The organism is Levilactobacillus acidifarinae DSM 19394 = JCM 15949 (assembly GCF_001434835.1).
Taxonomy (GTDB): Bacteria; Bacillota; Bacilli; order Lactobacillales; family Lactobacillaceae; genus Levilactobacillus; species Levilactobacillus acidifarinae.
This window is the reverse complement of record NZ_AZDV01000026.1, coordinates 677,551-735,221: the sequence shown is the minus strand read 5'-3', so window position 1 is coordinate 735,221 and position 57,671 is coordinate 677,551. Positions and strand designations below refer to the sequence as shown.

At 51.0% G+C, this 57,671-nt stretch carries 46 protein-coding genes and 2 tRNA genes (1 of these 48 running past the window's edge); 31 read left to right on the top strand and 17 right to left on the bottom strand.

Features of this window, described 5'->3' with window-relative positions; all coding sequences use genetic code 11:
• Nucleotides 1-181, bottom strand: the 5' end (the start) of a protein-coding gene (locus tag FD25_RS11165) for a deoxynucleoside kinase (protein WP_057804258.1). It extends 461 nt beyond the left edge of the window; the window shows 181 of its 642 coding nt (coding positions 1-181); its start codon is at nucleotides 179-181; its stop codon lies beyond the left edge, outside the window.
• A 157-nt stretch (nucleotides 182-338) separates the two neighbouring features.
• On the opposite strand from FD25_RS11165, the gene FD25_RS11160 reads away from it, so the two are divergent.
• A complete protein-coding gene (locus tag FD25_RS11160; RefSeq protein ID WP_057804257.1) occupies nucleotides 339-1,109 on the top strand; it encodes a Cof-type HAD-IIB family hydrolase in 771 nt (256 codons plus the stop codon).
• 67 nt (nucleotides 1,110-1,176) lie between these two features.
• Here FD25_RS11160 and pgmB read toward each other — a convergent pair whose 3' ends face one another.
• Nucleotides 1,177-1,848: a beta-phosphoglucomutase gene (gene pgmB, locus FD25_RS11155; protein ID WP_057804255.1), complete on the bottom strand. Its 672-nt coding sequence runs from the start codon at nucleotides 1,846-1,848 to the stop codon at nucleotides 1,177-1,179.
• A gap of 20 nt (nucleotides 1,849-1,868) precedes the next feature.
• Nucleotides 1,869-4,586: a glycoside hydrolase family 65 protein gene (locus tag FD25_RS11150; RefSeq protein WP_057804252.1), complete on the bottom strand. Its 2,718-nt coding sequence runs from the start codon at nucleotides 4,584-4,586 to the stop codon at nucleotides 1,869-1,871.
• Nucleotides 4,587-4,943: 357 nt separating this feature from the next.
• Here FD25_RS11150 and FD25_RS11145 point away from each other — a divergent pair, with 357 nt between their 5' ends.
• Entirely contained in the window at nucleotides 4,944-5,177 is a 234-nt protein-coding gene (locus FD25_RS11145) for a hypothetical protein (RefSeq protein WP_057804250.1), read from the top strand.
• Nucleotides 5,178-5,427: 250 nt separating this feature from the next.
• Nucleotides 5,428-6,105, top strand: coding sequence for a CPBP family intramembrane glutamic endopeptidase (locus tag FD25_RS11140; RefSeq protein ID WP_225428564.1), 678 nt, complete (start codon nucleotides 5,428-5,430; stop codon nucleotides 6,103-6,105).
• A gap of 80 nt (nucleotides 6,106-6,185) precedes the next feature.
• Here FD25_RS11140 and FD25_RS11135 read toward each other — a convergent pair whose 3' ends face one another.
• Nucleotides 6,186-6,665 (bottom strand): MarR family winged helix-turn-helix transcriptional regulator, encoded by a 480-nt coding sequence (locus tag FD25_RS11135; RefSeq protein ID WP_057804246.1) that lies wholly within the window; start codon nucleotides 6,663-6,665, stop codon nucleotides 6,186-6,188.
• Between the two features lie 944 nt (nucleotides 6,666-7,609).
• Between FD25_RS11135 and FD25_RS11130 the strand changes: the two genes are divergently transcribed.
• From FD25_RS11130 to FD25_RS11120, 3 genes are all read left to right on the top strand, one after another.
• Nucleotides 7,610-8,119, top strand: coding sequence for a VanZ family protein (locus FD25_RS11130; protein ID WP_057804244.1), 510 nt, complete (start codon nucleotides 7,610-7,612; stop codon nucleotides 8,117-8,119).
• Nucleotides 8,120-8,199: 80 nt separating this feature from the next.
• Nucleotides 8,200-8,487: a heavy metal-binding domain-containing protein gene (locus FD25_RS11125; RefSeq protein WP_057804242.1), complete on the top strand. Its 288-nt coding sequence runs from the start codon at nucleotides 8,200-8,202 to the stop codon at nucleotides 8,485-8,487.
• A gap of 57 nt (nucleotides 8,488-8,544) precedes the next feature.
• Nucleotides 8,545-8,628: transfer RNA gene (locus FD25_RS11120), tRNA-Leu, on the top strand.
• A 176-nt stretch (nucleotides 8,629-8,804) separates the two neighbouring features.
• Here FD25_RS11120 and FD25_RS11115 read toward each other — a convergent pair.
• From FD25_RS11115 to FD25_RS11105, 3 genes are all read right to left on the bottom strand, one after another.
• Entirely contained in the window at nucleotides 8,805-9,470 is a 666-nt protein-coding gene (locus FD25_RS11115) for a site-specific integrase (RefSeq protein WP_057804240.1), read from the bottom strand.
• An 83-nt stretch (nucleotides 9,471-9,553) separates the two neighbouring features.
• Complete coding sequence (locus FD25_RS11110; protein WP_057804238.1) at nucleotides 9,554-9,886, bottom strand: hypothetical protein; 333 nt, start codon at nucleotides 9,884-9,886, stop codon at nucleotides 9,554-9,556.
• A gap of 109 nt (nucleotides 9,887-9,995) precedes the next feature.
• Nucleotides 9,996-10,868, bottom strand: a complete 873-nt coding sequence (locus FD25_RS11105) for an SHOCT domain-containing protein (RefSeq protein ID WP_057804236.1) — start codon at nucleotides 10,866-10,868, stop codon at nucleotides 9,996-9,998.
• 608 nt (nucleotides 10,869-11,476) lie between these two features.
• Here FD25_RS11105 and FD25_RS11100 point away from each other — a divergent pair.
• Nucleotides 11,477-13,846, top strand: a complete 2,370-nt coding sequence (locus FD25_RS11100) for a DUF5776 domain-containing protein (protein ID WP_057804234.1) — start codon at nucleotides 11,477-11,479, stop codon at nucleotides 13,844-13,846.
• Between the two features lie 69 nt (nucleotides 13,847-13,915).
• Here the strand turns inward: FD25_RS11100 and FD25_RS11095 are convergent, their stop codons facing one another.
• Nucleotides 13,916-15,244, bottom strand: coding sequence for an APC family permease (locus FD25_RS11095; protein ID WP_057804232.1), 1,329 nt, complete (start codon nucleotides 15,242-15,244; stop codon nucleotides 13,916-13,918).
• A gap of 288 nt (nucleotides 15,245-15,532) precedes the next feature.
• On the opposite strand from FD25_RS11095, the gene FD25_RS11090 reads away from it, so the two are divergent.
• Nucleotides 15,533-18,049, top strand: a complete 2,517-nt coding sequence (locus FD25_RS11090) for an excinuclease ABC subunit UvrA (protein WP_057804230.1) — start codon at nucleotides 15,533-15,535, stop codon at nucleotides 18,047-18,049.
• Nucleotides 18,050-18,233: 184 nt separating this feature from the next.
• Here the strand turns inward: FD25_RS11090 and FD25_RS11085 are convergent, their stop codons facing one another.
• Nucleotides 18,234-18,470: a hypothetical protein gene (locus tag FD25_RS11085; RefSeq protein ID WP_057804228.1), complete on the bottom strand. Its 237-nt coding sequence runs from the start codon at nucleotides 18,468-18,470 to the stop codon at nucleotides 18,234-18,236.
• Between the two features lie 69 nt (nucleotides 18,471-18,539).
• Nucleotides 18,540-19,946: a C69 family dipeptidase gene (locus FD25_RS11080; protein WP_057804226.1), complete on the bottom strand. Its 1,407-nt coding sequence runs from the start codon at nucleotides 19,944-19,946 to the stop codon at nucleotides 18,540-18,542.
• A 169-nt stretch (nucleotides 19,947-20,115) separates the two neighbouring features.
• Here FD25_RS11080 and FD25_RS11075 point away from each other — a divergent pair, with 169 nt between their 5' ends.
• The 4 genes from FD25_RS11075 to FD25_RS11060 all read left to right on the top strand — a co-directional run bounded on the left by FD25_RS11075 (nucleotide 20,116) and on the right by FD25_RS11060 (nucleotide 25,132).
• On the top strand, nucleotides 20,116-20,820 hold the full coding sequence (locus FD25_RS11075) for a Crp/Fnr family transcriptional regulator (RefSeq protein ID WP_057804224.1): 705 nt from the start codon (nucleotides 20,116-20,118) through the stop codon (nucleotides 20,818-20,820).
• Between the two features lie 158 nt (nucleotides 20,821-20,978).
• Nucleotides 20,979-22,859 carry an asparagine synthase (glutamine-hydrolyzing) gene (asnB, locus tag FD25_RS11070; RefSeq protein WP_057804222.1) on the top strand — a complete coding sequence of 627 codons (1,881 nt, stop codon included), beginning with the start codon at nucleotides 20,979-20,981 and terminating at the stop codon, nucleotides 22,857-22,859.
• Between the two features lie 294 nt (nucleotides 22,860-23,153).
• Nucleotides 23,154-24,413, top strand: coding sequence for a carboxylate--amine ligase (locus tag FD25_RS11065; RefSeq protein ID WP_057804220.1), 1,260 nt, complete (start codon nucleotides 23,154-23,156; stop codon nucleotides 24,411-24,413).
• A 5-nt stretch (nucleotides 24,414-24,418) separates the two neighbouring features.
• Nucleotides 24,419-25,132: an aspartate/glutamate racemase family protein gene (locus FD25_RS11060; protein ID WP_057804218.1), complete on the top strand. Its 714-nt coding sequence runs from the start codon at nucleotides 24,419-24,421 to the stop codon at nucleotides 25,130-25,132.
• A gap of 98 nt (nucleotides 25,133-25,230) precedes the next feature.
• Here the strand turns inward: FD25_RS11060 and FD25_RS11055 are convergent, their stop codons facing one another.
• Together FD25_RS11055 and FD25_RS11050 are read right to left on the bottom strand one after the other, a co-directional pair.
• A complete protein-coding gene (locus tag FD25_RS11055) occupies nucleotides 25,231-25,572 on the bottom strand; it encodes a DUF1516 family protein (RefSeq protein WP_057804216.1) in 342 nt (113 codons plus the stop codon).
• A 233-nt stretch (nucleotides 25,573-25,805) separates the two neighbouring features.
• Nucleotides 25,806-27,095, bottom strand: a complete 1,290-nt coding sequence (locus FD25_RS11050) for a peptidoglycan recognition protein family protein (protein WP_225428563.1) — start codon at nucleotides 27,093-27,095, stop codon at nucleotides 25,806-25,808.
• A 339-nt stretch (nucleotides 27,096-27,434) separates the two neighbouring features.
• Between FD25_RS11050 and FD25_RS11045 the strand changes: the two genes are divergently transcribed.
• The 9 genes from FD25_RS11045 to FD25_RS11005 all read left to right on the top strand — a co-directional run bounded on the left by FD25_RS11045 (nucleotide 27,435) and on the right by FD25_RS11005 (nucleotide 38,236).
• Complete coding sequence (locus FD25_RS11045; RefSeq protein WP_057804213.1) at nucleotides 27,435-27,686, top strand: DUF2187 domain-containing protein; 252 nt, start codon at nucleotides 27,435-27,437, stop codon at nucleotides 27,684-27,686.
• An 83-nt stretch (nucleotides 27,687-27,769) separates the two neighbouring features.
• Nucleotides 27,770-27,840, top strand: a tRNA-Gly gene (locus tag FD25_RS11040).
• Nucleotides 27,841-28,125: 285 nt separating this feature from the next.
• The gene (gene argS, locus FD25_RS11035; protein ID WP_057804211.1) at nucleotides 28,126-29,817 is read left to right on the top strand and encodes an arginine--tRNA ligase; all 1,692 of its coding nucleotides are present in this window, start codon (nucleotides 28,126-28,128) and stop codon (nucleotides 29,815-29,817) included.
• 172 nt (nucleotides 29,818-29,989) lie between these two features.
• Nucleotides 29,990-30,457 (top strand): arginine repressor, encoded by a 468-nt coding sequence (locus FD25_RS11030; protein ID WP_057804209.1) that lies wholly within the window; start codon nucleotides 29,990-29,992, stop codon nucleotides 30,455-30,457.
• 294 nt (nucleotides 30,458-30,751) lie between these two features.
• Nucleotides 30,752-32,851, top strand: a complete 2,100-nt coding sequence (locus FD25_RS11025; protein ID WP_057804207.1) for a PBP1A family penicillin-binding protein — start codon at nucleotides 30,752-30,754, stop codon at nucleotides 32,849-32,851.
• A 140-nt stretch (nucleotides 32,852-32,991) separates the two neighbouring features.
• The gene (locus FD25_RS11020; protein WP_057804205.1) at nucleotides 32,992-33,336 is read left to right on the top strand and encodes a YlbF family regulator; all 345 of its coding nucleotides are present in this window, start codon (nucleotides 32,992-32,994) and stop codon (nucleotides 33,334-33,336) included.
• A 74-nt stretch (nucleotides 33,337-33,410) separates the two neighbouring features.
• A complete protein-coding gene (locus FD25_RS11015; protein ID WP_057804203.1) occupies nucleotides 33,411-34,622 on the top strand; it encodes a metallophosphoesterase family protein in 1,212 nt (403 codons plus the stop codon).
• Nucleotides 34,612-37,245, top strand: a complete 2,634-nt coding sequence (locus FD25_RS11010; RefSeq protein WP_057804201.1) for an ATP-binding protein — start codon at nucleotides 34,612-34,614, stop codon at nucleotides 37,243-37,245. Before FD25_RS11015 ends, FD25_RS11010 begins: the two co-directional genes overlap by 11 nt.
• A 13-nt stretch (nucleotides 37,246-37,258) precedes the next feature.
• Nucleotides 37,259-38,236, top strand: a complete 978-nt coding sequence (locus FD25_RS11005) for a 3'-5' exoribonuclease YhaM family protein (RefSeq protein WP_057804198.1) — start codon at nucleotides 37,259-37,261, stop codon at nucleotides 38,234-38,236.
• A 149-nt stretch (nucleotides 38,237-38,385) separates the two neighbouring features.
• On the opposite strand, the gene FD25_RS11000 is transcribed toward FD25_RS11005, so the two are convergent.
• From FD25_RS11000 to FD25_RS10990, 3 genes are all read right to left on the bottom strand, one after another.
• Entirely contained in the window at nucleotides 38,386-39,297 is a 912-nt protein-coding gene (locus FD25_RS11000) for a peptidylprolyl isomerase PrsA (RefSeq protein WP_057804196.1), read from the bottom strand.
• Nucleotides 39,298-39,403: 106 nt separating this feature from the next.
• Nucleotides 39,404-39,730, bottom strand: a complete 327-nt coding sequence (locus tag FD25_RS10995) for a hypothetical protein (protein WP_057804194.1) — start codon at nucleotides 39,728-39,730, stop codon at nucleotides 39,404-39,406.
• 3 nt (nucleotides 39,731-39,733) lie between these two features.
• Nucleotides 39,734-40,192, bottom strand: a complete 459-nt coding sequence (locus FD25_RS10990) for an HIT family protein (RefSeq protein ID WP_371862422.1) — start codon at nucleotides 40,190-40,192, stop codon at nucleotides 39,734-39,736.
• A 222-nt stretch (nucleotides 40,193-40,414) separates the two neighbouring features.
• Between FD25_RS10990 and FD25_RS10985 the strand changes: the two genes are divergently transcribed.
• The 6 genes from FD25_RS10985 (at nucleotide 40,415) to pepF (ending at nucleotide 46,999) form a co-directional block, all read left to right on the top strand.
• The gene (locus FD25_RS10985) at nucleotides 40,415-41,149 is read left to right on the top strand and encodes an ABC transporter ATP-binding protein (protein ID WP_057804191.1); all 735 of its coding nucleotides are present in this window, start codon (nucleotides 40,415-40,417) and stop codon (nucleotides 41,147-41,149) included.
• Nucleotides 41,146-42,372 carry an ABC transporter permease gene (locus FD25_RS10980; RefSeq protein WP_057804189.1) on the top strand — a complete coding sequence of 409 codons (1,227 nt, stop codon included), beginning with the start codon at nucleotides 41,146-41,148 and terminating at the stop codon, nucleotides 42,370-42,372. The genes FD25_RS10985 and FD25_RS10980 overlap by 4 nt, the downstream gene beginning before the upstream one ends.
• 61 nt (nucleotides 42,373-42,433) lie before the next feature.
• Complete coding sequence (locus tag FD25_RS10975) at nucleotides 42,434-43,225, top strand: phosphotransferase family protein (protein ID WP_057804187.1); 792 nt, start codon at nucleotides 42,434-42,436, stop codon at nucleotides 43,223-43,225.
• 63 nt (nucleotides 43,226-43,288) lie between these two features.
• Nucleotides 43,289-43,936 carry a tRNA (guanosine(46)-N7)-methyltransferase TrmB gene (gene trmB, locus FD25_RS10970; RefSeq protein ID WP_057804185.1) on the top strand — a complete coding sequence of 216 codons (648 nt, stop codon included), beginning with the start codon at nucleotides 43,289-43,291 and terminating at the stop codon, nucleotides 43,934-43,936.
• A 98-nt stretch (nucleotides 43,937-44,034) separates the two neighbouring features.
• Nucleotides 44,035-45,108 (top strand): competence protein CoiA, encoded by a 1,074-nt coding sequence (locus FD25_RS10965; protein WP_057804183.1) that lies wholly within the window; start codon nucleotides 44,035-44,037, stop codon nucleotides 45,106-45,108.
• Nucleotides 45,109-45,187: 79 nt separating this feature from the next.
• Nucleotides 45,188-46,999: an oligoendopeptidase F gene (gene pepF, locus FD25_RS10960; RefSeq protein ID WP_057804181.1), complete on the top strand. Its 1,812-nt coding sequence runs from the start codon at nucleotides 45,188-45,190 to the stop codon at nucleotides 46,997-46,999.
• Between the two features lie 57 nt (nucleotides 47,000-47,056).
• Here pepF and FD25_RS10955 read toward each other — a convergent pair whose 3' ends face one another.
• A complete protein-coding gene (locus FD25_RS10955) occupies nucleotides 47,057-47,917 on the bottom strand; it encodes a DegV family protein (protein WP_057804178.1) in 861 nt (286 codons plus the stop codon).
• Between the two features lie 128 nt (nucleotides 47,918-48,045).
• Entirely contained in the window at nucleotides 48,046-48,690 is a 645-nt protein-coding gene (locus FD25_RS10950; RefSeq protein WP_057804177.1) for a DsbA family protein, read from the bottom strand.
• A 324-nt stretch (nucleotides 48,691-49,014) separates the two neighbouring features.
• Here FD25_RS10950 and yjbM point away from each other — a divergent pair, with 324 nt between their 5' ends.
• The 4 genes from yjbM to FD25_RS14350 all read left to right on the top strand — a co-directional run.
• Nucleotides 49,015-49,668: a GTP diphosphokinase gene (gene yjbM / locus FD25_RS10945; protein WP_057804175.1), complete on the top strand. Its 654-nt coding sequence runs from the start codon at nucleotides 49,015-49,017 to the stop codon at nucleotides 49,666-49,668.
• A gap of 2 nt (nucleotides 49,669-49,670) precedes the next feature.
• A complete protein-coding gene (locus tag FD25_RS10940) occupies nucleotides 49,671-50,474 on the top strand; it encodes an NAD kinase (RefSeq protein WP_057804173.1) in 804 nt (267 codons plus the stop codon).
• A complete protein-coding gene (locus FD25_RS10935; protein ID WP_057804171.1) occupies nucleotides 50,471-51,370 on the top strand; it encodes an RluA family pseudouridine synthase in 900 nt (299 codons plus the stop codon). Before FD25_RS10940 ends, FD25_RS10935 begins: the two co-directional genes overlap by 4 nt.
• 694 nt (nucleotides 51,371-52,064) lie before the next feature.
• Nucleotides 52,065-57,671: KxYKxGKxW signal peptide domain-containing protein (locus FD25_RS14350; RefSeq protein WP_225428565.1), on the top strand; the 5,607-nt coding region annotated here is incomplete at its 3' end.

Genomic DNA, 57,671 nt, shown 5'->3' with positions numbered 1-57,671 from the left:
GCTTGTTGAGAAAGTAAATCTGCAGCAAGAAGCCGTATTGCTTCGGGTTCCGGTAGTAGAGTGGTAACACTGGGTTATCACCGACCGGTTCGAAAAATGCTTGTGTGTTCAAGTGTGCGGCAATTTTGCCTGTAAGGGTCGTCTTACCGACCCCGATCATTCCTGCTGTAATTATCACCATGATAGCCCCTCTTTTATAAAAAATACAAGATATAGTGTACCACAAAAATCGTGAATACCACATCTACTTCAAAGAAAATTTCGGCCCATTTTGGAGAGTTTGGGCATTGCTGTATAATAGAAGGGTTGGTAATAGTGGATTTGGAGGGATTAACGGAATGACACAAGCAGTCGTATTTTTTGATTTAGACGGCACGCTCTTCGATGACGCGAAAAAAGTGTTGCCCGCAAGTATTACCGCGATTCGGGAATTGCGGACTCACGACGTTTTACCGGTGATTGCCACCGGCCGGAACGTTTTTGAAATTCAAGACGTGTTGGACGCCACGGGCATCGACGCCGTGGTCAGTGCCAACGGCAGTTACGTCCAGTATCAGGGACAGCGGTTGTCGGCCGCGGTGATTTCCCCGGCCGTATTGGCGGCGGTGACCCAGTTTGCCGCGCAGCAGGGTGACCCGGTGGGCTACTTTAACAACCATGGGTTTCGACTGAGTCAAGCCACGCCGGATACCCGGGCTAACTTTAAATTGTTGCGACTCAACGCCGTGGTGGACCCGGATTGGTACCAGAGCCAGCCCATCAACTTCTTAAACGTATTCAATCGTGACAAGTTGAAGGCTTATCAGGACCGTTTCGCCGGCCAACTCAGCTTCGTGCGGAACAACCCCCGGGCGTTAGACACCATGGTGACGGGCGTCAGCAAGCAGACGGGGATTCGAACCTTCTTACAAGCGGCACACCTCGAAACGGCCCGGACCTACGCCTTCGGGGATGGGTTTAACGACCTCCAGATGTTTGACGAAGTGGATGTTCCCGTGGCGATGGGCAACGGGGTACCGGCGGCCAAGGCGCAGGCGGCCTACGTGACCACCACGAACCAGACGGACGGCATCGTTCGGGGCCTCAGGCATTTTCAGTTAATTGATTAGGAACTAAAAATAGTGTCGCCTCACCGACCTTCCTAGCCGGTGAGGCGACACTATTTAGATTGATCAATTAAGCCATGTGTTTTTCGATGTTGGTCAAGGTGACCAGCGAGGTATCACCAAAGACCATGTCGGCGGCGCCTAATTCGGTGGCGTCCCCGATTCCCAGGGAAGTTTCCCCAGCGGCATTGATGGCTTGAACCCCGGCCGCAGCGTCCTCTAGACCGACACATTGTGCGGGATCTAAGTTCAGAAGTTGCGCCCCCTTGGTGTAGATTTCGGGATCTGGCTTCCCGTGTTTGAGGCTAGCAGGGTCGACGATTTCGGGGAAGTAGTCGGTCAGTTCCAATTTAGCCAACACCCGCGGCGCGTTCTTGGAGGCGGAGGCTAATGATAACAGGTAGCCCTTAGCCCGAATATCATCCAAGAAAGCCTTCATGCCGGGAAGAATGTTGGCGGGGGTCATCTTGTCGACTTCGGCCACGTAATTGGTGTTCTTCTTCGCGGCTAATTCAACCTTTTGGTCGGGGGTGTAGTCGTTTTCTTTGCCCCCGGCTTTGAGAATCATTTCCAACGAGTCCATGCGGCTAATGCCCTTGAGGCCATCGGCGAGTTCCTTGGACCACGCGACCCCTAGGTAGTCAGCGAGTTGGTGCCAAGCGGTACCGTGTAAGACGGATGTATCGGTGATGACGCCGTCGAGGTCGAAAACGAACCCTTTGATATCTGCAAATTTAGTCATAATTGAACACTCCTTAAAAGTTAGTAGGTAAGTTTAACGGGTTGATGAGCAATCAGCGCAACCGGTTGGTGCTTGAACTGAATGGAACTGTTTTGATCCGCCGTGACCTGAACTTGGTGATGGTCGATGGTTAAATCGTAGGTGACGCCGCGAACGAGTTGCCGGAAATGCAGAGCCTGCCAGGCTTGCGGTAGGTGGGGAGCAATCGTTAGTTGAGGGGCTAAGACGTCGACCCCGGCGTAGAACCGCGTGATCATGAAGGTGACGGCTCCCATGACCCCCAAGTGGACGCCCTCGGCCGTGGTTCCCCCCTGAATGTCGTAATAATCGGATAACAGGGCTTGCGAGAACAACCGCCAGGATTGATCCGGGTGATTGGCCATGGCGGTCAATGCCGCGTAGACGATCCGCGAGAGCGTGGAACCGTGAGTGGTGCGGTCTAGGTAGAACTGGAGGTTACGGCCCAACGCGCTGGCGGGGAGGGGATAGCCTAATTGTTTCAAGAGGCCCAAGACCTGTGGGGCATCTAAATTATAAAAGGCCATCAAGGCGTCGGCTTGTTTGGCGACCTGGTAGGCATCGGGAGTCTTACCCTCGGCCTTTAAGATGCGGTCCATTCGGGAAATATCACCGTATTTTTTCTGGTATTTGGTGAAGTCGAGCGTGGGAAGTTTGAAGTACCCCTCGAACTGCCCGATGATCCCCTGGTCGTTAATGTCGAGCTTGAGGTGGTGGCCGACCCGGTCAAGTTGTTTGAGGGTGGTGGCGGTAAAATCCGTCTTTTGATCGACGGCCGCAACCACCGAGTGGGCCAACTGCTGGCGGATCCGGTTAATTTGTTGAAACAGCCAGGCCACCATGAGATTGGTATAGGCGTTATTCGCTAGGCCGGGGGTGTCGGCGTTGGGATAGTTCTCGTGAAATTCGTCGGGACCCATGACCCGCTTGATGGTGTAACGGTGCGTCTGTGGGTCTAACTTAGCCTTGCTTAGCCAGAAACGGGCGATTTCCTGTAACATTTCCAACCCATAGGTGGCCAGAAAATCCTGATCCCCCGTCAAGTGAACGTACATGAGCACGTTATAGGCAATGGCTAGTGAGACGTGGCGCTGCAATGAGGAGTTATCGGGATCCCAGGTGTTGGTCAACGGGTTAAGGTGCACGACTTGTGATTGTTCGTCACCCGTTTCCCCGGATTGCCAGGGGTACATCGCCCCGACGTACCCGGCCTGTTGGGCGTTGTGCTTCGCTGCCCCCAAGCGGTTGTAGCGGTACAGCAGGAGCTGCCGGGCTAACTGTGGGTCGTGTAGGGCGTAGACGGGAAGGTCGAACATCTCGTCCCAGAAAACGTGGCCCCGGTAGGCTTCGCCGTCGAGTCCCCGGGCATTGACTGAGGCGTCGAGGTGACCGGTACCGATGGCTTGGGTCGCCGAGAAGAGGTGGTAGAGGTTCACCCGCGTTAGTTTTTGTGCGGTAATGTCACCGGTGATCTGAATATCGGCCCCGGCCCAGCGGTGCTGCCAGTAGGCCGTACTACTTTTCAGGGTATCGGTAAAGGTGGCTTGCTGTAAATCATGGGTGGCCGCGGTCAGGAGATCCGCGGTGGTTTCTCGGTCGGTGAAGAAGACCACGTTTTTTTCAAAGGTGTAGGTTTGTTGCGGGACGATGGGGACCGAACGCATCTGGCGGACCCGTTGTTGGGCGTGTGGTTGCGTGTCGATGGGGGCACTTAGGGCCTGCCCGGGACCCGTGAGGTGTGACCCAAACGCAAAATGGATCTGAGATGTGCGGGTCTGGCCTTCCAAGTAAATGGTCGTAGGTTGTTGGGTCGTCCCGGTGATCTGTAGGTGATGTTGATCGAAAGCCGCGTACCGGTCGACGTTGCCGTTGATAACGCTACCATCAATTTCGGAATAGAGTTGGAGGCTCCCCGCAAAGTTGAGGGGGGTCACCCGGTACCGAATCGCTAGCCGGTGCCAGTCCTTGAAATTAGCCAGCTTGGTGGTCTCCAGCCGAAGTGCGTGGCCGGTCGGAAGTTGGACCAGCATGGTCGTCGTCAATGCACCGGTATGCAGATCGAGGCTCCGGTAGATGTCTTGAATGTCACTGGCCTTGATCTGAAATGGATTCTGGTGATCGACCCCGAAGGTCAGGGCCTGAGCGTTAGGCAAGTTAACCAAGTCTTCGTTGACCACTTGGCGGCCGTTAAGGTTGGTGGTCAGTTGGTCGTACAGCCCGGCAGCGTACATGCCGGGATAATTATCGGCGTCGGCGTGGGCTTCGACGTACGCTCCCCGAACCCCGAAGAACCCGTTACCCACGGTCAACATGGCTTCTTGGCCGTAATTACGTTTCCCCTGGTACTGGCCGTAGTAGTCGAGATGCCAGGCCAGGTAATCCCGCTTGGTCGCGAGGGCCTGCGTCAGTCCGTGCTGGTCAACGGCTTGTTGACTCACCACGGGGATGTTGAGCATGTTGGTGATGGCTAAGCCGATATCGATTCGTTGATGGTTAATGCCCACGACCGTGTCGGAAAAGGGATAACTCAAGGCATTATCGATAATGGCGGCGTCAACGTCTAGCCCAACCAACTTAACTCGTAAATTCTCGAGGTTCTCACCAATGGTTTGGCTGGAATTGTAAGCGATGTTGAACTGTCGCTGTGGGGTGGTGGCGTCTGCGGGCACGTACTTTACCTGGAGGGCGTCATCTAAAACGTGAAGTGTGATCATTTTCAAAACTTAATCGGCATCCTTTCTACACTGCGAGTTTTCGTGTGCTGCTTCACGATTAAGTCTAGTCGCCATGGTGAGAAATGACAATTAATCCCCCTAAACCTCAACATCAACATGTTAGCACAAAACCCGATGTAACACAATTGCAATCGGTTGCAAAAAATCCAGATTGGGCTCACGCAAACGGCTGGTGAGAGGGGCGCTAATAAGTTGATCAATTTGTGAAAAAAAACAAGTGCTGACCGATTACTTCCATTGTAACCGCTAACAAAAAGAAACTCACAACTAGCCCCATTTTGGAAGGGACTTATGGTAAAATTTGTCTCAACCGAGTCATTTTGGCAGAAAGGGTGAATCCCGGTGAAATTGTTAGCTGCTTTATTAATTACGTTGGTGCCGACGGGGATCGTGGGGGGGACGCTCTGGGTTATTTTTAGCTGGTCGTTGGTGGGCTGGCTCAAGTGGGCGGTGGCCTTCGGCGGACTGCTCGTCGGAACCCTGGTTAGTCTGGGCCTGTATTGGGTTCTGTGGCCCCGACCACTACCCGATGATTTACAAGATGAAGATCAGCGGGCTGATCATTCAGGACAATAAAAAAAGCCATTACGATAAGTCGCAATGGCCAAAGAGTAAGGTTACAACATAATTGGGGGATTATGTTGTAAAAATTTCATCTACTTTGGGGGAGTAAAATGAAATCTGTCTGTTGAATGAGGACAGAATCCTCACGCATGAACTTGGAGGTTGGTCCAAACTCATCCGCAACTCTATAGTAACGCATCTTTATAAAAAAATCTATAATTAAGCTAAGATTTCTTTACATTTAAAAAAGGAGATGACGGTTGTGCCACAACCGCAACAACGCGTCAGTAATCAAAATTGGTTATGGTTAATAGTTCTGGTCATTTTAACGGGGGTGATCCAGCGACCCCTCCTACACTTGACGACGACCAACGTGGGTCAACAAGTTCTATGGGGGGGGATTTACCTTCTAGGATTTGGGGGAACGGTCGGCTTGGCGGCTTGGGTTTACCACCGAATTCGGCCCGGCTGGTCGCGATTAACGGCGACTGATTGGGGATTGATGTTAAAGGGCTACGTTTTTATTTTGGTGATCGAACAACTGTTGACCTGGCTTAACCGGGTGGGCTTTCACCAAGTTAGTACGGCAAACAATCAAGCGATTGCGGACCTGCTAAAACAAGGGGTGCTGGTACAAATCCTGTTGAGTGTGACGGCCATCTGTGTTTCCCCGTTTATTGAGGAGTTTATTTTCCGGGGAATTTTGATGGACGGTTGCTTGGGGGGATTATCATTTTGGCCACCCATCTTGATCAGTGGGGTGGCTTTTGCCCTGGTCCACGCTAATTCGACGATTGCCAGCTGGCTGATTTACGCCGTGATGGGGGGCACCTTTGCGTATATTTACCGCAAGACCGGTAAATTGCAGAGCACCATTATTTTACATGGGCTCAATAACCTACTCGCGATGGGAATGCTCCTGTGGGGACTATATGTTTAAAAACCGGACTACGGCTCAGTGGGCCGGTTTTTGGCGTCAAAAAAAGCTCCGACCGGTTAACGGTGGGGCTCATGAACAGACTATTTTTGTAAATTAACCTGTTTATCAATCAGTCGTTGGTGGCTCACTTGATCAAGCTGGGCCTTGACGGTGACAAGGTCGGTCATTAACGTTTCAATTTCATCATCCGACATTCCCAAGAGGGTCTGACATTGACCAATACGTTGATAAACTTCGTCGCGCTTGGCCGTGGCCATTGCCGTTAAGTGAATCAAGACTTGACGTTCGTCGGTACGACTACGTACCCGCGTCACCCAACCTTGTTTTTCTAACCGCTTAAGCAGTGGGGTTAACGTCCCACTATCGAGTTCCAACCGTTGACCTAACTGGTGAACCGTTAACGGCGCATCTTCCCAGAGAGCTAATAACGCAATGTATTGCGGGTAGGTTAACTTAAAGGGTGCCAATGCGCTTTGGTAGAAGTGATTGAACTTCTTGCTGGCAGAGTAAATGGAGAAACAAAGCTGTTCATCCAGTAATACCGGGGTAACTTCAGACATGTCCGCGGCCTCCTTTCTTTATCTCAAATAGTATTGTATACAATTAAATTGTCATTAGCAAGCAGAAAAACCCGTTAAGTTTCACAAACTTGTGTAACGAAATTGAAAAACTGTAACTCTACGCCAATTATATAGCAGATCTATCGGTAAGTTCAATCATAATTAGGCAAATTATCATGTTTCCCTAGAAATAGTCACCCCATTTACTGGTCGGGGTGAAACGGTTGTTGGTCGATAGAAAACATAATTGCGTTATTTTACCAAACTAACGGGGGAAAGTGAAGTGAAAACCAACCGGTTGCCTAGTTTCTGGCGAACTAAGGCTAACTAAGAATGGGAGATTAAAGAAAAATGTTGGAAGTTAGGTGACGAGGACGGTCATTTATCTGCGCTGGCGTAATTTGAAACTTTGATAATTGACGGTTTTACCAGCTAACGACATGTGTAACTGATTTAACGCCTAATCGGGGATGATGAAATTCGGCGAGAAAAATCATTGTCAAACGAGGTCATTAAAACTTTTACTTTAAAGGGTGAACGGATAATCCCAAAAAAGTTATTCGTATCGGATAATCTGTACTGAACAAACTCGTCACGACTGTTCGGTGAGTCGTTGTTGAAGACGGAGACCATCAGTAGTGATGACTCAGTCTTACACTATTAGGAACTTAATAAAAATTGCTGATGTTTTTCAACGGGGGTCAAATTGTGACCAGTAGGACTTGGGACAAGACGGCTAAAAATAGGATGGCTGTCAGGCTTTGAAGGGGGTATTTTCTATATTAGAAGGACGAAGAACCAGGGAAGCGGATTTACCAAAATTTAGAAAAGATCGGTTACGCCGAGCGGAGCTGGTTTAGCACCGGCCGTCAGCGGAGGCTGGCCGTTGTCTCCCATTATTAATTGACTTATACTGAGACCACCTGTTAAGAGGGGGACTGAGAATGAGTCGTTGGGTACCGTTTGGATTGGTCAGTTTAGTCTGGCTGTTTTTAGTGATTAAGAATTATCGCCAGCACCAGTATCGACGCATGCTGTGGTGGTTAGGGTGTTGGGGCTTAAGCGCGTTAACTTGGACGCCGTTAGCCTTTTCGTTTGGCACCGACGGCGAATTGGCCCAGATCCATACCAGTTGGTGGTCCGGTGGGGTCTGGGTCTTGCGGCCCTTTGACCCGGCCGATATGGATACGTCGTTTTGGTTAAACATCGTGATGACCATGCCGCAAGGGATGCTACTGTGCTTAAATTGGCCCCGGCTACGGTGGCCCCAGTGGTTACTGGCGGGACTAGGGACCGGTCTGGCCCTGGAAGGCGGTCAGGCGATTGGCAACGCCCTGGTCAGTTTAGGACGATGGGTCGACATTAACGATGTGATCACCAATTTTACGGGGGTCGTGCTGGGGGCACTGGTGATGACCTGGGTCACTCGGCATTGGTCGATTGATCTGGATTAAAGTGGCCTTGGTTCCGTCATTGACAACCTTACGGGGATGGGCCACTATAGAAGTAAGTTGTACGAAACGGGGGAATAACCATGTTTATGACGACGGGCGGTTTGAACCGCTCACACGCAATTCAGGGCGTCCTAACGGCGACGGCCCACAACATGTTAACGTCGGAAAAACCCGATGAGTTTGAACGCTTCGACCCATTGTTTGATCAAGTGAAGCAGGATTTGATGCAACAGGCCCAAGCTGCTGGAGCGGACGGTTTAATTGAGGTGCGCTTCAATACCGAAGTGGTGCAGATGAATGTGGCTCCCAAGTTCTTGGTGGTTCACGGTTATGGCACGGCAATTACCTTTCCGAAGAAAAAAAGTTAAAAAAGGGGTTCCCTTTTTTAACTAGATAGTGTAAGATATTATTTGTTGTTAAGAAATGCCCCGGTGGCGGAACTGGCAGACGCGCAGCGTTCAGGTCGCTGTTTGGGCAACCAAGTACAGGTTCGAATCCTGCCCGGGGCATTGATATGACGAGTTTAGCGGTCTATAACCGCTTGAAACGCCTAGAAATAGGCGTTTTTATTTTGCCCAAAAAGCTGTGAATCGGTGGAAATCGATAGTTTGGTGCACAAATGGTGCACTTTTTGGTGAAATAAATTCGACTGAGATTTGTGTGCACCAAACGTAAATTGAAGCTTCTACGAATGCTTTCGTGACGGGGATTTAGCGGTCTTTGAAAGTGCACCGTTTAGTTCATCTAGCGCTACAACAAGCTTGGATTTTTCCGCTGCTTCCATCTCATGGAGCATGTGAGAATAGATGTTCATGGTGATGGTGTAATTTGCGTGACCTAGTCGTTGGGAAATGTAGTAAATTGACACGCCCTTGTAAATCAAATATGAGGCGTGTGTGTGACGTAATCCATGGAAGGTAATGTCTTTACTTGCGTTGATGTTTTTAAGCGCTGTATGGAGCATATTATTGGCTGCATTGGAGCTAGGGACCTTGCCATTGGGACCAATGAAGACTAAACCAAGTGGATTAGCCACGCGCAAAAAGTTTTGCGATTCATGATACTGATCTAAAAGGGCAAATAACTCTGGATTGGCCCGGATAATTCTTTTAGATTGCTCGTTTTTGGTTTCCTTAAATCCTGAATTATCGAGCGTATTCCAAGCCTTGTTGATAGAGATGGTCCCGAAGTCAGGACTAATGTCTTTCCATGTTAGACCAGCGATTTCGGCAAAATGAGCACCGGTGTACAGGGCAACAATTCCCATCATCTTGGTGGCATGGCGAGCATTAATATCGAGTTTCAGATATTTTATTAGGTTCGTCATATCGTTGGCGTTGAGGAATTTCATTGAACTATCTTTACCAGGTTTGGTTAAATTATTCCCCCAACCGGAGTCGAACCGATTCTAGGCTGCCGAGGAGGGGCCTACAGTTACCTCACATAATTATGCCAATATGAATTCATGGTCATTTTGTGGTGGTTGTAATAATGCATGGAAATAGTAAACCCTTGCGAATGGCTATATTTAAAATGATATTTGTGATTACCGGCGTAGCGCCATTTGACTTTAACAGATTTTTCACCTTTGTAGTGAATTGAATGTTTGTAAATATGTACGCCTTGGTTATGATTATCGCGAGCATACCAGTATCCACGCAAATAATTAGGAATACTTGACGTGTGCCAAGTGGCAGCACTTGCCGTTACTGGAATTGAGCTAGCTGTTAGGGCAACTCCCACAGCCAATAAAAGTACCTTTTTCATAAATTTAATCCTCCTTGAACACAGCTTTTAAAGACATCCGTATCTGGTCTAATCCTTCCACTGCTAGTCACCGAGGAAGGTGGGCGCTTTCCTGTGGGAATGCGCCTTCTTATAGATTTAGTAAGCTGTGTTTCTTAGTATCGAATTCTTCCTGAGTAATTATGCCATCATCGAGAAGTGATTTATATTTTCTAATCTCATCAGCAGGGCTGATTAAGGATTCTTTAGACGTTACCTGAGAGAAAACTGGGGTGGAAGTATGGTTAGCTTCGATTATTCTATCAAGTAGGGCTGACATATCTTCGAGCCGCCCATTTGCAGTTTTAGCTTCAAATGAGGTCGATTTAGTTTTTCCAGTCGGTAATAAATTATATTCAATTGCCTCACCACTACTGAGCCGAACAGTAATGCTTACTCTGGTAACTTGATCGAATTGCTTTCCACCAGTTACGGCTCCAACAATTGCACCTGCACCACCGAATAGTAAACCACCAGTAGCAGCTCGGGTCAGACCATGATGCTTTTTCACCTCGTGACCTTCAACATGCGGAGTATAGCTTATAATTTCTGAGAAGTCCAAGAGTCGGGTACTCGTTTTAAATGTGCCGGTCGTTATTTGAACTTTTTTTGAAGTGAAATCAGCAGACAACCCATTAGATGAAATTGCTCTATTTTCCACAAAAGTGGGGACTGCTGCAACTTTTTCCCGATACTCTCGATTTTGGTTATTTTGGACTCCCATAGTATTGCGTTTTCTCAGAGGCGATTTTGTCCTATTTGGACTGGAAATTGCCTGTTTAGCGGTATCTAAAGAAATCGTGGATAATTTTAACGTTTGAGAAACGATATTTTTATCAGCGAAACCAAGCGAGACCGCAATCTTTCCACTACATTCTGTGCATATTATTTCTTTATTAGCCAAAGTGTTTTTAACGTCTAAAAGGCCCAAAGGCTTCTGGCAAAGTATACAGGATTTCTTCATAGGGAAAACCTCCAAGTATGTAATGGTGTTACCCCTTAATCATACCGAAAATTTTATCTTTGACAACGTTTTCTATAATGAGATAGTACCGAAAAGGTATCCATAAAGTCTTGTGAATTAACGTTTTCGATGTCCTTATCCTTAGATAAAAGGGAAGAATTAACTTGATAGTAGTTCGGTTAGTCGCTGATTCAGTTGTATCATCCCAAAGTAGAATAATTTAGCGACGTAATCATCATTAATAATGCTGTTTATTTCGTAGACTAACGACACTATTGCTAAGAGCTTGAGGTATTAGTGTGAATTGAAGACGATTGAAATTGAAATGATATCTATAACAACAGGCGAGACCAATCATCTTGATATCAAAATATTTATCCGAAATCAATAATCTGCGGTAATGACGAAAACACGTGTTAATGCTGACATATCAAGATTAACATTAGAATATTATCGATTGTGTTAACCAAAAATCGAGACTTGATTAATGGTCAGCGACGTTCTATAGTTGAGACGAAATCAATGGTGTGGACGGTTGAGCACCATGAAAGTTATGGACACTTCGATTAGGTTAGTTCGTGGGGCGTTCGTCGAGGAGGAAGATTTAGATGAGTACGAACAAACGTGGTAATCAGCGTAATTGGAAGAAAACGCTTACCGTCACGGGATTAGTCACGGGAAGCCTAATTTTAGGAACCCTGGGCAATCTGCAAGCCAGCGCCGATGTTAACGGGACGTCAGCTGCTAATGGTACAACAACTAAAACTGCTGAAAATGAGGAAACGACTAGTGATCAGCCGACGGCAACGTTAGCGCCTAAGGCGACAGTGATTGACCGATCGGCCACTGAAACCGGGAACGCGACGCCACAACACCAGGCTGGTGAAACGCCCGGTAAGCGGACGGGGACCGTTGCCGCGACGCCACAACAAACGGTGAAGACTGACCAAACTTCAACTGCCACGGCACCCAACATTCAGACACCAGTTGCTAAAACCCAAGCACTTACCCCAACTAATGGGGCGAAGCCGGTTAACCCGGTCAATCAGGGGACTAATCCCCAAGGGCAAAAATGGGCGGCGTCCAGCACACCGACAATAACGGGAGCGGACGCTACAGCCCTTGATGGGTGGATGCCCGATAGGAATTTCCAGCAAGTGGTCTTGGCTGCTTTTCAAGCCCAACAACGTGACAGGAAGGCTAATTTACTTAATAAGTACGAATCGATTCGCTGGAGCCCTAAGTCGACAGATGCTCAGAAGGCCGATGCTCAGGCCAAAATAAATGAAGCCAATGGTATTCAACTTTTTACCGACGTGTCCCAGATTACTCAAAAAAATATGGCGACGCTAATCAATTTTGATCCGGCTTATCGGCGTTCAGAAAATGGTGATCCAGCGGCCATTGAGCGGGGAGCCGGATATCAAGGAACGCTTCATTTTACCAGTCTTCAGGGCCTTCAATATGCTGATAAGTTACAAACGTTGTCACTAACGACGAGTGATCCCAACCCCGATACTTGGCAGCGGGGGGCGTTTAGCGATCTTAAACAATTGGCTAACCTTAACCTGGAGAATCTGACCTCGCTAGACGTTTCTGAAACTAGTGTCTCGGATCTAACGCCGGTCATGAAGTTACCTAACCTGAAGTCGATTTCTGCGAATAATGATTTGATCACGAGTTTAACACCCAAAGGACAGGTCCTAGCTGGGGGTTCTAATGAAAAACTGATGCCGTTCAGTCAATTAACGCACTTAGAAGTTGATGATAATCACTTGACGTCGTTGGCCGGTTTGGAAGGGGCAACGCACTTAACGGAGCTTTTGGCTCAGGACAACGTGATTTCAAACGTTAAGGCTTTAGCAAACGTGACCGATCCGATGACGATGTTGTACCTGGGTGGAAATGCCATTCATGATTTAAGCCCGCTAGCGAAGGTTCAGTTTGCCGCACCGTTATTCGCCAATGACCAATCGGTTGTGTTGGCGGATGACGAGGCCATTAAAGTGGATACCACGAAGGATTCAGTTGTTATGGACTCACCGATTCTGGCTCAGAACGGTCAGCAAATTCCGATGACGGCCTACTTGGGCCAGTCCATTGCGCAAACGTCATTACGGGCCAATCCAACCGGTCAAGCGGCCACGAAAATTACTTGGCGTGGTGTGACGAAGTATGGTAAACGGTATTTGATCGTTCAATGGAATGATGGCAATAGTAATTATAATGGTAATTTGTATATGCCCTATGAACTAGTGACGCCGGCACCCACGACGGATCCAACGACGAAGCCAACAAAACCCACGACGGACCCGACGACGAAGCCAACAAAACCAACGACGGGTCCAACGACGAAGCCAACAAAACCAACGACGGATCCGACGACGAAACCAGCAAAACCAACCACGAATCCAACACCAACGCCAAGCACTACCGCGGTGGTAACACCCGACACCGATACTAATCAGGTTGACCAGGTGGTTACCAAACCAGTCGCGCCAAGTACGCCAGTTCAAAAGCCGGCTAAGCCAGTCTTTAAGCCGTTTATGATTTATACCAAGCAAGCGCTTTATCGTTATACTCAGCCAACGTTTAAGATCAAGCGCCGGGCTAAGTACTACCGACGTTACCCCCGGCAAACGGCCCCAACCTTTAAAGTTATCGGAATTAAGCGTTCGGCCAACGGTCGATTGCGGTACAAGTTGGCCAACGGCAGCTACGTGACGGCCCGTAAGACCTTCGTTTACAACCTGTACTGGCAAGGGAAACACTACACAAAGATCAAACTAGACCGGACAATTTATCAATACAAGCACGCCAAGTTTGCGAAAGTTAACCGGCAAAAACGGCTGAAGAAGGGGACGATTGTGACGGTGATGCGGGTGGTCCACCGCGGTTACATGACGCGTTACCAGCTCAGCAACGGCAGTTACATCACGGGGAATAAGCAGTTCATTACCCCGCGTCAGGTAAAATAAGTTAAGCGTGTTATAAAAAAATAAGCGGTGACCAACAATTAATGGTCGCCGCTTATTTTAGGTGGAATTTTAATCGCGTAAATGCTGTTTCTTTAAATAATAGACCGGGATCCCGATCGCCACAATCAAGAGCGAGAGCAGTACGCCGGACAGGTCGGAGCCAATCTCACTGACGATCACGAACAAGGCACCAAGAATGGCGACTAGCGGGGTAACGGGGAACCACGGGGTCGAGAACGGCCGTGGTTGGCCGGCGTTGCGTTTGCGTAACAGAAAGACGCCGATGAACGCGGCCACGTAGAAACAGTAGACCGTGAAGATACATAAATCGGATAACCGGTCGGGGTTAAAGAACAGAATCATGATGCTGGCGTAAGCGATGATCACCGTCGTGGCAACCATGGGTTCGTACGTTTTACGGTGCAGGTAGGCCAGTTGTTTGGAGAACGGTAATTGATCCTTCTTGGCCATCGCGTAAACGATGCGGGGGAAGGTCATAATCTTCCCGTTGAGACAACCCACCATCGAAATAATAATCCCGATGTTTAGCAAGCGACCGCCGATGGTCCCGAAGGCGCTCTGAGCGAAGTAGACCGTGGTTTGCTCGCCCAAACGGTGAATCGTGGCGGCGGGGATGAAGTGCAAGATCCCGTAGCTGACCAACGTGTAGGCGACTAATACTAACGAGATTCCCAGGATAATAGCTCTGGGAAGGACCTTTTGGGGATGCTTGATCTCTCCGCCCAAGTTGGCCACAAGAATCCAGCCGTCGTAGGCAAATAGGGTGGCCAGCACGGCGACCCCAAAGTTACCGGTCGACTGGGTGACCGTGTGTAAGGACTGACCAAAAGCGTCTTGATTCCCGTAGAAGAGGCCGAAAATGATAATGGCGGCAATCGGCAACAGTTTTCCCAGCGTGGTCACGATTTGAAAGGCGGCTCCCCAGCGGTTGTTCAACATGTTTAAGCCACCGATCAGGATGATGACCCCGATGGCTAACGGGGCGTGCCACGCGCCGTTTAATTTGAAGAACCCAACCAATAAAATGCTGAGGTAGGCCGCAATCGAGGCGATGATGGCGGGACCATAGACGGCAATCTGCATCCAACCGGACAGAAAACCCCAGAACTTGCCGTAAATGCCGTTCATGTAGGCGTATAAGCCACCGGTGTGGGGCATCTGCGCACCAACTTCGGCGATGGTCAAGCCGGCGGTCAGGGTAATCAGCCCCCCGAGAAACCAGGCCAACAGCGCACTACCCGTTGAGCCCGCACTATCCAAGACAGAAGATTGCTTGAAAAAGATTCCGGAGCCGATGACCGTCCCCACAACTAGGGACAGGGCGGACCAGAATCCGAGGGAACGGTTCAGGGTAGTGGTAGCAGTTGTTTTAGGCATAGCTGATGACCTCACTTTCAAATTATCTAATCAAATTTTAATGTGACCAAGTCTATCAAAATAAAGGGAACAGCGCAACGCTTAATTCTTCAAAACCTAGCCGGGGTAAAGGGAGTAACCTTACGTTCAACCCGAAAAAAGCAATGGGCATAACGGTTTAACCCCAAGAAGATTAGCTGCGGGTAAAAAAACTTTTAACCGGAACTTCGCGGTGTCTTTCCTTGCCCTTCCCCGCACTTAGCGGGAAAATTAACCCGTTAAGTATTTCGTCATGAAAGGGGAAATGACATGTCAGCAACACCTAAATTACCCCAAGCCATCAAGGTGCGGGGCGCGCGGGTCAACAACTTAAAAGACCTCGACGTCGACATTCCACTTCACAAATTTGTTGCGATTACCGGCCGCAGTGGGTCGGGGAAGTCTTCACTAGCCATGGGCGTGCTTTACGCCGAAGGGGCGCGGCGCTACCTTAATGCGTTGTCGACCTTTACCCGGCGCCGAATCAACCAAGTCGGTAAGGCCGCCGTGGATTCCGTTGAGTATCTCCCTTCGGCATTAGCCTTGAAACAACGGCCGGCCGTTCCCGGGGTTCGCTCGACCGTGGGCACCATGTCCGAAAGCCTTAACATTTTGCGGCTGGTCTTCTCACGGTTAGGGTCGCCGGTCTGTCCCAACGGGCACCGTTTAGACCCCACCCTCGACGTGGCCGGCAACATGGGTCATCTGATCTGCCCGGTTTGCGGCGTGCATTTCACGGCTCCTGGCGCCGAAGATTTTGCGTTTAATTCCGACGGGGCCTGTCCCACTTGTGGTGGCTTAGGTGAGGTCCGGCAGTTAGACCCCGAACTGATCATTGCCGACGAGAACCAGACGCTCCGGGAGGGTGCCGTGGCTTCTTGGCACCTACCCGGCCGGAACTTTATGCCCGTGGTGGCCGACGCCATTGGAATCCCAATTGACGTGCCCTATAAGGACCTTAGCGCCGAAATGAAGCAACGAGTTCTGCACGGCAAGAAAGAAACGGTCTCACTCAACATTCCTAGCAGTAAGGGTAAGATTTTTCACATGGATAACGCCGTTTACGAAAACGCCTTTGCGGCGGTCGAAGACAGCGTGAAGACCACTAAAAATGAACGCACGATCGCCAAACTCAATAAGTTTTACACCTTTTCGACTTGCCCGACCTGTCACGGGACGCGGTTGAAGCCGGAATTGCTCCAACAGACCATTAACGGGCAAAATATCGCCGAACTTTGTGACCTGCCGTTGAGCGATCTCGCCCAGTTTGCGGACACCATCGTGGCGGGGTTACCCACGACGATGCACGAAATGGGCACTAGTTTGGTCGGCGAACTCAAGGATAGCCTGCAACCGATGTTTGACCTGGGGCTCGATTATCTAACGTTAAGTCGACCGGGCGCGACGTTATCGACCGGGGAACTCCAACGGATTCAACTGGGACGGACTCTGCGCAGTGCGACGACTGGCGTACTCTACGTATTGGACGAACCTTCGGTGGGGTTACATCCCGCTAACGTGACCGGCTTGATTAAGACCTTTCGGGGACTGGTCGCCCAAGGTAATTCCGTAGTGGTCGTGGACCACGACCCACGGATCATCGCCGCGGCCGACGATGTGCTGGAAATTGGGCCGGGGGCCGGTAAGCTAGGGGGAACCGTGGTCGATCACGGGACCGTCGAACAAGTCGCCCACAGTCCCAAGTCGTTGATCGCCCCGTTCCTAACGGGCCAGGCACCGATTCGCCAACGGCCACAAATGCCTGCCAATCAACTCTGGAGTAAGGGGGCCATCGGGCTAGAAGTCCAACATCGTTTTAACATCGACGACGTGACGGCAAAGTTACCCAAGAATCGTCTGACCACGGTCACGGGGATGAGTGGTGCCGGTAAGACCACGTTGGTGCTCGATAGTCTGATTCCGGCGATTGAAGCCCAGGTGGCCAAGACGCCGTTACCGAAACACGTTAAACAGTTAGAACGTAACGGGGTGCGGCACGTGGTCGTGGTGGATTCCGTGCCGGTGGGTAAGAACGTCCGCTCCACGGTGGCGACCTATACCGACATTTTGACCCGTTTACGGAAACTCTTTGCGGCGACCCCGGCAGCTCAGACGAAGGGGTATACCGCTAGTCGGTTTTCCTATAACGTCACGGCGGGGGCTTGTCCGGTCTGCAATGGTACCGGCCAGATTTCGTTAGACGTGCAGTATTTACCAGACATCACGCAAGTCTGCCCCCAGTGTCAGGGTAAGCGGTACAACCGCGAAACGTTAGCCATCAAATGGCACGACTACAGCATCGCCGATATTCTGGCGTTGTCCGTCGACGAGGCCTTGCCGGTCTTTGCGGCCGAGGACGCCATCGAGCAGACTTTACAAACCCTGCACGACATGGGCCTGGGATATCTCTTGCTAGGTGAAAGCACGCCGCTGTTGTCTGGTGGGGAAGCTCAGCGTTTGAAGTTGACTTCTCGGTTGGGTAAACGTCAGACCGGCACGTTGTTTGTCTTCGATGAACCCACGGTGGGCTTACACCCGTTGGACATTCAACAGTTGATTCGGGTTTTCGACCAACTCTTACAACAGGGTGCTACGGTGCTGGCCATCGAACACGACTTGGAGTTGATTGCCAACGCCGATTACGTGATCGACATGGGTCCCGGTGGTGGTCGATTGGGCGGTCAATTGGTCGCTACGGGGACGCCACAGGCCGTGAGTGCTAACCCACAGAGTGTGACCGGAAAGTATTTGAAACGAGCCTTTGATGAGGCTGTGATGACCCAGTAAAACGGGCACTTGTTAAAAATGACGCTAACAAAAATCCATCACAAAAAGTGGTGGATTTTTTTAGGAGAAATTTTAGACGGTTAGGCTTAATTATTTTTAATAATCACGATTTCGACCTAATGCGCCTTTAAACGTGGGTAACAAAAATGCGTCACGATAATTATCGTGACGCATTCGTTATTAGCTAGTTGATTTCTTTAGACACGGTGTACTTCTTCGAGGCTTTGATGTTGGTCTCGTTGAGCTTTTGTTCCGCCAAGAAGATATCGAAGGACGGCTCGCCCTTTTGGCTCTTTACCACGAGCACGTGACCCGAATCCAGGTGCCGGTCCCGATAGATCTGCGCCGTTTGAATGGCCTCGTTATAATCGTGGAAGTTACCAATAGAATCGCCGGGATTGAAAAGTACCACTTCATCCATCACAATCATTCCTTTCAGGATCAGTTACTAGGTTCATTATACCGCATCTTCTATGAAAACGATATCAATTTACAAATTCTCGTCCATGGTAAACGATAAGGCGGATTGCTCGGCGTTGGCCTGAACCAGTTGGCCGATCTGGGCCTGTAAGGCGGCTGCGAAGGCATCAGCGGTCGCGGCGTTAAAGGTTCCGAGGTCGTGAGCAGAAGGGGCGGCGAGTTGGTCGCCCGCGACCACCCGCTGGAAGCCGCGGCTTTGACTAGTTTTCAGAAAGTCGGCTAGTAATGCTCGGTTCTGATGATAGTGCGCTTCACTCAGGACTTCTAGTAGCTTAGCCTGCCAGTAAGGGTTAGTCGCACTGTAGGTGGGGTTAGTTGCCGCGTAAGCCGGCGCCAGTTGATCGCCCGCCGCAAAGAAGGGCACGTAGGGGTTGAAGGCGGGATTCCCGAAGGCTTGCCAGATAATCCCGGCCCGTTGGGGGGTCACGTTACGGCGGAGTTGTAGCAGATGGCTGTTTTCAGTCCGCGCTAGGCCGACCGCCCGAAACTTAGTCTTGTCGGCCGGACTACCCGTGCCTAAGGGGTCGTAGGGTGTTTCGCTGTAGTGGGAGCCCAGAATGGCGGCCACGTCATCCAACCCAATTTTCCGTTCGGCGTGTTGGATGAAGGGGAGGTCCATGCTGGTGGGGTCTTCAAAGGCGCTGGGGGTCAATAAGTGGTGACCGAACCAGACCCGAGGCGTGTTGTAGTGGGCGTCCTGGTCGCTATGGGTGCCGAAAATATGGCGGGAATTGAAGCGGCCGCCGTCCGGGTTCAGCCGGTGGCTTTGGACGAACTGGCGCAGGTTGGGCGAGGTCAAAAAGTCGGGACTGTCGAAGTCGACGTCTTCAATCGCCAATTGATTGGCGACCACCGCGTAGGCGTCGTCGGGAATCCGCTGGGCGACCCAGTGATGACCACTTAGAATTTCCATGTACCAAACTTCGTTGAGGTCACTAAACAGGACCCCGTTGGATTCGGCGGCCCCCAGTGTGCTGACTAAATGCCCGAGTCGTTGGATGCCGGCCTGTGCGGAGTCCACGTACGGGAGCACGACCGTCAGCATGGCGTCTTCGGCGAGACCGTCGGCGACCAAGGGATCGACCCCCAGCACGCGACTGTTGGTGTAGGCGCTCTCGGTGGCGCTCATTGCTACTTGGTGGCCGTTAATGCCACTTTCGCCGTAGTCGCCTTCACTGGCGTCGCTGTCGGGGACCGCGGTGTATTGGGCGGCGGTTGCCGGTAGCGTGGTGGTAAAGCCGTTATTCTTCGACACGAAGTGCAGGTCACGCGCTTCGTTTTGGGGATGGACCAGGGTGCGTTTGGGCCAGATGGCCACCGAATTGTCTTCGTTACGGGCGATGAGGGTACTGCCATCGAGGGTGGCGAGCTTGCCAGCTAGAAAGGACGTACAAGCTTGATGTGTTTGACGGGTCACAAGAATTCCTCCTGAGGGAGAAGCGGGACCGATTGCCGAGACCGGCAGGGTGCCACTTCCCAAAAGTTAACCCTAATATAGCACATTTTTTAACCGGGACATATTTGCGCAGCTTACCCACTAAGTTTGCTAAAATGGAGATTGAATTGACAGAAAGGACGGTAAAGTTATGGGCGAACACGTAGCAGAACATCAGCATTCATTGGCGCGTGAATTAGAGTGTGTCTCGGGGGTGCCGATTTTTCAGCAACTCGCACACCCCCAGCTGACTTCGGTCGCTTCGGTGACCCGACCGATTCACGCCAAGAAGGGGCAGACGGTTTTTCGCCCCGATGAAGTTTCCCAAACGTTGTACATCGTGAACACCGGACAGGTTCGCCTGTATCATCTAGCCGACGATGGGAAAGAACGGGTCTTACGGGTGTTGAATCCCGGCGACTTTATCGGCGAAATTGCGTTGTTCACCGATGAAATCCACAATAACTACGCTGAGGCGACCCAGGTGACGGAGCTTTGCACCATCTCACGGGACGCGTTGACCGACCTGATTCAGCGGATGCCCCCACTAGCGTTATCCCTACTGGGAGCTCTAGCGGTGCGGCTGAAGAGCGCCGAACACCAGGCCACCTTACTGGCGATTCCCGACGCGTTACCCCGCTTAGCTGGATACCTGATGGATCTGAGCCAGGGGCAAGCCACGACGGTGACGTTACCCATGAGTAAGCAGGACCTGGCGGCGTATCTGGGAATGACGCCGGAATCGCTTAGTCGCAAGCTTAAACAGCTAGTGACGGCGGGGGCCATCGTGACCAGTGGCCGCCGGGAAATTCGGGTGATCGATGTTGATCAGCTGCAACAAGTGGCCCCGCAGTAAGCCCATTGGGTGGGGGTTCCGGCAGATCTTAACGGTCTGGTAAAGAATCCGTAATATGATGGTATTCGCAAATTAAATTTGCTAAAATGATGGGTGTTGTGTTTCAATAGAGGCTTAGAGTAACAACAGACAGATTAAATTCAAAAGGGGATACGCACATGTGTGGATTCGTTGGTTATGTGAACCAAAAGGATGTTCCCGCTAATACCATCAACGATATGGCGGATCGCATCAAACACCGGGGGCCCGATGACGAGGCCTATTTCAGCGATGACCAGGCTGTTATGGGGTTCCGGCGGTTGTCAATCATTGACTTAGCTCACGGGAAGCAACCGATGTACAACCGGGACCAAACCAAGGTTTTGACCTTTAACGGTGAAATCTATAACTACCAAGAAATTCGGGCTGACCTGCAAAAGTTGGGTTACGAATTCAAAACGGATGTGGATTCCGAAGTCTTGATTCACGGTTACGACGCTTGGGGTCCCAAGTTGCTCGACCGGTTACGGGGGATGTTCGCCTTCGTGATCTACGACAAGACCAAAAATGAAGTGTTCGGTGCCCGGGATCACTTCGGGATTAAGCCGCTATACTATTACGACGATGGCGACACCTTCCTATGGGGTTCCGAAATCAAGGCGTTCTTGGAACACCCAAACTTCAAGAAGGAATTTAACGAAGAACTCTTACCAATCCACTTGAGTTTTGAATTTATTCCTTCTCGCGATACCATGTTTAAACACGTCTACAAGGTGTTACCGGGTCAATACTTCTTACACAAGGCCGGTAAGACGGAAACGCACCGCTACTTCAAGTTTAGCTACGATCACATCGACAACAGCCAAACGGTTGAAGGCGACGCCAAGAAGATTCGCGGTCTCGTCGACGAATCCGTGAAGGCCCACATGATTGCCGACGTGGAAGTGGGGAGCTTCTTATCCAGCGGGATCGATTCTTCCTACGTGTTGAACGAAGCCTCCAAGTTAAAGCCCATTCAATCCTTCTCCTTAGGATTCAAGAACTCCAAGTACAGTGAGCTGAGTTGGTCCACGGAATTTGCCAAGGAAATCAAGCAAAAGAACACACCCCTGTACATGACCGGTGACGACTACTTCGATATCCTGCCAACTATCATGTACTACATGGACGAACCGTTATCCAACCCATCGGCCATGCAACTGTATTACCTGTCTAAGGGAACGCGCAAGAGCGTGAAGGTGGCCTTGTCTGGGGAAGGGGCCGACGAATTCTTCGGCGGTTACAACACTTACTTGGAAGCCATTCCGTTTGAACGTTATCAAAAGTGGGTCCCTAAGCCAATTCGGAAGGGTCTGGGCGCCATTGCCGAACGCTTGCCACGGTTCCACGGTCGCCGGTTCTTAGTCCGGGGGGCGGAACCGTTAAGCGAACGTTACTACCGGGTCAACTACGTCTTCGACTACCACGATCGGAACCAGATTCTGAAGAACCCGAAGTTGAACCAAGACGCCGGAGCCTACACCCAACACCTCTTCGATGACGTGAAGGGCTTAGACGAAATGACGCAGATGCAATACTTCGACATCAACACCTGGTTACCTTACGATATCTTACACAAGGCCGACCGGATGAGTATGGCGAACTCACTAGAAGTGCGGACGCCGTTGGTGGATAAGGAAGTCGCTAAGTTTGCGGCCACCATGCCAGTTAAGACGCGGATTCACGCGGACGAAACCAAGATTTCTCTTCGGACCGCGGCCGAAGCCGAACTGCCAGAACGGGTGGCTAAGAAGGAAAAGATGGGCTTCCCATCCCCAATTGCCACCTGGATCAAGGAAGAACCTTACAAGTCCCGGATCATTGAAGCCTTCAATTCCGACGTGGCCCACAAGTTCTTCAACACCGATGCCTTGATGGACATCTTACACGAACACATCAACGGTAAGTCCAGCATGCAAAAGATCTTCACCATCTACACGTTCATTCTCTGGTACGAAGTGTACTTCCCAGAAGACACGACGGCTAAGACGGTGGATCTGGTGCACCGGACCCAAATTTAAATAACCGGCGACGACGTAGAGTTGCGCCACTAACGATCAAGGTTGTTATTGGACTCGTCCGCTAACAACCTTGATTTTTTAATGGCCGCATGATGGGATCAACGAGTAGTCAGCGACTGTTTATTAGGAAAAAGTATTTTTTGAGCATAACTATCGATTCTGTTAAAGAGTTGTGGTAGGTTCGAAGCAGGGCATACAGTTTATCACGCCCGATAATCAAAATAAAAAAGTATTAGCAAAAAATCAGCAACCACCTGCGTTGCCTAAGTAGTTGTGAAGGGACTTTGTTTAGTTATGGAAACCAAAAACGGCGTCAAATTTACCCCAGTCTTATTGGGGAGTGACTTTAACGTTTACGGGATGGCGCGGTCGTTTTATGACCTGTACCACGAACCCGTTCAGGCCTTTGCCAGCATTCAACTGGCACCGACCCGTTACACTAAGGTAGTTAACCTGGAACTGATTCCTGGGTTTGACGAAGACCCGGTCTGGATCGAAACCATGCGTAAATTGAAAGAACGCTACGCGACCCATCCCGAACCCGTGATTTTGATTGGGTGTGGGGATGGCTACGCCGAGCTGATCAGTAAGCATAAGGCGGAACTTGAAGACGTCTTCATCTGTCCGTACGTCGATTACGACCAGTTACGTCAGTTGAACAACAAGGAAAACTTCTACAAGGTCTGTGATCAGTACGGGTTACCTTACCCGCACACGCGGATCATCACCAAGGCCGAAGCCACCAGTGGTGAGCCCATCGATCAACCGTTTGGCTACCCGGTGGCCTTGAAACCCGCCAACAGTGTTGAATGGCTCGACGTGCACTTCGAAGGGCGGAAGAAGGCCTTCCGGATTCAATCCGAAGCCGAATTCAAAGATATCGTGGGTAAGATTTACACCAACGGTTACACGTCCGACCTGATCTTACAGGACTTTATCCCCGGTGATGACAGTAACATGCGGGTGTTAAACGCCTACGTGGACCAAGACCACCACGTTAAGATGATGTGTTTGGGGCACCCGTTACTGGAAGACTGCGCCCCGTCGGCCATTGGCAACTACGTGGCGATCATTCCGGAATACAACGAAACGATTTACCAAGATATTCAGAAGTTTCTGGAAGCCATCAACTTTACCGGCTACGCCAACTTCGACATGAAGTACGATTCACGCGACCAGTCCTTTAAGTTGTTTGAGATCAACTTGCGCCAGGGGCGGAGTAGCTTCTTCGTGACGCTTAACGGCTATAACCTGGCTGACTGGGTGGTTAAAGACTACGTGACCCACAGTTTAAAGGACGCGCCGACCGTTTATGGGAACCAAGACGAAGGCCAGCACGCTTTATGGTTGGGGGTTCCCGTGAAGGTCTTTAAGCAGTATACTCGAGAAAACGCGGATAAAGAGCGCGCCTTGAAGTTGATTGCGGCGGGGCATTACGGCACAACTTACCGTTACGACCAGGACATGAACCTGAAACGCTGGGCGTTGATCAAGTGGATGGAACACAATTACACACTTAACTTTAAGAAGTACTTTGCGGAAAATAAGGGGTAAGACTTATGCAAAAATTCTTTACGATTATTGGCGGCATGGGTACCATGGCCACCGAAAGTTACCTGCACCAGTTGAACTTACGGACACCGGCGCACGCTGATCAGGAGTATTTGAATTATATCTTGGTGAACCACGCCACGGTCCCGGACCGAACGACTTATATCTTGGACCACACTCAAGAAAGTCCGCTACCTAGCCTATTGGAAGATATCCGGCAACAGAGTCTGCTAAAGCCGGAGTTTTTCACCTTACCTTGCAACACGGCTCACTATTTCTTTGACGAGTTACAGGCGGCTACGGACGTACCCATCCTGCACATGCCGCGTGAAACGGTCAAGGAGATTCAGCGCAAGTATCCAAACGCGCAGCGGATTGGGATTACCGGCACGCGGGGGACCATCGCCGATAAAATTTACGAAGACGAACTGGTTCGCGCGGGTTTGACGCCGGTCTTACCGAGCGAAACCATCGAAGCGCAAACCATGGAACTGATTTACGACGACATCAAGGAAAATAACACGGTGGACGCGCAACTGTTCCACGGGATTGTGCGGCAGATGGTTGAAGACCAACACGCCGACGTGGTTATCTTAGGCTGCACGGAGTTGTCCTTAGCCAACGAGCGGGAACCCGAAACCACGTATCCGGTGGCCGATGGACAATCCATCTTGGTGGATCGGACGCTGGAAAAGGCGTTAAAGTTACAAAAAAATAACTAGATAATGACCTAAAAAGCGCCGTGAGCGGAACCATCCGTTCACGGCGCTTTTGACTTTTAAAAAAACGGGTGTGACCCGTGGGTCCACCCGTTGAAAGGTTACTTGAAGGCGAGCATTAGGCCCAACCCAGCGGTGATCAAACCCACGATGCCCATGATGAAGTACACCAGGTGGGTTTGATCCCGCTCCATTTTACGGCCAAAACTAATTTCAATTAAGGCGATGGTGCCAATCCCCAACGCAAATTTAAGGCTCACTAAGAACGGGTTATGCCCGAAAGTACGAATACTGAGCACGACGCCGCTGATAATCATCACCAAGTAAGCGCAACGCGCGAGTAGCAGAAACTGGGTGACCCGTTTTTCAGCGTGGCGTGTGAGACCGATTAACACGGACAGGGTTAAGACAACCCAAGTCCAAAAGTGCAAGGTTAACCACATACAATCGCTTCCTTCCCCCAAGACGTTTAACTTTAGCCTACCATAACTTGGGGATGGCGGGGCGGTAATTTAGCCAGTGATAAGTAAAAGTTAAGGTCCAAAGATTAGTTCTAGCTGTCAATCACTTGGGCGACGCGTCTGACCAGTAGGTTAAGTGGGTGAAGACATCCGCTCAGAAGTGGGCGAAAAAAAGAGCCTGACGCCAAGCGCCAAGCTCAGAAATGAGTTGCAGGTTAGAAATTCAAGCTATTTTCGTTCGCCCAGTAAGTTTTTCCGTTAAGGGTCAGTCGGTACCAGGTTGACCCGTCCGTGGCCTTGTAGCCCTTCTTATTGACCTTAGCGGTGGTTCCCGCACCGAAGTCGGTGGTGTAGGCCGTGGTCTTGGACAGGTAGTTTGAGTTTAAAACGTGATTGTACAGGGGCAAGCGTGTCGTGGTTTTCAACGTGGCACTCCCACTAGCATCACTATAGGTGACCTTCGGGAAGTTCAACGTCTTACTGTAAACCCAGTACTTGTACCCGGAGTTCTTAGCGAAACGAATCCGGTACCAGGTGCCACTCCAACCGCCGCGCTTAACGCCGCGACTGTCGACGTAGACCTTAGCCCCACGATGATCACCGCTTAAACGGCCCCAGCCAATCTTGTAGGCGCCCTTAGTGCCCTTAACGTGATTGTAGACCGTCCAGTTCGTGTAGTTATTCGCCAACGTGGCCGTTTCGTTGTTCCCCCCGTGGTTGTAGGTCACGGTTTTGGCCGTTGCCGTCACGTGTGGGGTGCTGGGAGTCGTTGTTACCGCACTGGAATCCGTCGTACTAGTGGTACTTGACGAGTCGGCGTTCGGCGTCGTGGTCGTCGTGCCACTTAACTTGGCGTATTGCGCGTTGACCAGCGTCATGAAGTCGCGCATGGTGTAAGTGGTACCGAAGTAACTGCGAGCATTGGTGGACCAGTACCCATCCGGATCGGTATGGTTAGTGCCACCTAATAAGGTGGAAACGTCGTGGTGGGACAAGACCGTCGATTGGTACTTGGGCGTTAACCCGTATTGTTTCAGAATATAGGCCGTGTAGTACGCGGCGTTATTCAGTTCACTGGCGAAGGCCCCTTTGGAATGGACCTCGACCTGTTCAAACTGCACGTAACGGGCGTTCCCCATGGGACCAGACCCCCAGGACAGGTAGTTCGTGTTCGCGATGTTAATGATGTGACTGGCATCAACGAACGAATGCACGAATGCGTTTTGATAATTGTTCTTCATATAGGTAATTTCGTTATAAATCGTTGAATTGGGGTTGGCCGTTTCGTGGACCACCACGCCCTCGGGATGATTATTGCGGTACTTTAGCTTGGGAAACCCGGACCAGATATTACTCGTAATGGTCGGGGTGCCGTAGTTTTGATTTGCGATATAGTCGTTGATTGTGTTAGCGCTGGCAACGGTTGTGGTCCCTAACCACAGCCCCAAACAGCCAGCAACCAGAGCGGTTCCGCGAACCACCCAATGGTGCCAAGTCTTCATCATATTAGTTTCTCCTCCTATGGTCAGCGGTTCATCCTCAATTTTTTCCGGGTGACAATGGTTCGATTATAACGTATCTTTTCGAGATTGGGTATGTGGTACGCTTCGGTATTAAGAAATTTGTCGTTCGGGAATCAAACTAAATTGAGGCTGCAACGGAACTTGAAAAGGGAGAACTATCGGCTTTTACGGGTTCGATTGACGAAACCGGATACAAGGTTCGGCTTTTTCAAATTATTGCAAACACCTTACAATTCAGTTGCAAACCCCAGTCAAGGTGCTTGCGGTCCTTGATGAACTTGGCTATAATGGGATATTGCATGATGAAAGGGGCGACCAGTAATGGCTGATAAGACAGAAAAGACTGAAGCACCCGAAGAGGATGCCTTGAAGGTTGGCGACTACATCAAGGCCAAGAAGTTTGGCCCGCTGGAACATAATTTTACCGGTGAAATCACCAAGGTGTATGATAATTCAGTTCTGGTTGAAATCAGAGACTACAATCCGGCCGATAAAACGGCGGTCGGTGACATGAATAACCGCGCCGTGGTTCGGAAGTCGACGGCCAAATTGACCAGTGCTCCCAAGGACTAAGCAGGATAAAAATAGAAAATTTGAATTTTTTTGCAAAAAGTAATGACAACTCACAAATGATATGCTATACTCATTTGTGTTGTGCGGGTGTAGTTTAGTGGTAAAATCCAAGCTTCCCAAGCTTGTGTCGCGGGTCCGATTCCCGTCACCCGCTTTCGAATGAGGCGGCCAAATAGGGCCGTCTTTCTTATTTTATTCGAAGGTTTAGTTTCAGCGGTTAGATAAGTAGGTTTGTGTCGATTACACAGCGAGTCCGGGCGGGTGAAAGCCGGATGAATCGTCGAACCGAAACGGACTAACCGGTCAAAGATGAATTAATCATTTAAGTGGACTGTTAAAGTCAATTAGAGTGGTACCGCGGGAAAATCTCGTCTCTTACAGAAAGTTGTAAGGGGCGTTTTTTTGTCTCGTGAGCCCGCTTAATCAAGGAGGAATTCAGATGGATTACAAACAAAAAGTGACCGCTGCGTTGGTAGCAGCCTTAGACGGTCAATTAACGGCCGAAGATGTTCGGGCGAAGTTAGAACGGCCGAAGACGTCGAACAAAGGGGACATTGCGTTTCCCACGTTTACCCTAGCTAAGTTACTGCACCAGGCACCACAGCAAATCGCACAAAATTTGGCGGACAAACTCGATACCACCGACTTTGAAAAGGTGGAAGTTGTCGGACCTTACCTGAACTTCTTCTTCGATAAGGCGGGGTACAGTGCGGACACGTTAAAGACGGTCTTGACGGCCGGCGCCGATTACGGTCAAAACCAAGACGGTAATAACGGCAACGTGCCGATCGACATGTCGTCACCGAACATTGCCAAGCCGATGTCCATGGGGCACTTACGGTCCACGGTGATTGGAAACTCGATCGCTAACATCTTAACCAAGAACGGTTATCATCCCATCAAGGATAATCACTTGGGGGACTGGGGGACGCAATTCGGGAAACTGATCACCGCTTACAAGCTGTGGGGGAATGAAGCCGACGTCAAGAAGGACCCCATCAACAAGTTGGTGGAATACTACGTGCGGTTCCATAAGGAAGACGTTGATAAGCCCGAACTCGACGACATAGCGCGGGAATGGTTCCGGAAGCTCGAAGCCGGCGATCCCGAAGCCCACAAGCTTTGGGAATGGTTCCGGGAAGTGTCCTTACAAGAATTTAACGACGTCTACAAGGAACTGGGCGTTAAGTTCGACACCTATAACGGGGAAGCCTTCTACAACGATAAGTTAGCCGAAGTCGTTCAACTCTTGAAGGATAAGCACCTGTTAGTGGAATCACAAGGGGCCCAAGTGGTCGACTTAAGCAAGTACGACCTGAACCCGGCCTTGATTTTGAAGAGTGATGGCGCCTCACTGTACATTACGCGAGACATCGCCACGGCGTTGTACCGGGATCGGACCTACAGTCCCGTTAAGAACCTGTACGTGGTCGGGTCCGAACAGACTTACTACTTTAAGCAATTGAAGGCCGTATTGGAAGAAATGGGCGTGAAGTCCGCGCCGAACTTACAACACGTGCCGTTCGGTCTGATTACCGTGGACGGCAAAAAGTTGTCCACTCGTTCAGGTCGGATCATCTTGTTGGCCAAGGTTTTGGAAGAATCCGTCAAGTTGGCCCAAGAAGAAATTGCCGAAAAGAACCCGACTTTAGCCAACAAGGATGAAGTCGCTAAGCAGGTCGGGGTCGGTGCCATCGTCTTCGGCGACCTGAAGAACGAACGGACCAACAACATCGACTTCGTCTTAGCCGACCAGTTGAAGTTTGAAGGGGAAACCGGCCCTTACGTTCAATACGCCCACGCCCGGGCCGAAAGTATCCTGCGCAAGGCGGCTCACGTTGACGTGACGGCCGATGCTAATCAACTGACCGATCCGTTGGCTTGGGACACCATCAAGGCGTTAGCGGACTTCCCCCAAATCGTGAAGATGGCTTGCGACGAATTGGAACCTTCCGTGATCGCCAAGTACGCGATCCGGTTAGCCAAGACCTTTAACAAATACTACGCGCACGCTAAGATTTTGACCGATGACGCGGAACTTTCCGCCCGGTTAGCCTTAGTGAAGGCCGTCTCCACGGTCTTAAAGGAAGCCCTACGCCTCTTAGGGGTCCAAGCACCAGACGAAATGTAAAGAACGGCTTAGTTAGCCTTGAAGGTACCGTTGCTGATCAGCAATGGTGCCTTTTTTTGCGTTGAAAACGAATATTTGGTACACTGAATTCATAAATATTCAATGATTGGTGGCGAAAACCCCATTCTTGGATTTTACGCCATGCAATTTTATGCGGAGGGGGCTATTAGTCATGAAGAAGAGCATTCGCCAAGCACGGATTGAGCAGTTGATTAACCAATATCCCATCGGGACCCAAGAGGAACTGATGGAACGGCTTCAGACCGTGGGAATTCAGGCCACCCAGGCCACCATTTCGCGCGACATTCGCGAGATGCAGATTGTTAAGGCCCAGGACGGTCACGGTCACTTGCGCTACACGATTTTTAAGGCGGGTAATCGGAGTGAAGAAGAGCACCTCCGTGAGACCATTAATGAAGTGGTTACCGGCTTGACCCGGGTCGAATTCGTCAATATTTTGAAAACGCTGCCGAGTAACGGGAACCTGTTGGCCGCAATCTTTGACGACCTGAATTTACCCGAGATTGCGGGAACGTTAGCGGGCCACGATACCATTTTTATTATTAGTCCCAGTGCGGCCGTGGCGGAAAAACTCCATGACCAAATTGCGGCCGAAATGAATCCAGAAATTGTGCACTAATTAAACACCGTTACGACCGGTCCAGTCCGCTAATCTTGGGGGTGGACCGGTTTTTCGTTGGTTTTTAAGGTGGATTAAAGCTTCATAAAGTTTCCGTGAAAGCCTAGCACGGGGGCCGGTCTATGCTAAAATAGACCATATTGTTAGGCGGAACCCTCGAACCTGATGGGGGCCGCCGCGGTTCGCCGACGTGCGGACTGGCTGTTTTGTTTCCGGGTCCTATCACGGTCGTGTCTGAGCCGTGTGCGGGCAAGCCAATCCCAGCGTCTATTTTCTATTAGAAGAGGCTATTTCATGGATAACCAACAACCAAACCCAACGACCGAACGGGGATTCAAAGCGCGGTTCAAGCGCTTCTGGCATCGGTTTCAGTTGACGCGGTGGCTGATCGTGATTTTTATGACCGGCTTTTTACTGATGAGTGGCTATTTGACCTTTATGGCCAAGACCGCCAACGTTGGTGATTTAAAGGCCGCTTTGGATAACCCCACTCAGATTTATGATCGGCACAACCAAAAGGCTGGCACGCTGTACTCGCAGAAGGGGACGTCCGTGCCACTGTCACAGATTTCACCCAATATTCAACAGGCCGTCATCTCGACGGAAGACCGGCACTTCTACAAGGAACACGGTTTTTCCGTGAAGGGAATTGGCCGGGCCGTCTATCTGTACGGTAAAAATAAGTTGTTAGGTCGCGACTACATCAGTGGTGGGGGAAGTACGTTGACCCAACAACTGGTCAAAAACGCCTACCTGACGCAGGAACAAACCTTTACGCGGAAGTTTAAGGAACTCTTCTTATCGATCGAAGTCGAAAACGTCTATAGTAAGAAGGACATTTTAGCGATGTATCTGACCAACGCTTACTTCGGTAACGGGGTCTGGGGGGTTCAAGACGCCTCCGAACGGTACTTTGGTACTTCTGCGGCCAATTTAACGGTGCCCCAAGCCGCTGTTTTGGCGGGGATGTTGACCAATCCTAACGGGTATAATCCGATTGATCATCCGCAAGCCGCTCGGCAACGGCGGAACGTGGTCTTGGACTTAATGGCTCAGACCGGAGCCATCACGACAGCCCAGGCCAAGCAGTACCAGGCCACGACCATTGCCACGACCGATAATTACACGTACAAGAATAGTTATAAGTACCCGTATTTCTTCGACGCGGTGATTAATGAAGCCATCAGCAAGTATGGTCTCACGGAATCCGAGATCATGAATAAGGGTTATAAGATTTACACCACCCTGGATCAGGGCAACCAAACGCAGATGCAGACGCTGTTTAAAAACAGTGCCTATTTCCCGGCGAACGCCAGCGATGGCACCAAAGTCCAGGCGGCCAGCATCGCCGTTGATCCCAATACCGGCGGGGTCGAAGCCGTTGTCGGTGGCCGGGGTAAACACGTCTTCCGGGGGTATAACCGGGCGACGCAAATGCGCCGGCAACCGGGATCAACCATTAAGCCGTTGGCGGTTTATACGCCGGCACTGGAAAATGGCTACTACTATGATTCCCAGTTGACCGATAAGAAGAAATCTTATGGCAGTAATGATTACACGCCGCATAACTACGGGGGCGTCTACAGCGGAAAAATCCCGATGTATCAGGCGCTGGCGCAAAGTACCAACGCGCCGGCCGTCTGGTTACTCAATAAGATTGGCGTGGATAAAGGGTACGAGTCGGTCAAGAAGTTTGGCCTCCCCGTTAGCAAGTCGGACAAGAACCTAGCCTTAGCGCTAGGGGGGCTGAAGACCGGGGTGTCCCCACAACAATTGGCGCAGGCCTACACGGCGTTTGCCAATAACGGGACGATGCACTCGGCTCACTATATTCGTAAGATTGTGGATGCGTCGGGCAACGTGGTGGTCGATACCAACGAAACGGCAGCCAAGTCGACTAAGGTCATGTCCAGCAAGACCGCTAAACAGATGACCAGTATGATGATGGGTGTCTTCAACTACGGGACCGGGGCAACCGCTAAACCGTACGGCTATACGATCGCCGGGAAGACCGGGAGTACCGAAGCCGACGGGGATGCCGATGCGACCCGGGACAAATGGATTGTCGGTTACACGCCTGACGTGGTTGTGACCACCTGGGAAGGCTTTGACAGCACCAGTAGTAAACATCACTTGGAGGACGTCAGTGGGACCGGTGAAGGCCCGCTCTTCCAGGCCGAAATGCAAGGGATTTTACCGAACACCAAGGGAACGGCGTTTGATACTAAGGACGCTTCGACGCTGGCGAATGCCCAGAATAACGGGTCGTCCAGCTCGTCGAGTGACATCTGGGATTCCGTTCAGAAGGGCATCGATAACGCGGGTAAGTCGTTTAACAACGTGGCCGACAAGGTCAAATCCTGGTGGGAAAAGGCGAAGTCGGTGGTGAATTAATGCTTAACCGAGCCAACCATCGCGTGGTTTACTGGTGAAATTCGGAAGCAACCAGTAATTTTAAATCTCCCCTAGGGAGCGGTTGCAAAGCATGGTACAATGTTAGGTGAACGTTTTAAATTCGAGGAGGAACTCCCATTATGGCTGAAAACCTAAAAGACTTGGGTGCCACTGTGGCCCAAGCATTAGAAGCAACACCGGAATACCAAGCACTCCAAACTGCTTTCACCACCATGAAGGCGGATGCGGACACTTACAAGTTGTTCCAAGACTTCCAAAACTTACAAATGAGTTTGCAACAAAAGCAAATGTCCGGGCAACAATTGAGCGATGATGAACTGAAGCACGCGCAAGAATTAGCCACCCAGGTGGGGGCTAAGCCGGCCATTAAGGACCTGATGGCAAAAGAAAAAGACGTCAATCAGATCTTAAACGATTTAAACAGTACGATTACCAAGCCGATTCAGAATATTTACCAAGGCTAAAACTCAATCGTCGGTGTTTTCCTTCTATAGTGAAGGGGCGCACCGGCGATTTTTTTGAAGGGAGATGCTCAACCGTGAAATTTATTCATGCTGCCGATTTGCATTTGGATAGCCCATTTTTAGGTCTGACCGGACTCCCCACCCAGTTAGCAACGCAGGTTCGTCACTCAACCTTTGTGGCCGCAACCAAGATCTTTGATCGGGCCTTGGCCGAGCACGTGGACTTCGTGTTACTGGCGGGTGACCTCTTTGACCGGGCGGAACAAAGTGTGGCCGCGCAGGCCTACTTGTTCGACCAATTTGCTCGCTTACAAGCGGCTCAGATTCCGGTGGTGATCAGCTTTGGCAATCACGACTACGCGACCGATCAACACCAACTGGTGGCTTATCCGGCGAACGTCACGGTGTTTGGCGCCAACGTTACGACCACGACGCTCACCTTAAAATCGGGGGAGACCGTTGCCATTAGCGGATTTAGCTACCCGCAACGATGGGTGAGTGACGACGTGTTGGCCGCTTATCCGGTCCACGCCGCTACGGATTGGCACCTAGGCATGCTCCACGGCGCCGTGGCCACCGGGGGAGCAAACGACCACTATGCACCGTTTACCCTCGAGGAACTTCAGCAGAAACACTATGATTACTGGGCCCTTGGTCACATTCACCACCACCGCCTCTTAGCGGAGAACCCGCCTATCGTGTACGCGGGCAATCCCCAGGGTCGCGCGATTAATGAGACCGGCGTGAAGGGGGCCTATCTGGTGACCAGTCACGACCACCGCTTGGTACCGGAGTTCTTTCCGACGGCGGTTATGGCCTGGGAAACGGCGACTTTGACGACGACGGCGACCACGTTGGTGGCGTTGGGGCAGGACTTAACGACATGGTTAAAGGCGCATCCCGCGGCATTACCGACCCTAACGGCCCTAACGATCACCACCAGTCAGGTCTTAGCCCCAGAGGAGCAGGCCCGGTTGGCGACGTGGCCCGCCCTATTTCAACGGACCCAGCGAGCAGCCCTACAAGCAGCTAACCGTTACTTTGTTCGTCTGGTTGTGGCGCCACCCAAGACGACATTAGTAGCTCCAGAACTCGACCAGACTTACTGGGAGCAGGGGGCGGCCCAGGTTTTCACGGCCACCAACGTTCAAACCGTTTTTGGTAAGTTGGCGCAGGAGCCGAGTTTGGCGGCCTGGTTGGCACAGGTCACACCGGCCGAGCTACAGGAAGCCGCGAACCAGCGTCTCGTTCAACGGGAAAGGGGGGATGAGCCCGATGTACCTTAAGACACTCACTTTAATGGGGTTTGGCCAATTTCACGACCGAACCTTCGATCTGACACCGGGACTCAACGTTTTGTTGGGACCAAACGAGGCGGGTAAGTCGACCCTTACCCAGTTCATTACCGCTATTTTGTTTGGGTTCCCAACCAAGAAACACCCTGAGCTTCGGTATGAACCACTCGATGGGAGTCAGTTTGGTGGTAGCCTAGACCTGGTGAAAGATGATAATGTTTACCGGGTGACCCGGGTCGCCGGCCCACGGGGGGGGAAGGTCACCTTGCAAAACCGCACCACCGACTTGACGTTACCGGCGACGCAGCTGCCTAAGTTACTGGCACCGGTAGACCTGCAACTGTTTGAAAACGTCTACGCCTTAAACGAATTACGGTTAGGTACCGTCTTTCAAGCGTCGAAACAGGTGGTGATGGACCGCTTGCGCCACGTGGGGGCGGTGGGAAGCGATTTCTGGCTGGCTCAGGCGCAACAATTGGATAGGGCCGCCGATGAACGGTACAAACCACAAGGCCGTAACCCACAACTAAACCAGCAACTACAACAACATCGCGACTTGACCGCGAAACTCGAAAAAGCTAACGGCGCTTATCAGGACTATTGGCGCTTGCTGCAGGATCAAGGGGATGCCCGGCAGCAGCAGGCGACACTGCAACGTGCGTTAACGGAGGCGCGGCAACGCGTTAACGACCTGACCCAACAGTTACAGGCTTGGCCAATTTATCAACAGTGGCAGACCCTCGGTCAGGAGCCGACCGTTGCAACCACGGGATTTACGGAAGACGACGTGACGGCTTTCGAACGGGTGACCAGCCAGGTGACTGCGGCGCAGAGTGCGCTAAAGGCCGACCAACATCGCTTACAGAATTTACAATCACACACGCAATTACCAAAGCTGTTTCAGGAAGCCTTGAAGGTGACGCCACAGTTGACCCCACTGCTGGCCCAACTCGCCACGGTGACGGAGACCGAACAGGAACGTGCCCGGCTACTGGCCCAGCAACAGGACTTGGAACAACGGGCCACGGGAATCGAACGACAATACGCTACGGCTAACGGCCAAATGCCGCGACCGTTCTCACTGGCGACCACGCAACAGCTGAAACAATTGCAAGATAACCTGGCGTTGGCGAACCAGAAGCGCCGGCGGCTACAACAGAACTTGAACCAGGCGAATGAGGATTATCGCCGGCTACAGCCGACCCGGCAGCACCGTAATCCTTTGGGGGATAAACAGGTCGGGTGGTTAGCCGCCGGGTTGGTCGCGTTGATTGGCGCAATGTTTTTACCCGGAACCGTGTTCAAATTACTGGGGGCGGCCCTGGGAATCGTGATTGGGTACTACGGGGTTTTTGTCGTGGACAGTCAAACCCCTGCTAGTCGCCAGCTCCAGGAATTGGCCGATGATATCAAGGACCTACAGGCACAACTACGGGAGGGGGGCCAACGGATCGATGAGTTGACCGATCAGATTGACGCTATTGGGACCGCCCACGATCTGGGACGACTCCCCGCCGAACAGTGGTTGGCCGCGCAGGCCGCCATTGGAGAGTGGGAGCGGCTGACCCGGCAGTTAGCGAGCGTGCATCAGCGCCTGACGGCAACGGGCGAACCGCAACAAGCCTTTCAAACGGCGGTCACGACCCTGTTGCCGTCACTGGCGCACCAAGATTTCCGCGAGATTCTCCGTCAGCTCGAACAATTGCAGACCACCCAGCAACAGTTGGCAACGCAGGACGGGGAGCTGGCGGGGCTCACGGCCCAACTCAAACGAGATCAGACGGCGCTGACCACGGCGCAGGCTGCTCAGACCACCTTCTTACGGACCCGTAACGTCGCCGACGAAACCGAATTTTACCACCAATACCAGACGATTCGCGAACAGGGAAATCGGACGGCACAGCGCCAGGCATTGGCCACGCAATTAGGGTCCGACCGGCTGGCGCAGTTACAACAAACGGATCAGGCGACACTTACCCAGGCCACGCAAACGGCTCAAACCACCGCGACCGATTTACAACACCAGTTAGATACGGTAACCACCCACCTTGCCACGTTGGCTGGGCAGTTAGCACATCTGACCAGTAGTGGGACTCAGGCGGTTTTGCGCCAGAAGTTGGCGAATTTAGAGACCAGCATGCAGGCCACCGCCAGAGAATGGGTCCTTGATCGGTTGACCAGTCAGTGGATTGCCGCGACGTTGGCGGCCGCTTCCGGCGATCGATTGCCGAAAATTGTGAGTCAGGCGGGAGAATTTTATGCGCAACTCACCGAAAACCGGTATACTAAAATTGAATTGACCACGGAAACGTTGCGCGTGCAACGGGCCGATGGGGCTTGGCGGACCGTGGGGCAACTGTCCCGGGGCACCGCCGAACAACTCGACCTAGCCGTTAAGCTGGCGTTTGCCGTGGTGATGCAGTCCCAAGCGGCCATGCCGCTCGTGATTGACGATGGGCTAGTTAATTTTGATGCTAACCGGCGACAAGCGACCTATCAGTTGTTGGCGAAATTAGGTCAACGGCTGCAGGTTATCCTGTTGACGGCGGATTCCGCGGCTCAAACCGTGGCGCAGGGACCGACTAACCAGGTAGTGAGATTAACCTCAAAGTAGGAGGGATTTTCAAATGACGACCAAGAAACAGTTGTTAGACTATGCCGTGGACGACGCGGTGGACCTCTACGTCTTACTGAAGTCCGCCGATGTTCGGACGGCGAAGAACGGGAAACCCTACATCGCCATGGTGTTCGAGGACCGTTCGGGTGAGATTTCCGGTAAATATTGGGACGCGTCGCCGAGTGATATTGAGAACTTTGTGGCGGGACAGGTAGTTCACTTGCAAGGTCGGCGGGAGAAGTACCAGACGCACCCGCAGATCAAGATTCTTCATCTGCAGGTAGCACCGGCGGAGACCGGACTGACCGCGGGTGACTTCATCGAACGGGCCCCGATGACCCGTGAGGCGATGGAGGATTACGTTAATCAGACGATTTTTGAAATTGAACAGCCCACCTGGCAACGCCTGGTACGGAAGTTGCTCACGCAGTATCGCGACCAGTTCTTCACGTACCCGGCGGCCAAGAGTAACCATCACGCCTTTCAGGGCGGACTGGCGTTTCACACGATCTCAATCCTGAAACTCGCGCATCACGTGGTGACCCAATACCCAGATCTCAACAGTTCGTTACTTTACGCGGGAGCGATTCTCCACGACCTGGGAAAGACCATTGAGTTGTCCGGCCCCAAAGCGACCACTTACACGTTAGCGGGGAACCTGGTGGGCCACATTGTGCTTCTCGACGGTGAACTGGTGCGCGCGTGTGATCCGTTGAAGTTAGACCCACAGGCCGAAGATGTGTTATTACTCCGGCACATGGTGTTAAGTCACCATGGGTTGTTAGAATACGGTTCGCCGGTACGGCCGGCGTTACGGGAAGCCGAAGTTTTACACCAACTCGACGAACTCGATGCCTCGATCATGATGCTCGACACGGTAGTTGATCACACAGCGCCCGGCGAGTTTTCCGAACGCGTCTTTGCCTTGGACGGGCGGCGTTTCTACCGGCCCAACCAACCGCAAAGCCAGCCTAAACCCGAAAATTAAAAGTAGTCGCCCGGTCAAATCTGATCGGTGCGACTACTTTTTTTGCATTATGTGTGGAATGGGGGGAGAAGCGGGGGAGGGGTAATTAGCCGAAATAAAAAACACGCTCGTCAATTGGCGAAGCGTGCTCTTTAAAAGTTGCGTTAAAATTACTTGGAAGAAGAGGAAGAAGCACTGCTTGAGGACAGGTAGTCGGACAAGATGTTCTTCAAATCGTTATCCTTGATGGAAACGTTACCCTTCTTCAAGACCTTGGAAACCACGTTGTGCAAGACAGTGCTGTCATTCATATCGTTGTCGATAATTTGTTGCGTTAATTCAGCCTTGTGTTGCTTCAGCGTACCCTTACCAGGGTTGTTCTTCATTAAGATGACGTGGTAACCGTATTGCGTCTTAACTGGCGTCCTGGTGTATTCGTCAGTCTGTAACTTGAAGGCCGCCTTCTTGAAGGTCGAGTCTAAGGAAGTATCGGTACTATCAAAGGCAGATAAAGCGCCACCCTTGTTCTTAGTCGCCGTATCCGTGGAGTACTTCTTAGCTAACTTAGTGAATTCAGTCGTTAAGTTACTCTTCTTAGTGTCCTTTAAGTCGCTGATGATGGTGTTCGCAGTCGACTTCTTAGCCACTAAGATGTGGGCAACCGTGACCTTAGGTTCGTAACTCTTGAATTGCTTCTCCAGTTGCGCGTTAGTCACCTTAACGTTGTCCTTAACGGCTTCCTTCAGTAATAAGTTCGACCGAATTTCGGTCTTTAAACCGGCTTGCGTCATGCCGCTTTGGGACAGAACACTGTTAAAGGAAGAACCGTATTGAGACTTGTACTTGTCGAATTGCTTGGTAACGGCCGACTTGCTGACCTTGCTACCGTATTGCTTTTCTAAGACCTTATTTAAGATCATTTGTTGCAAGACTTGCTTACCGGAAGAAGTCCCCTTCAAACTGCTGTAGTAGGCACTTTCGGTGATTTTGCCACCATTAGTCGTGGCAACGGTCTGGCTCCCACAACCGGCAAGCGTGACAGCTAAGAGCACGCCGGCCAGGGCGATAAACCATTTCTTCATATTCCTCAACACATCCATTCATCAAAATTGGTGTAAACACCATACTCAGACATCATAACACAAAAATTGGCAAACCTAAAAAGGTCCCGGAACTTTTACAAAACCTTCAAGATTCGCGATCTTCCAGACGGGCCAAAGTCTCTTCGATCACGGCCACCCGGGGGGCCACCTTAAATTGAAACTTGTCAATTTGCGTCTGAATCGCGTTTAAAGTTTGCGTGCCATCTTCCAGCGCGGTAGCAAGCTGCTGAGCGTTAGTGGCGACCTGGTCCTTAGCTTGGCGAACATCGTCGAGTTGTTGGGCCGTTTGTTGAACGGAACGTTGGACTTTCTTCCCCCAAGTCAGGGGGTCTTGTTGCGTCAAAGTTAGATAGGTTGCTAAACCAACACCGGCAGCTAAACTAACGCCGGCCACAAAGCGTCCTAATCCCATAAGTTAATCCTCCAGTTGCGCCTTGATTTGCGCTTGAATGGCCGCGTATTTGGCCGGGGTGTAGTTCCCCGAATTATCCTTAAAAATCATCTTGAAGTCATCATCATCGCTGTAACGGGGGACCAGGTGGAAGTGGGAGTGAAAGACGGACTGGTAGGCAACCTTACCGTTATTGTTGACGATGTTCATCCCAATGATGGTCGGGTCAGCGGCTTTGACGGCCCGGGCAATCTTCGGAATGCGCGCAAAAACGGCGGCAGCCAGATCCGTGTCGTAGGCAAAGATGTCTTGGACGTGGGTCTTAGGAATCACCAGCGTGTGGCCGGGAGTGCCTTGCGAGATGTCCAAAAAGGCTTTCACAATGTTGTCTTCATAAACGGTATAACTCGGGATGTCCCCCTTGAGAATCTTGCAGAAGATGCAATCGTCGTCATAGTGGGGGTCAAGGGTCATTGGTTCCATGGAAACTCCTTCTTTCGTTGTGATTTCATTCATTATACACCACCAACGGGTCTGGGTTTAGCCGCATTACTCGTTTGCCCGGGGAGCTATGGTATAATAAGGCGGTTCAACGGAGAGAAAACGAGCAGCGAAAACCGGTCAAGCGAAACGGCATTAAGGGTAACCGGTTTTCGCTGAAACATGACGATTCGTCAGTAATTTTAAACATGAAGGGATGATTCGATGGCATTAACGGTTAGCCATGTCGTGGGAGGGTACTCCCAAATTCCCGTCTTAAAGGATATTAGTTTTGACGTGCGGGACGGTGAATTGGTCGGCTTAATTGGCCTGAACGGGGCAGGGAAATCAACCACGATTAACCACATTATTGGGCTCTTAACGCCCCATAAAGGGGAAATCACCATCAACGGCGTCACCATCGCTCAGGATAGTCAGGCGTATAAGCAACAAATTGCTTATATTCCCGAAACACCGGTGTTGTATCAGGAATTGACGTTACGCGAACACCTGGAAATGACCATGATGGCTTACGACCTGGACCAAGAAAAGGCTTGGGTGACGGCCCACGAGTTACTCAAGACCTTCCGGCTAGATAACAAGTTGGACTGGTTCCCCGCGAACTTTTCCAAGGGGATGAAACAAAAGGTGATGATCGTTTGCGCCTTTTTGACCCAAGCCAAGTTGTTCATTATCGACGAACCCTTCTTAGGGCTAGATCCGCTGGCGGTCAATGATTTGTTGAACTTAATCGAGCAACGGAAACAGCGGGGCGCCAGCATTTTGATGTCGACCCACGTTTTGGACACGGCCCAACGTTACTGTGACCGGTTCGTGTTGCTCCATTCGGGTCAGGTCGAGACTGAAGGCACGTTAAGTGAGTTACAAGCCGCTCTTCCGGAAGCGGGGGAATCACTGAACGATATTTACCTGTCGATGACCAAGGTCGACCGCGCATGATCGGCCTCTTCCAACAACGCCGGCAACGCCATCTCCGGGAAATGGCGAAGTATCTCCGGCTAGTCTTTAACGATTTTTTTGTTTTTGCCTTACTGTTCTTCTTAGGGGGACTGGGATTAGGCTACTCTAACGTGTTAAAGCAATTGACGACCGGTCTTTGGTGGGCCCCCCTGGTTGCTTTGGTCGTTCTGGCAATCACCGCACAGGTGGGTCGATTTGCGACCCTGATCGAAGATGCCGACCGTGTCTTCCTACTACCGAAGGAGCGGGCGATGCACGACTATTTCGTGGTGGCTCGGCGGTATAGTCAATGGTTGGCCCAAGCGACGCAGCTGATTCTATTGTTCATCTTGACACCGTTTCTGCGGGTCACGTTGGACTGGTCGTTAGCCCAAGTCGCCGGGCTAGTCGTCACGCAGGTGCTGTTGAAAGACACCCTACTGCGACTAGATTTGGCGAGTGCGTACCAGGTAACTGGGCAGCGCCGAATGAACCACTGGACGGTCAAGTGGGGCGTGAGCCTGATTATTTTGGCCGTGGCCTTGTGGCTAACGCCGTACGTCGCCATTGGGTTAAGCTTAGTGGCCGACATTGCGGTGATTGTGTGGTTCCAACAACACTGGGAACACCAACAGATTCGCTGGCGGGAACAAATCGCAATCGAGGATAACCGGATGTTAGGAATTTACCGGTTCTTTAACCTATTCACTGACGTGCCGATGGTCAAAGGCACGATTCGGCGGCGCCGCTACTTGGATGGCCTCTTACGGCGGATTCCGGTCCGGCACGATAAAACGTACCTCTACCTTTATAGTCGCGGCATGTTACGGGGAACCGAATTCAGCGGGTTGGTCGTTCGACTGACCGTGATTGGGATGCTTTTGTTGGCCTTTATTCAGGGACAATGGTTACCGGTCGTTTTGACGGCGCTGTTCATCTACCTGATTGGCTTTCAGCTATTACCGTTCTTCCAGCAATACGACGATATCGTGTTTACCCACGTGTATCCGTTGACTTGGGACCAACGGCTAGGTAGCTTCGTGACGCTGGTCACCGGAATCCTGACGACGACGGCAATCTTATTGTGGCTGGTGGTCGTGGCGGTCAATCACAACCTCGTGACGGCCGGCATCACCCTGGTGGTCGCTGCCGTCGAGGTGGGCTACTTGGCGCGAATCTACACGCCCCAACGTCTGAAGCGCGCGGCTAAAAATAAAGGTTGACGCTGTCACCGTTGCCCCTTAAAATGGACAATAGCTGACAAATTGAGGAAGGGGTGGCACGATGACACCAAATATACGTGATGGCTGGCAGTTGTCCCCATTGGGTGGCAATACCGGAACGGCGTTTATGGGGACGAAAGCCTCCCAGAAGGTTTTCTTAAAACAAAACGCGTCACCGTTTTTAGCCGCGCTTTCCATGGAAGGCATCACGCCCCGGCTGGTCTGGACCCAACGGTTAGCCACCGGCGACGTAATGACCGCCCAAGAGTGGCTGAACGGCCGTACCCTTCACCGTATCGAGATGCGCCAACAACGCGTTGCACGCTTGTTGCACAAAGTTCACCATTCCGAATTACTTCATAACATGTTGACCAAAGTCGGCGGCCGTTCTACGACGCCCGCCCAATTGCTGGACCGTTTGACGCCGACCATTGCGCCGGAACTCAGCCAACACCCGTTGATTCAACGCGCACTCCAAGCGTTGAACGCGGAACAACCGCAATTGCCCACGACTGCGTATGAAGTTTGTCACGGTGATTTGAACCATAAAAACTGGTTATTATCCGATCGCCAACGGTTATATTTGGTAGACTGGGACGCCGCGACGTTTGCGGATCCGGCCTTTGATCTAGGATCGTTATTGTGCGAATACGTGCCATTGGAAGAATGGCAACGGTGGCTGCGCGATTACGGCGAGAAGGTGACGGATACGCTAACGGCTCGTGTCAATTGGTACGCGCGGATGCATTGCATCATCGTGATTGCCGAAAGTTACCGTCAACAGCGGTTCCAGTTGATGAATCAACACTTGATCTTATTAGAAAAGCTGACGCGTGAGTCAGTTCATGATTAATTTTGACGGCGGGGTGGGAGCCAACTTCCATACCCGCCGTTCGTCTTAAGGAGGACGTTTTAAATGCGTGTGCGTAACAAACCTTGGGCCAAAGACTACCTGGCCGAACATGATGATTTAATGGTGACGGCTCCTGAAGCCTTGAAGGGCAATTGGGAAAGTCGGTTTCCCACGAACCAACCCCTTTACGTGGAAATCGGAACGGGAAAGGGTCAATTCATCGTGGAAATGGCCCGGCAACACCCAGAACGTAACTTTATTGGGATTGAAATTCAGATGTCGGTCATTGCCGTGGCGCTAAAGAAGGTCGTGGCCAGCGAACTGACCAACATTCAGATGGTCCATACGGACGGCGAAGCGGTCAACACGTTATTTTCGGCCGGCGAAGTGGCGGGGCTTTACCTCAATTTTTCCGACCCGTGGCCAAAGTCCCGACACGCGAAGCGGCGGTTAACGTCGCCCGTTTTCTTGGCCCATTACCAAGACGTGTTGGCGCCCGATGGCCAGTTGCAGTTTAAGACCGATAACCGGGGCCTATTCGAATACTCGTTACAAAGTCTGAACAATTTCTCAATGGTTTTTGACGGGGTTTGGTTGGATCTGCACCAAGCAACCGATGGCGTAGAAGATATCCAAACCGAATACGAACAAAAATTCTCGGCGAAGGGGCCTATCTACCAGGTGATTGCGCACTTTCCCAAGCAAGCTTAAGTTAATAATTGACTAACCCTTATCCAATTACGGATAAGGGTTATTTTTTCGCCTAATTTTGATTCCTTTGCCGGAGCTACCGGTAAGGAGGTGAGCTAATGTTACTTGCAGAACTCGCAGATCAGTTAGTAGACGCGCAAAATGCGGTGCGTCGGCCGGATTATCGGTGTCCGGCCTGTCACGAACCAGTTCGTTTACACCGGGGACGTCAGGTCATCCCGTACTTTGCGCACCTGCCCCAAAGTCCTTGCGTAATTCAAGGGGAGGGGGAGACACCCGAACATTTAGCAGGGAAACGCCAATTGGCGGATTTTTTTACGCCCTGGGGACCGACCGAATTAGAGCACGTCTTGCCCATGATTCAGCAGCGCGCCGACGTGTGGGTGGCTAGAACCTCCCAGCCGGTAGCCGTAGAGTTTCAGTGTAGCCCGTTGTCACTCGCTGGGGTGAGTACGCGCACGGCCGGTTATCAGAAAATCGGCTGTTATCCGTTCTGGTTATTGGGCCACCGTTACGCACAACAACGGTTAAATTGGGCATTGATTGAACGTTTTATGGGCTGGTTGCCGCGGTGGGAACTTTGTCTGCCATTCTGGGACGTGACCCAGCAACGGTTACAATTGACGCACCACCTCTATCAGGACGTAGCGGGACATTATGGTGGTCAGGTGACCAGTGTGGCTAATCTGGCGGCACTGATAGCGGGACCGACCCAATTGGACCCGTACCCCCGCCTTTCCTTGAAGCGGGTGCGGTATCATTGGGCGCAAGAACTGGCCCGTGCCACGCCTAATTTACGCGCCGTCCAAGAATTTTTATACCTGCGGGGTCACCATTTGTTGGGGTTTCCTGAGGCGTTTGAAACCACGGGGAGTACGCCACCGGTGTTGGGACGGGGGCTGCTCCTATGGCGAATCCTGTTCGGAACGGCCCTCTTTGCGTTGAACGGCCCGTTAACGTCGAATCGCTTGGCCCCGTTAGCTCAGCATTGCCTGGAGTTAGTGGGTGGTCATGAACAGACTGTTCGCGTGAGTTTTCCCCACTTGGTTGACCGGTTGCAAGCTCAATTAATGACGGAGCTGGTTCAACGGGGGTATCTCACGGTCGTACCGGACGGCTGGCAGATTCGCCGGCAGCCACGTTGGCGGTCGGCACGGATTGGGACTGACTAAATAATAAGATCTTGCCGGGGGAGTTAAGGAGGCAAAGTGCTAAACTAAGCCTAGAGAACGCTTAAGGAGGTAATTATTTATGCGACAAATTCCAGAACGATCCGCGGTGCCTACAGCTTTAACCTGGGACCTGACCCCCATTTATGCCGATGATGCGGCGTTTACCCAGGCAATCACCGAGATTAAACACCAGGCGCAAACGGTCGCCCAGCTGAAGGGGGACTTGGCGACTAGTGGGAGCGACTTATACCGGGTGACCACGGCCGTTTTTGCCCTAAACCGGCAACTCGAACGGGCTTACGTGTACGCGTCACTTAAGAATGACCAAGATACTGGGAACGCTCAGTATCAAGACTTTGCTGATCAGACCAGCGCCTTGGTGGCAACGGTAGCGACAGCGACGGCGTGGTTTGAACCCGAGGTTTTGGCCCTGCCCGCTGAGCAACTGCAAGCTCTGATGACTGCGGAGCCGAAGTTGGCCGTCTACCAACACTTCTTTGCGGTGTTGGGGCAACAACGAGCCCACACGTTATCCGTTCCCGAAGAACGGTTATTAGCCGGGGCTAGTGATATTTTTGAAGCGTCAGAGAAGACTTACGGCGTACTCGATAACGCCGATTTACAATTCCCCGTGGTGCAAGACGAGGACGGTCACGACGTCAAGTTATCACAAGGGTTGTACGGGGTCTTACTGGAGTCCACAACTCCCAAGGTTCGTGAACAGGCCTTTAAGGCCCTCTACAGCGTTTATCAACAATTCCGGCATACCTTTGCCTCCACGTTAGCTAGTGAGGTTAAAACGCATAATTTCACGGCTCAGGTGCGACATTACGGGAGTGCCCGGGAAGCGGCGATGAGTGCCAATCAGATTCCGGCCGTGGTCTACGATACGCTGGTCGGTTCCGTCAATGATCATTTAGACCTCTTACACCAATACGTGGCGTTACGGAAGGACTTGTTGGGGGTTAACGAGTTGCACATGTACGACCTGTACACGCCAATTACCGGGGAACCCAGCCTGAAGTACACTTACGAACAGGCTAAGGCTGAAGCGTTAAAGGCACTGGCCGTCCTGGGCCCCGATTATGTGGCCAACGTACAGAAGATGTTTGATGGCCGGGCCATCGACGTGGTGGAGAATCGCGGAAAGCGTTCCGGGGCTTATTCCGGTGGGATGTACGATACTAAACCGTATATCTTGTTGAACTGGCAGGATAGCCTGGAAGGACTATTTACGCTGGTGCACGAAATGGGCCACAGTATTCACAGCCACTACACCCGGCATAATCAACCCTACCAATACGGGGATTACTCGATTTTTGTGGCCGAGATCGCCTCAACGACTAACGAAAACTTGTTGACCGATTACCTCTTGAAAACCCAAACGGATCCGAAGGTGCGCGCTTACGTGCTGAACCACTATTTGGATGGCTTCAAAGGAACGGTCTACCGGCAAACCCAATTCGCTGAATTCGAAGATTACATTCACCAACAAGCCGCAGCGGGGAAATCGTTGACCGCCGACTTCATGAGTGACTATTACGGGAAGTTGAATCAACGTTACTACGGGGATGCGGTGATTTCGGATCCTCAGATTGCCGATGAATGGGCCCGGATTCCGCACTTCTACTATGATTACTACGTGTATCAATACGCGACCGGATTTGCGGCGGCAACGACGTTATCTCAACGGATTTTAAGTGGCGATTCAACGAAACGTGACGCTTATTTGGGCTACCTCAAGGCCGGAAGCTCAGCCTTACCACTGGATGTGATGAAGCGAGCGGGCGTGGATATGACTAAGCCCGACTACCTGGCAACGGCTTTTCAGACCTTTGCCGACCGGTTAAAGGAATTTGGCGATTTGGCCAAACAACTTAAACAAAACTAATAGGCTTACTTAAAAAGCGCGGTTCCCGAAGGAATCGCGCTTTTGTTAGCTTCAATTTTAAAATTCTTGCCAATCCTGTTGCCAGAAGAGGCCCATGGTTTTTTCACCGGTGTGGACGCTGATGGCGGGCCCCAATTGACTCCGATTAAAACGCACTTGGGGAAATTGCGTGACTAAATGGTCTTGCCACCGTTGGGCCAATTCCGGATTGTTGGCATCGATGATCGTGGCCAGTAGGGGGTAGTCAATCGTTTTAAGATCGCTAGTCAATTGGGCTTCCATGTACTGAAAGGCGCGGCGCATGGTACGTTCCTTACCAATGGCTATGATTTTACCGGTGTCATCAAAGGTGAGTAACGGTTTGATATTTAGTAGGCTGCCGACCATTGCCGAGCGGTTACTTAGGCGACCGGTACGCGCCAAATGCCGCAGACTATCGACGGCAAAGTAGACGTGTTGGGTGTCCCGGAGCGTGAGAAGGGCATGAGCGATGGCCGGAGCATCATAACCGGCCTCAATCAATCGACCGGCCAGTAGACACAGGTTAGCTTCGCCGGCACTCGCCATCAGTGAATCAATGGGGTAGACTTCGGCCTTGGTATAGGTCTGACAAAAGGCCCGCAGATTATCCATGAACGAAGTAATCCCACTGGATAGGTGAATTGAGATGATTTGCGTCACGCCCTGACGAACCAGTTCATCGTAGGCTGTTTCAATCTGCCCCAGAGAAACCTGAGCCGTTGTGGGGAGCGGTTGACCGCTGTTCAGATAGTCGTAAAAAGTTGTGGCGGTTAATTCGGATTCGGGGTATTGGTGTGCGCCCAAGATGACCGTGATGGGTAGGGCAGTGATGGCATAACGCTTAAGCTGCGCCGGGGTCAGGTAGGCTGCGGAGTCGGTAACAATGGCAATAGACATAGTGTCGCCCCTTCAGTAAATTAGTGGGTTCATCATACCATATTGTGGGGACTCACCGGTAGGCCCACCAGTGCAGAAAAAAAGACCATCCTTGGGGGAGGTCTTGAGGTAAAACGATTCAGCTACCGTTAAAGAACGTGTAGGTGGGGCCGGTGAGTCGTGCCGGCAGCCGCAGCCGGTGCGGCGTAGTTCAATTCTTGCATGAGCGAGGCCTTGGTGGCGACTCCCTGGTTCTCACAAACATCGCAGAGTGCTTCGTAGGTCACGTCGTTGAGTAATAGGCCATATTGGGAAACGTCACAATTGAAGATCACGGCGGATGAGGCTTGCTGAATCTTCATTTCCGCGGCCAATTTTTGATCGGTCTGGAAGGCTTGTTTCGCAAGATCAGACGCCCAATCTTCCTGGAACATATCCAGGTCTAAGTGGGATTCCTTCGCTAAATCGAGGGTTAACTCGGTTGAAAAATCCTGATGCTGGTGGATGACGGCGTTTTGGACATCCAGTAAGAAGTTCCGCCCCTTACGTTTTCCCTGAAAAAGAGCCGCCTTATAAGCTAAAATGGCTTGGTAGTAAGTTTTAAAACACGTATTCCGTTGGGCTAACGTGGGATGAACTGAGGCTAAAGCTTGTTCAACAATTTGCTGATTGAGTAACGGAACAAATTGAAACGAGACCTTGCTATCGAGGTGGTCGGCCAACTTCATAATGTTGCGCTCGGATCGCATACACCGTGCGCCAAATGGGTTGACGAACAAATAGACTTCTAACACATTGCTTCCTCCTATAATCTGTCCTCAATTGGCGCGTTGAGGCACCAAATTTAAAAGTCACAATATCACTACATTAGCAAAAAATGAAAAAAACGCAATCAGAACGTTTGTTTGCGGTCGTTAAGGGCCCTTACGTTTTGGCGCAACCTAATCATGCAACATTTTTGAATCGAGGTAAAGCTAAACGCCTCATAAAAGTCAGTTCTGGAATTTGAAGAATAGTTCACAAGTTTTCCGGGGAAAGTGGGTAATTAGAGTCGATTTTTCCCGAAATATGGTAAAATCGAGAAGTGAAATGTGGAATTAAAGTTGGGGGAAGTTGCGATGATCGAAAATTGGGATCAATTTTTATTACCTTATCAACAAGCCGTAAGCGAGTTGAAGGTGAAGCTACGCGGGATGCGTAAGCAATTTGAAAACCAGAATCAGCGCTCGCCCATCGAATTTGTAACCGGTCGAGTGAAGCCGGTTGCCAGCATCAAGGAAAAAATGACGCGGCGCCACGTGACCGAAGAACGACTAGAACAAGATATGCAAGACATTGCGGGATTACGAATTATGTGCCAATTTGTTGAAGATATCTACCAAGTCGTTGATTTGTTACGTCAACGAACGGACTTAACGATTTTAGAAGAGCGCGACTATATTCATAACGAAAAACCCAGTGGCTACCGTTCCTACCACATTGTGGTCGAGTATCCGGTTCAGCTAGTGACGGGTGAAAAAAAGATTTTGGCGGAGATCCAGGTCCGCACGTTGGCCATGAACTTTTGGGCTACCATTGAGCACTCTCTAAACTATAAGTACCAGGGAGCGTTTCCTGAAGACTTGAGCCAACGGTTGCAACGGGCGGCCGAGGCAGCGTTTAAGCTCGACACGGAAATGTCAGAGATTCGCGAAGAAATTCAGGAGGCACAACACTATACACCGCAGGGGAACTCGGCCCCGGCGACACCAACTCACGATAAGGACGACTAATGATGAAGGTTTCTATTTATAGCAATAACGGCCAGTCTTCGCGAAAGGTGGCCGCGGCGTTACATCGCGGGTTGACCGCGGGCGGCGTCGAAATTGATAGCTTAAATCCCGACATTGTGGTCACGGTCGGTGGGGATGGGACGCTGTTATCGGCGTTTCACCACTACACCGACCGGCTGGATAAGATTCGTTTCGTGGGGATTCATACCGGCCATTTGGGCTTCTATACGGACTGGCGCGACTACGAAGTGAACGATCTGATTCAAAGCTTAGTGCAGGATAACGGGCAGAGTGTCAGCTATCCACTGCTAACCATTCAAGTAGATTATGCGGATGGGACGCAATCCGATCGGGCCTTGGCTTTGAACGAATCAACCATTAAAAAGGTTTCGGGGACCATGGTGGCGGACGTTTATATTAAGGGAGAATTTTTTGAAAGTTTTCGGGGGGACGGTCTGTGCATCTCCACACCGACGGGTTCGACGGCCTATAATAAATCCGTGGGGGGCGCGGTCTTAAATCCGCGGTTTAACGCGATTCAGATGGCCGAGATTGCATCGATTAATAATTTAGTCTTTCGAACGTTAGGTTCCCCTTTAATTATTCCGGATGATGAATGGATTCGCATTGAGCCGACAGATTCGGCGGGCAACGTTTTGATGTGCGACCAGCTCAGCATTGAAGGGCGGCCGGTTAAAGCCATTACTTACCGGATTGCACAACAACGAATCTCCTTTGCGGAGTACCGACACACGCACTTCTGGCAACGGGTCGAAACGTCGTTTATCGGCCGGGAGCGCCCATGACGGCTTTTGCGTGGACGGTGGGGGGCACTAATCCGGTGCATGTGCGAACCGTCCTCATGGCGCATGGCGTTACCCGAACCTACCTGAAGCGGGTAAAATTTCACGGTGGTATCGTGACGCTTGACGGTCAAGAGGTGCGTGTCGTTGCCATGGCGCGACCGGGGCAAAAAGTGGGCCTGCAACTGCCCCCTGAAGCCCCTAACGATCACGTGGCAGTTTCCCACGGCCCACTGGATATTCTTTATGAAGATGAGCACTTTCTAGTGGTTAATAAACCGGCCGAAATGGCGTCAGTTCCTTCACATCTTTATCCGGCTGACACGTTAGCTAACCGGGTTAAAGGCCATTTAATTGCGATTCAGGCACCGAGTTGTGTGACCCATATCGTGACGCGGTTGGATCGGGAGACCAGTGGGGCCGTGTTGTTCGCGAAACACCACTTTGCCCACTCTATTCTGGATAAGCAGTTGAAGTTGGGACAATTGGACAAACGTTATATTGCGGTCGCACAGGGACGAATTCCCGTGGATCATCGGATGATCGACCTGCCCATTGGTCGCGCGGGTGAATCGTTTATCAAGCGGCAGGTACGGCCGGATGGTCGGGCGGCGACCACGGAGTTTTGGGTACGAGCCTGTTCACAGACAGCAACGCTATTGGCGGTGAAATTACACACGGGACGCACCCACCAGATTCGGGTGCACTGTCAGGCAATCGGGTATCCGTTATTAGGGGACTGGTTGTACGGGCAGCCCACTAACCCGTGGATCAAGCGCCAGGCACTACATTGTGCTCGGTTACAGTTCTATCAACCATTTTTAGATCAGTGGATCACCTGCTATGCGCCGCTGCCAGCGGATATGGCTCGGGTCATCAGTCGAGAAAATTTAGTTTAATTAAGAGATCAAGGAGCGTCCATTCTAGTAACTGCTAGGATGGGCGCTTTTTAGGCGAAAAAATTGACAGGCCGAGGGGCCGCCAGGAAAAGACAAAATGGATGGCTAAAATCGGTCGACGCAATTTACGAATTGATTAATTTATTTTTTGCACAATGAATTTTAAAAAATAAAAAGGTGTTTTAAGATTGAAAACCCGTATTATTTGCACAAAAAGGGGGAAATGGCTAAAGACTTATTTTTAATAATTTTAATTTTAAAGAGTCTTAATCAATTAGTTTTCACAAATTAATCTTTGAAAATGAAAAATGAAAACCGTTTTGCAAGTGCTTACTTGCAGCACTTTGACGGGTTGTAATCGGTTTATTTATTGACTTTACGGATAAATGCTTTGAAAATTAAGTTTTTGATGAAGATTCTAATTTATAAAAATCGACAAAAATTATTGGTGATAAAGATAACAAACTAAGCAGTGGATATAAACAATTGTACGTTTAGAATGTTCTCTATTTAATGGTCTACATAGTGTATGTGTGCTAATATGGCTCAATAAATAAGCGATTATCGTTTGATTAATAAAAGGCGACCGAGGGAGTGGTGCCAAGTCATCGCTTATCTACTTAACTAATACGACGAATTTAGAATAACCCCAAACGCAGATATAGGCTAAAGGAGGACGTCCAAAGTGAAATCCATGCGGAATAAAGCTGTGAACGGCGATCCTAAGTTGAGATATAAGATGTTTAAGGCAGGGAAGGTCTGGGTTTTTACCGCCATCACGTCATTCTCACTTTTGAGTGCCCCACAGGTGACCGGACATGCGGATACAACCGACTCGGCAGATGATTCAGCTAACGTTGATTCGGATAAAATGAAGCATACGTCTGGTTCACAAGCAACATTAACGAGTAGCTCAACGACTACCGCAACAACGTCAACTGCTCAAACCAGTACGCAAGCAACAACCGTTAATAATGAAGTAACGGAAACTAATACGAACAGTTCAGCAGCGGCTAGTTATTCGACGGCTGAGTCCACGGTGAATTCGGCCGCTGACCCGGTGACGACCGATCAAGCAACGACTACGGCGACAACCGAAGCAACAACTGAAACGACAACCGATTCAACGACAACCGATTCGACGGCCACCGCAGCAGCGACTAGTGCGGCAACTACCGCAGCGCAAACAACCGATAATACCGCGGCCATTCAATCAGCAGCGGCGAGTCTAGCTGCCCAAACGGCAACGGATGTTACGCTGACTAGTAATGTGACGTCGGCCGTTAGTCGAACGGTGACGACTAAGAAAAGTGTCACGACGACGGCCTCTTCGACAGCAACTAGTACTGCGCCTTCGACGGCCAATGAGTCGACGAATTCGTCAGCAACGGATGAATCTAATTTTGATTCGGTGGCCAACGTTGTTAACAACGCGGCTTCCAGTGCGTCTTCGTCAGCAACGGCGGCTAGCAGTTATGCTGAATTGGTAAACGTTACGGCAACTCAGACCGCTAATAGTGCCGCCCAAAGTGCCTACGCGGCAACTTCCACGGCCGCCGATTTAGCCTTGCATTATAACAGCTTGGCCTCTATGTATTTAAATGCAACTTCCGTATCCTCTAGTGCTGCCGATATGGCAACTAAGTATGCGACCGCTTCTTTAGCTGCCGAATCTTACGCCCTAGTTGCCGTCAGTTACGCTAGCGATGCGTCTAGCGCCGCCAGTGCCGCTGAATTAGCGGCAGCTCAGAATATTAAAGATTTGGTCAGCAGCACCAATAGTGCAACGTTCTCGGCCGCCTCGGCCGCTAACGAAGCAGCTAGCACCGCTTCAGCGGCTGCCAGTGCCGCTTATGAAGCTACACAATACGATAAGACGAATTCGGCCGCCTTATCTGCTTATTCACAGGCTAACAGTGCGGCGATGGTCGCCTCTAGCGCGGCAATTACGGCTAATAGTTTAGCGAGTGCCGCCCAATCGGCTTATAGTGTTGCCAATAGCGCTGCAACGAGTGGAGATTACCTAGCCGCGAGTGAAGCTCTGGTTACGGCTAAGGATTTGGCAAGCCAAGGAATGACCAACTATCAGGTGGCGAGCGAAGCTAACAGTACGGCCCAATCTGCTGCGAATACAGCTATCGGTATGGCCGTAACAAACGCTGCTACTTTAGCTAGTAGTAGTGCTCAATTAGCGGCTAGTAATGCAACGTTAGCGGCGAGTTACGCTAATGATGCAACGCAATACAGTGGGGATCAGTCAGTACTGTATGCTTCTACGGCGGCGAGTTATGCGGTTGATGCCCAAACGGCCGCAACGATGGCTAGTAGCGCTGCTTCGGCTGCGGCAATTGCGGCAACGACTAAAGAAGCTAACTCCCTTTATCGGGTAGCCTCTTCAGCAGCCAATACGGCTCAGGAAGCCATGCAACAAGCTTCCAGTGCGGCAACGTTTGCTCAAGAGTTTGAAACTAACGTGGAGAATCAGCAAACAGCGACTGATAAAAATGTGACAACAACATTAGCCATTGCTAGCGATACGTTAGCTGTGGGAGATTCAATTTCCTTGACCACCGATTTAAAGACGAGTGGGGGATATTCTGCTTCAAAGGTAACCTACACTTGGTACGTGTCGTCGGATGGTGTCAATTGGAACGCCGTTGATGGAACGGGTAGTACCTATACGGCAACAATGGCAACGGCTGGAACGTACTATTACCAGGCGGTGGCTACGGGGACTAAAACCTTAATCATCGGTGGAAACGCCTTTTCTTCCGCATCTAACGTAGTCACGGTGGTGGTCACGGATGCGAAAGGTGATTACACCACGCAATCAACAAGTTCCGCTAACCTAGCTGGTGAATACGCCTCGGCCGCTGCAGCCGCCGCTGCGGCAGCAAGTTCAGCAGTAGATAACATGTACGAAATTGCGGATATGAGTGGGATTACGCCAAGTTCTGTTGCTGATTTAGCCGTAAGCAGTTCTAAGGAAACCAACTCTTACGCAACGTTGGCTAGTTCCGCAGCAACTGCGGCTAGTCAAGCACAAAGTTTAGCGGCTGAAAATGAAGCAAGTCGGAACTATGACGCGGCCAGTTCTTACGCGGCAATGGCGGCCAGTTCTGCTACGGCGGCTAGTTCTTACAACGTTTTAACTAGTTCAGCGGCAACTAAAACGTTAGGACTTGTCGATACGGCTCTGGAAAAAGCGGCTCAAGGTGAAGGCCAAGAAGGCACAGCGGATTACCTGGCGTCTAGTTACGCGGCAGCGGCGGCGGCTTCGGCTAGTACGGCTGCAAGTGTTGCCATTGTGGCGGGATCACATGCTAACAACGCGAATAATGCCTATTCTTCGGCTCCGGGACTAAATTCAGCAGCCTTGGAATACATGAATCAAGCAAACTCGGCTGCGAGTGCCGCTAGTTCCTTGGCAGCCGCTGCCAACTCTGCGGCCTCATTGGCAGCAACGTTTACAGGGAAAGATTACGCTTCTGCTTCCAGTGCGGCTGATGATGCGAACACTTACTTGATCTTGACGGAAAATAATTTAAACGCCGCTTCTAGTGCGGCTGAGATGACCACTAAAACTGTGGTGGATACGCAATTCTCCTATGCCGGTTCTTTGGCTAACGCGGCGAGTGAAGCCAACTCGATTGCTAACTCGATTGGGTACTCGGCAGCCACGGTGGCGAACTCATTAGCGACCGCTAATACGACGAACACGGCGTTGGGTGCCTCTTATACGGCAATGACGAGTAGTTATGCGGCTGATGCTCAATATTCCGCCATGTTAGGAACGGAAGCGGCAGCAGCGGCTAACGACTACATGACAATGGCCTCGTCAGCTGTAAATGCTGGGAACTTTAACGAGGCGAGTTCTTACGTTTCGGCGGCCAACGAGTCGGTTGCTGATGCCAGCTCTTACGCGGTTGAAGCTATGGCCGCAGCTGAATTAGCTAGTTCGGCCGCAGTCGAAGCTAAAGCCTACTCTAATAACTTGAGTACTGGTCAAAAAGAACCATCTGGAGATTCCGGTGACTTATTCGGTTGGACCATTGTTGGGGGAATTACGCAACAGCCAACGCCAGTGACGTCAACCACTGCTGGAAGTACCTTTACGTTAACCGGTGCCGCTCGAACGGGACTGTTTGCGGTCAATGTTGCGACTAAGGCCTTCTGGTACGTTCAGTATGAAGGCACCTGGTACGATATTGATACGGCACAAGATAAAGGCATCATTGAATCTTATTCAATGAAGAGTAACACCAGTATTTTGAACCTTGCAGATGTTTCTAATACGTTGACCGTGACAACTAAGAGTGACTATACGGGAAGCTTGGTTTTCCAATTTAGAGCGGCGTACAGTTTAACGGCGGGGGTCGTTTACGGCACGAACTTCTATAGTAATCTGGCCCAAGTTAATATTTATGACAAAGATATTGACGCAACCGGCATTGAAATTTCTGGAAATGATTACTTGTTGAATTCGTCTACAGGTGCCTACTCTGCGACAACCGATCCGGAAAACGCAACGGGAACTATCACGTGGACGAGTAGTGATGAGTCCATCGCGACGGTTAACGAAGATGGGTTTGTCTTACCAACTTCAGACACGGTTACGGGGAAAATAACGTTAACGGCAACGATTACGAACGCGGACGGTTCTAGTTTCTCAGCAACTAAGGATGTCTTCGTTGGAAGCGGTTTAGAAGACCAAACGGTCAATGCTGGTGACAAGGTTACCTGGACGCCAGTTGGTGGAATCAATACTGACGAAACGGATCTCACTTACCAATGGTATTACTCAGCGACTGGCTCAACATCGGATGGTAAGGCCATTGCGGGGGCAACTAGCTCAACGTTAACATTAGACAACGTGAAGACCAGTGATGCTGGTTACTACTATTTAGTTGTTAAATCTGGGACTGCTTCGATGACGTTAGGGGCCGGACAATTAACAGTCAATTCTTCTTCCGGTGAGGCGGCGTCATCGTCTGCTTCATTAGCCGCTTCGGCAGCCAACGAAGCCGGCGTCTATGCGAGCGTGGCAAGTTCTTATGGTAACGTAGCTAATCAATACGCAGATAAAAATTCTACGGCAAGTTCTTATGCAGATCAGGCGGTTTCCGCCGCGGTTGTAGCAAGTTCGGCGGCTGATGCAGCTTCCTCGGCTGCTGCGGCTGCTTCGACGGCCTACGCTACGGCGAGCTCAGCTGAAGCTGCTGGTGATAATTCTGCTGCATCTAGCCATGCTAAAGAGGCTTCACAAGCCGCTTCGACCGCGGAAGAAGCTAAGGATAAGGCTTCAAGTGCTGCAAATGACGCACATTCGTACGCTGATTTAGCTGTTGCTGCCGAAGATTTATCGGAATCTGATAGTGATTCCGATTCTGACAGTGATTCAGACGCCGACAGTGACTCGGACTCTGACAGTGATTCTGATTCCGACAGTGATTCGGATTCTGACAGTGACTCGGATAGTGACTCCGATTCCGATAGTGATTCGGACTCTGACAGTGATTCTGATTCCGACAGTGATTCTGATGCGGATAGTGACGCCGACTCCGACAGTGATTCGGACTCCGACAGTGACTCTGATTCCGATAGTGACTCTGATTCGGATAGCGACTCTGATTCGGATAGTGACGCCGACTCCGACAGTGATTCGGACTCCGACAGTGACTCTGATTCCGATAGTGACTCTGATGCGGATAGTGACTCCGATTCCGATAGTGATTCCGACAGTGATTCGGATTCTGACAGTGATTCGGATTCTGACAGTGATTCTGACTCTGACAGTGACTCGGACTCTGATAGCGATTCGGACTCTGATAGCGATTCGGACTCTGACAGCGATTCGGACTCTGACAGCGATTCGGATTCCGACAGTGACTCCGATTCCGATAGTGATTCGGACTCCGACAGTGACTCTGATAGCGATTCTGATTCCGATAGCGATTCTGATTCCGACAGCGATTCTGATTCCGACAGCGATTCTGATTCCGATAGCGACTCGGATTCTGACAGTGATTCAGACTCCGATAGCGACTCTGATTCTGATAGTGATTCCGATTCTGACAGTGACTCTGATTCTGACAGCGACTCCGACTCCGACAGTGACTCCGATTCCGACAGTGACTCCGACTCTGATAGCGATTCGGACTCCGACAGTGACTCTGATTCAGATAGTGATTCTGACTCGGATAGCGACTCCGATTCTGACAGTGACTCGGACTCTGACAGTGACTCTGACACGGATAGCGACTCCGACTCTGACAGTGATTCTGACTCTGACAGTGATTCA

Bases quoted from the DNA above. Each gene is read 5' to 3' on its own strand.
- FD25_RS11160 (WP_057804257.1), top strand. From the start codon at position 339: ATGACACAAGCAGTCGTATTTTTTGATTTAGACGGCACGCTCTTCGAT.
- pgmB (WP_057804255.1), bottom strand. From the start codon at position 1,848: ATGACTAAATTTGCAGATATCAAAGGGTTCGTTTTCGACCTCGACGGC.
- FD25_RS11135 (WP_057804246.1), bottom strand. From the start codon at position 6,665: ATGTCTGAAGTTACCCCGGTATTACTGGATGAACAGCTTTGTTTCTCC.
- FD25_RS11130 (WP_057804244.1), top strand. From the start codon at position 7,610: ATGAGTCGTTGGGTACCGTTTGGATTGGTCAGTTTAGTCTGGCTGTTT.
- FD25_RS11125 (WP_057804242.1), top strand. From the start codon at position 8,200: ATGTTTATGACGACGGGCGGTTTGAACCGCTCACACGCAATTCAGGGC.
- FD25_RS11115 (WP_057804240.1), bottom strand. From the start codon at position 9,470: ATGAAATTCCTCAACGCCAACGATATGACGAACCTAATAAAATATCTG.
- FD25_RS11110 (WP_057804238.1), bottom strand. From the start codon at position 9,886: ATGAAAAAGGTACTTTTATTGGCTGTGGGAGTTGCCCTAACAGCTAGC.
- FD25_RS11105 (WP_057804236.1), bottom strand. From the start codon at position 10,868: ATGAAGAAATCCTGTATACTTTGCCAGAAGCCTTTGGGCCTTTTAGAC.
- FD25_RS11100 (WP_057804234.1), top strand. From the start codon at position 11,477: ATGAGTACGAACAAACGTGGTAATCAGCGTAATTGGAAGAAAACGCTT.
- FD25_RS11095 (WP_057804232.1), bottom strand. From the start codon at position 15,244: ATGCCTAAAACAACTGCTACCACTACCCTGAACCGTTCCCTCGGATTC.
- FD25_RS11090 (WP_057804230.1), top strand. From the start codon at position 15,533: ATGTCAGCAACACCTAAATTACCCCAAGCCATCAAGGTGCGGGGCGCG.
- FD25_RS11085 (WP_057804228.1), bottom strand. From the start codon at position 18,470: ATGGATGAAGTGGTACTTTTCAATCCCGGCGATTCTATTGGTAACTTC.
- FD25_RS11075 (WP_057804224.1), top strand. From the start codon at position 20,116: ATGGGCGAACACGTAGCAGAACATCAGCATTCATTGGCGCGTGAATTA.
- asnB (WP_057804222.1), top strand. From the start codon at position 20,979: ATGTGTGGATTCGTTGGTTATGTGAACCAAAAGGATGTTCCCGCTAAT.
- FD25_RS11065 (WP_057804220.1), top strand. From the start codon at position 23,154: ATGGAAACCAAAAACGGCGTCAAATTTACCCCAGTCTTATTGGGGAGT.
- FD25_RS11060 (WP_057804218.1), top strand. From the start codon at position 24,419: ATGCAAAAATTCTTTACGATTATTGGCGGCATGGGTACCATGGCCACC.
- FD25_RS11055 (WP_057804216.1), bottom strand. From the start codon at position 25,572: ATGTGGTTAACCTTGCACTTTTGGACTTGGGTTGTCTTAACCCTGTCC.
- FD25_RS11050 (WP_225428563.1), bottom strand. From the start codon at position 27,095: ATGATGAAGACTTGGCACCATTGGGTGGTTCGCGGAACCGCTCTGGTT.
- FD25_RS11045 (WP_057804213.1), top strand. From the start codon at position 27,435: ATGGCTGATAAGACAGAAAAGACTGAAGCACCCGAAGAGGATGCCTTG.
- argS (WP_057804211.1), top strand. From the start codon at position 28,126: ATGGATTACAAACAAAAAGTGACCGCTGCGTTGGTAGCAGCCTTAGAC.
- FD25_RS11030 (WP_057804209.1), top strand. From the start codon at position 29,990: ATGAAGAAGAGCATTCGCCAAGCACGGATTGAGCAGTTGATTAACCAA.
- FD25_RS11025 (WP_057804207.1), top strand. From the start codon at position 30,752: ATGGATAACCAACAACCAAACCCAACGACCGAACGGGGATTCAAAGCG.
- FD25_RS11020 (WP_057804205.1), top strand. From the start codon at position 32,992: ATGGCTGAAAACCTAAAAGACTTGGGTGCCACTGTGGCCCAAGCATTA.
- FD25_RS11010 (WP_057804201.1), top strand. From the start codon at position 34,612: ATGTACCTTAAGACACTCACTTTAATGGGGTTTGGCCAATTTCACGAC.
- FD25_RS11005 (WP_057804198.1), top strand. From the start codon at position 37,259: ATGACGACCAAGAAACAGTTGTTAGACTATGCCGTGGACGACGCGGTG.
- FD25_RS11000 (WP_057804196.1), bottom strand. From the start codon at position 39,297: ATGAAGAAATGGTTTATCGCCCTGGCCGGCGTGCTCTTAGCTGTCACG.
- FD25_RS10995 (WP_057804194.1), bottom strand. From the start codon at position 39,730: ATGGGATTAGGACGCTTTGTGGCCGGCGTTAGTTTAGCTGCCGGTGTT.
- FD25_RS10990 (WP_371862422.1), bottom strand. From the start codon at position 40,192: ATGGAACCAATGACCCTTGACCCCCACTATGACGACGATTGCATCTTC.
- FD25_RS10985 (WP_057804191.1), top strand. From the start codon at position 40,415: ATGGCATTAACGGTTAGCCATGTCGTGGGAGGGTACTCCCAAATTCCC.
- FD25_RS10980 (WP_057804189.1), top strand. From the start codon at position 41,146: ATGATCGGCCTCTTCCAACAACGCCGGCAACGCCATCTCCGGGAAATG.
- FD25_RS10975 (WP_057804187.1), top strand. From the start codon at position 42,434: ATGACACCAAATATACGTGATGGCTGGCAGTTGTCCCCATTGGGTGGC.
- trmB (WP_057804185.1), top strand. From the start codon at position 43,289: ATGCGTGTGCGTAACAAACCTTGGGCCAAAGACTACCTGGCCGAACAT.
- FD25_RS10965 (WP_057804183.1), top strand. From the start codon at position 44,035: ATGTTACTTGCAGAACTCGCAGATCAGTTAGTAGACGCGCAAAATGCG.
- pepF (WP_057804181.1), top strand. From the start codon at position 45,188: ATGCGACAAATTCCAGAACGATCCGCGGTGCCTACAGCTTTAACCTGG.
- FD25_RS10955 (WP_057804178.1), bottom strand. From the start codon at position 47,917: ATGTCTATTGCCATTGTTACCGACTCCGCAGCCTACCTGACCCCGGCG.
- yjbM (WP_057804175.1), top strand. From the start codon at position 49,015: ATGATCGAAAATTGGGATCAATTTTTATTACCTTATCAACAAGCCGTA.
- FD25_RS10940 (WP_057804173.1), top strand. From the start codon at position 49,671: ATGAAGGTTTCTATTTATAGCAATAACGGCCAGTCTTCGCGAAAGGTG.
- FD25_RS10935 (WP_057804171.1), top strand. From the start codon at position 50,471: ATGACGGCTTTTGCGTGGACGGTGGGGGGCACTAATCCGGTGCATGTG.